This is a genomic window from Rhodococcus sp. WY5, assembly GCF_018588185.1.
Taxonomy (GTDB): domain Bacteria; phylum Actinomycetota; class Actinomycetes; order Mycobacteriales; family Mycobacteriaceae; genus Rhodococcus_F; species Rhodococcus_F qingshengii.
The window spans coordinates 1,081,544-1,139,214 of sequence record NZ_JAAMPR010000001.1; the positions used below are offsets into that span (position 1 = coordinate 1,081,544).

At 62.9% G+C, this 57,671-nt stretch carries 40 protein-coding genes and 1 tRNA gene (2 of these 41 running past the window's edge); 18 read left to right on the forward strand and 23 right to left on the reverse strand.

From position 1 onward, the window contains the following. The 3 genes from G4D79_RS04950 to G4D79_RS04960 all read right to left on the reverse strand — a co-directional run. Positions 1–812: the 5' portion of an ABC transporter permease gene (locus G4D79_RS04950; RefSeq protein ID WP_003943571.1), read on the reverse strand. It extends 145 nt beyond the left edge of the window; only the first 812 of its 957 coding nucleotides appear in the window; it begins with the start codon at positions 810–812; its stop codon lies off the left edge, out of view. Positions 813–939: 127 nt separating this feature from the next. Next, positions 940–2,559 (reverse strand): ABC transporter substrate-binding protein, encoded by a 1,620-nt coding sequence (locus tag G4D79_RS04955; RefSeq protein WP_003943605.1) that lies wholly within the window; start codon positions 2,557–2,559, stop codon positions 940–942. A 182-nt stretch (positions 2,560–2,741) separates the two neighbouring features. Further along, positions 2,742–4,337 (reverse strand): Na+/H+ antiporter, encoded by a 1,596-nt coding sequence (locus tag G4D79_RS04960; protein WP_030536674.1) that lies wholly within the window; start codon positions 4,335–4,337, stop codon positions 2,742–2,744. A 26-nt stretch (positions 4,338–4,363) separates the two neighbouring features. Here G4D79_RS04960 and G4D79_RS04965 point away from each other — a divergent pair, with 26 nt between their 5' ends. Together G4D79_RS04965 and G4D79_RS04970 are read left to right on the forward strand one after the other, a co-directional pair. Continuing rightward, positions 4,364–4,684, forward strand: coding sequence for a UBP-type zinc finger domain-containing protein (locus tag G4D79_RS04965; RefSeq protein WP_003943615.1), 321 nt, complete (start codon positions 4,364–4,366; stop codon positions 4,682–4,684). Between the two features lie 292 nt (positions 4,685–4,976). Next, a complete protein-coding gene (locus G4D79_RS04970; RefSeq protein WP_099696871.1) occupies positions 4,977–7,289 on the forward strand; it encodes a pyruvate dehydrogenase in 2,313 nt (770 codons plus the stop codon). Positions 7,290–7,380: 91 nt separating this feature from the next. On the opposite strand, the gene G4D79_RS04975 is transcribed toward G4D79_RS04970, so the two are convergent. Continuing rightward, positions 7,381–9,000 (reverse strand): ABC transporter substrate-binding protein, encoded by a 1,620-nt coding sequence (locus G4D79_RS04975; protein ID WP_099696872.1) that lies wholly within the window; start codon positions 8,998–9,000, stop codon positions 7,381–7,383. Between the two features lie 174 nt (positions 9,001–9,174). Then, a complete protein-coding gene (locus G4D79_RS04980; protein ID WP_003943546.1) occupies positions 9,175–9,465 on the reverse strand; it encodes a putative quinol monooxygenase in 291 nt (96 codons plus the stop codon). Between the two features lie 71 nt (positions 9,466–9,536). Here G4D79_RS04980 and G4D79_RS04985 point away from each other — a divergent pair, with 71 nt between their 5' ends. After that, complete coding sequence (locus G4D79_RS04985) at positions 9,537–10,439, forward strand: SDR family NAD(P)-dependent oxidoreductase (RefSeq protein WP_003943614.1); 903 nt, start codon at positions 9,537–9,539, stop codon at positions 10,437–10,439. Between the two features lies 1 nt (position 10,440). On the opposite strand, the gene G4D79_RS04990 is transcribed toward G4D79_RS04985, so the two are convergent. Both G4D79_RS04990 and G4D79_RS04995 read right to left on the reverse strand, forming a co-directional pair. Then, positions 10,441–11,166, reverse strand: a complete 726-nt coding sequence (locus G4D79_RS04990) for a hypothetical protein (protein ID WP_042453658.1) — start codon at positions 11,164–11,166, stop codon at positions 10,441–10,443. 149 nt (positions 11,167–11,315) lie between these two features. Further along, a complete protein-coding gene (locus tag G4D79_RS04995) occupies positions 11,316–12,188 on the reverse strand; it encodes a hypothetical protein (protein ID WP_003943530.1) in 873 nt (290 codons plus the stop codon). A 213-nt stretch (positions 12,189–12,401) separates the two neighbouring features. On the opposite strand from G4D79_RS04995, the gene G4D79_RS05000 reads away from it, so the two are divergent. Beyond that, complete coding sequence (locus tag G4D79_RS05000) at positions 12,402–12,950, forward strand: DUF732 domain-containing protein (RefSeq protein WP_099696873.1); 549 nt, start codon at positions 12,402–12,404, stop codon at positions 12,948–12,950. On the opposite strand, the gene G4D79_RS05005 is transcribed toward G4D79_RS05000, so the two are convergent. The 3 genes from G4D79_RS05005 to gltB all read right to left on the reverse strand — a co-directional run bounded on the left by G4D79_RS05005 (position 12,951) and on the right by gltB (position 20,074). After that, positions 12,951–13,847, reverse strand: coding sequence for a cutinase family protein (locus tag G4D79_RS05005; protein WP_007735797.1), 897 nt, complete (start codon positions 13,845–13,847; stop codon positions 12,951–12,953). Between the two features lie 184 nt (positions 13,848–14,031). Beyond that, entirely contained in the window at positions 14,032–15,483 is a 1,452-nt protein-coding gene (locus G4D79_RS05010) for a glutamate synthase subunit beta (protein ID WP_003943594.1), read from the reverse strand. Further along, positions 15,476–20,074, reverse strand: coding sequence for a glutamate synthase large subunit (gltB, locus tag G4D79_RS05015; RefSeq protein WP_031332633.1), 4,599 nt, complete (start codon positions 20,072–20,074; stop codon positions 15,476–15,478). Before gltB ends, G4D79_RS05010 begins: the two co-directional genes overlap by 8 nt. A 556-nt stretch (positions 20,075–20,630) precedes the next feature. Between gltB and G4D79_RS05020 the strand changes: the two genes are divergently transcribed. Next, the gene (locus G4D79_RS05020) at positions 20,631–22,070 is read left to right on the forward strand and encodes an NAD(P)/FAD-dependent oxidoreductase (RefSeq protein WP_099696875.1); all 1,440 of its coding nucleotides are present in this window, start codon (positions 20,631–20,633) and stop codon (positions 22,068–22,070) included. Between the two features lie 824 nt (positions 22,071–22,894). Further along, positions 22,895–23,725, forward strand: a complete 831-nt coding sequence (locus tag G4D79_RS05025) for a HEPN domain-containing protein (protein WP_143542653.1) — start codon at positions 22,895–22,897, stop codon at positions 23,723–23,725. A gap of 199 nt (positions 23,726–23,924) precedes the next feature. Here G4D79_RS05025 and G4D79_RS05030 read toward each other — a convergent pair whose 3' ends face one another. The 4 genes from G4D79_RS05030 to G4D79_RS05045 form a co-directional block, all read right to left on the reverse strand. Further along, complete coding sequence (locus G4D79_RS05030; protein ID WP_099696878.1) at positions 23,925–27,329, reverse strand: Swt1 family HEPN domain-containing protein; 3,405 nt, start codon at positions 27,327–27,329, stop codon at positions 23,925–23,927. Between the two features lie 11 nt (positions 27,330–27,340). Then, a complete protein-coding gene (locus G4D79_RS05035) occupies positions 27,341–30,130 on the reverse strand; it encodes a DUF1156 domain-containing protein (RefSeq protein WP_235867726.1) in 2,790 nt (929 codons plus the stop codon). Positions 30,131–30,247: 117 nt separating this feature from the next. Then, complete coding sequence (locus G4D79_RS05040; protein ID WP_099696945.1) at positions 30,248–33,676, reverse strand: helicase-related protein; 3,429 nt, start codon at positions 33,674–33,676, stop codon at positions 30,248–30,250. Positions 33,677–33,855: 179 nt separating this feature from the next. After that, positions 33,856–35,541, reverse strand: a complete 1,686-nt coding sequence (locus G4D79_RS05045; RefSeq protein WP_180279546.1) for a DUF6119 family protein — start codon at positions 35,539–35,541, stop codon at positions 33,856–33,858. A gap of 542 nt (positions 35,542–36,083) precedes the next feature. Here G4D79_RS05045 and G4D79_RS05050 point away from each other — a divergent pair. Next, the gene (locus G4D79_RS05050) at positions 36,084–36,425 is read left to right on the forward strand and encodes a hypothetical protein (protein WP_007735779.1); all 342 of its coding nucleotides are present in this window, start codon (positions 36,084–36,086) and stop codon (positions 36,423–36,425) included. A gap of 53 nt (positions 36,426–36,478) precedes the next feature. Here G4D79_RS05050 and G4D79_RS05055 read toward each other — a convergent pair. Then, positions 36,479–36,564, reverse strand: a tRNA-Leu gene (locus G4D79_RS05055). Between the two features lie 254 nt (positions 36,565–36,818). Here G4D79_RS05055 and G4D79_RS05060 point away from each other — a divergent pair. From G4D79_RS05060 to pknB, 7 genes are all read left to right on the forward strand, one after another. Beyond that, positions 36,819–38,252 (forward strand): DUF3662 and FHA domain-containing protein, encoded by a 1,434-nt coding sequence (locus G4D79_RS05060; protein ID WP_099696881.1) that lies wholly within the window; start codon positions 36,819–36,821, stop codon positions 38,250–38,252. A 186-nt stretch (positions 38,253–38,438) separates the two neighbouring features. Beyond that, positions 38,439–38,903, forward strand: a complete 465-nt coding sequence (locus G4D79_RS05065; RefSeq protein WP_003943418.1) for an FHA domain-containing protein — start codon at positions 38,439–38,441, stop codon at positions 38,901–38,903. Then, entirely contained in the window at positions 38,900–40,324 is a 1,425-nt protein-coding gene (locus G4D79_RS05070) for a PP2C family serine/threonine-protein phosphatase (protein ID WP_019746233.1), read from the forward strand. The genes G4D79_RS05065 and G4D79_RS05070 overlap by 4 nt, the downstream gene beginning before the upstream one ends. Continuing rightward, complete coding sequence (locus G4D79_RS05075) at positions 40,324–41,775, forward strand: FtsW/RodA/SpoVE family cell cycle protein (protein ID WP_007735775.1); 1,452 nt, start codon at positions 40,324–40,326, stop codon at positions 41,773–41,775. Before G4D79_RS05070 ends, G4D79_RS05075 begins: the two co-directional genes overlap by 1 nt. Continuing rightward, positions 41,772–43,238, forward strand: a complete 1,467-nt coding sequence (locus G4D79_RS05080) for a penicillin-binding protein 2 (protein WP_003943415.1) — start codon at positions 41,772–41,774, stop codon at positions 43,236–43,238. Before G4D79_RS05075 ends, G4D79_RS05080 begins: the two co-directional genes overlap by 4 nt. A 3-nt stretch (positions 43,239–43,241) precedes the next feature. Then, positions 43,242–44,600, forward strand: coding sequence for a protein kinase (locus G4D79_RS05085; protein ID WP_019746232.1), 1,359 nt, complete (start codon positions 43,242–43,244; stop codon positions 44,598–44,600). Next, the gene (gene pknB, locus G4D79_RS05090; RefSeq protein WP_007729221.1) at positions 44,597–46,522 is read left to right on the forward strand and encodes a Stk1 family PASTA domain-containing Ser/Thr kinase; all 1,926 of its coding nucleotides are present in this window, start codon (positions 44,597–44,599) and stop codon (positions 46,520–46,522) included. The genes G4D79_RS05085 and pknB overlap by 4 nt, the downstream gene beginning before the upstream one ends. A gap of 57 nt (positions 46,523–46,579) precedes the next feature. Here pknB and G4D79_RS05095 read toward each other — a convergent pair whose 3' ends face one another. Beyond that, on the reverse strand, positions 46,580–47,245 hold the full coding sequence (locus G4D79_RS05095) for an aminodeoxychorismate/anthranilate synthase component II (protein WP_003942537.1): 666 nt from the start codon (positions 47,243–47,245) through the stop codon (positions 46,580–46,582). 22 nt (positions 47,246–47,267) lie between these two features. Beyond that, on the reverse strand, positions 47,268–47,981 hold the full coding sequence (locus G4D79_RS05100; protein WP_003942461.1) for a DUF881 domain-containing protein: 714 nt from the start codon (positions 47,979–47,981) through the stop codon (positions 47,268–47,270). Between the two features lie 102 nt (positions 47,982–48,083). On the opposite strand from G4D79_RS05100, the gene crgA reads away from it, so the two are divergent. Further along, entirely contained in the window at positions 48,084–48,347 is a 264-nt protein-coding gene (crgA, locus tag G4D79_RS05105; RefSeq protein WP_003942576.1) for a cell division protein CrgA, read from the forward strand. 107 nt (positions 48,348–48,454) lie between these two features. Further along, positions 48,455–48,946 (forward strand): PH domain-containing protein, encoded by a 492-nt coding sequence (locus G4D79_RS05110; protein WP_054188725.1) that lies wholly within the window; start codon positions 48,455–48,457, stop codon positions 48,944–48,946. Positions 48,947–48,955: 9 nt separating this feature from the next. Here the strand turns inward: G4D79_RS05110 and G4D79_RS05115 are convergent, their stop codons facing one another. Together G4D79_RS05115 and G4D79_RS05120 are read right to left on the reverse strand one after the other, a co-directional pair. Further along, complete coding sequence (locus G4D79_RS05115) at positions 48,956–49,804, reverse strand: TauD/TfdA family dioxygenase (protein ID WP_007729209.1); 849 nt, start codon at positions 49,802–49,804, stop codon at positions 48,956–48,958. 122 nt (positions 49,805–49,926) lie between these two features. Next, positions 49,927–51,294: an FAD-binding oxidoreductase gene (locus tag G4D79_RS05120; protein WP_024487653.1), complete on the reverse strand. Its 1,368-nt coding sequence runs from the start codon at positions 51,292–51,294 to the stop codon at positions 49,927–49,929. Positions 51,295–51,407: 113 nt separating this feature from the next. Here G4D79_RS05120 and G4D79_RS05125 point away from each other — a divergent pair, with 113 nt between their 5' ends. After that, complete coding sequence (locus G4D79_RS05125) at positions 51,408–53,273, forward strand: GAF domain-containing protein (protein WP_099696882.1); 1,866 nt, start codon at positions 51,408–51,410, stop codon at positions 53,271–53,273. Here G4D79_RS05125 and G4D79_RS05130 read toward each other — a convergent pair. Next, a complete protein-coding gene (locus G4D79_RS05130; protein ID WP_064075278.1) occupies positions 53,264–54,607 on the reverse strand; it encodes an MFS transporter in 1,344 nt (447 codons plus the stop codon). The genes G4D79_RS05125 and G4D79_RS05130 overlap by 10 nt on opposite strands. A 304-nt stretch (positions 54,608–54,911) precedes the next feature. Here G4D79_RS05130 and G4D79_RS05135 point away from each other — a divergent pair, with 304 nt between their 5' ends. After that, positions 54,912–55,439 (forward strand): lipoprotein LpqH, encoded by a 528-nt coding sequence (locus G4D79_RS05135; protein WP_099696883.1) that lies wholly within the window; start codon positions 54,912–54,914, stop codon positions 55,437–55,439. Between the two features lie 31 nt (positions 55,440–55,470). Here the strand turns inward: G4D79_RS05135 and G4D79_RS05140 are convergent, their stop codons facing one another. The 3 genes from G4D79_RS05140 to G4D79_RS05150 all read right to left on the reverse strand — a co-directional run. Next, the gene (locus G4D79_RS05140; RefSeq protein ID WP_143542654.1) at positions 55,471–56,415 is read right to left on the reverse strand and encodes a rhomboid family intramembrane serine protease; all 945 of its coding nucleotides are present in this window, start codon (positions 56,413–56,415) and stop codon (positions 55,471–55,473) included. Positions 56,416–56,432: 17 nt separating this feature from the next. Beyond that, positions 56,433–56,960, reverse strand: coding sequence for a peptidylprolyl isomerase (locus tag G4D79_RS05145; protein ID WP_007729190.1), 528 nt, complete (start codon positions 56,958–56,960; stop codon positions 56,433–56,435). A 69-nt stretch (positions 56,961–57,029) separates the two neighbouring features. Beyond that, positions 57,030–57,671, reverse strand: partial view of a siderophore-interacting protein gene (locus tag G4D79_RS05150; protein ID WP_214514223.1) — the 3' portion only. The gene runs 135 nt beyond the window's last position; 642 of the gene's 777 nt are visible here — the last part of the coding sequence; the start codon falls outside the window, past its right edge; its stop codon occupies positions 57,030–57,032.

Genomic DNA, 57,671 nt, shown 5'->3' on the forward strand with positions numbered 1-57,671 from the left:
AGCGTGCCCATTCCGGGCAACGAGAAGAGCGTCTCGACGATCACGGTGCTGCCGATCATGCCGCCGAGAGCCAGACCCATCATCGTGATGAGCGAGAACGACGACGGGCGAAGCGCGTCGCTGAAAAGCACTCGCAGCGTGGGCATTCCCTTGGCCTTCGACGCGAGGATGTAATCCTCACGGAGCGTCGTCACCAGGTCGGATCGGAGAACGCGAGTGAACATCGCCATCTCGAGGAGGCTGATGGTGATCGCGGGAAGTATTGCGTGTGAGAGGTTTCCGGACAGGCTGTCGCCGATGCGCACCCACTGTGATCGCGGGAACCAGCCGAGCCAGTTGACGGTGACCATGATCAGCAACAGACCGGCGAGGAAGCTCGGGACGGAAAGAACACCGAATGTCGCGGCGCTGATGACGCGGTCGATGACGCCGCCTTCGTGGTGCGCCGACCAGAGTGCGAGCGGAACTGCGACGACCAGTGCGATGACCAGACCCATCACTGCCAACTGAACGCTGACGGGGAGAGCGGAACTGATCGCGGTGAGGACGTCCTGCTGCGGGGGAACGAGCGAGTTGCCGAGGTCGCCCTGGAGAGCGCTGGTCAGCCAGTCCCAATAGCGAACCAGGAGTGGATCGTTGAGTCCGAGCTGCTGCCGAACTTCCTCGTACTCGGCAGGCGTTCGGCCTTCACCGAGAACGGAGACAGCGGGATCGCCGGGGATCAGTGATGCCAGCACGAAGGTTCCGAAGCTGACGATCAGGATCACAATGACGAGCTGGCCCAATTTCTTACCTATTGCGCCGATGTTCATCGATTTCGTCTCCTTCGGACAGCGAGCTCGCAATACACAGCAGTTCCTCTGATTTCATTTCTTCGTTCGCAGCCGGCCCCGATCCGCTGCAATACGGGCGCGGGGCCGGCTGTGAACTTCAGGCTCTCTAGGACTTCCAAGCTCCGTCGAAGAGCACGATTCCGTCGAGGCTCTGCTCGAGTCCGTGAACGTTCTGGTTCCACACGTCGAGTGCGGCGACGTTGCCCCACACCTGCCACGGGACGGTTTCGTTGGCGCGTTCCTGGATCTGGGCCAGGACTGCCTTCTTGTCCTCGTCGGTGGTTGCGACGCCCAACTTGTCCAGGAGAGCATCCATTTCGGCGTCGGAGTAGCCGGTCGCGTTGTTACGGCCACCGGACTTGATGCCCGTGTACAGACGCTCGTAGGGATCGGCCTCGGCGAGGCTCAGTGCTGCGGTGCTCATGTCGTAGTCGTGATCGGCGTACATCCGCTTGACCAGATCACCTGCACCGGTGACGTATTCGATCTGAGCGTCGAAGCCGACTGCGTTGAGCATCGCCTGGATGGCCAGAGCCGTCGCCTGTGCGGACGGTTCCTGGATGGAGAGGAAGGTGATCTTTCCGTCGTAGCCGTCGGCCTTGGCCTGATCGAGCAGTTCCTTCGCCTTGGCGGGATCGACGCCGATCGGTGCGACGTCGTTGTGCCAGCGCGAGGTGTCCTGGAAGATCTCCTGGCCGGGCAGTCCCTTGCCGTTGTTGACGCGGGTGTTGAGCGTCTCCGGATCGACGGCCAGCGCCATCGCCTGGCGGACACGGACATCCGAGCCCGGGCGGCCCGGGGCCATGTTCACGTTGGCGATGTAACCGAGCGACGGGATGTCGACGAAGCCGGGGTAACCCGACTCGATCAGATCCAGGATCGGGGTGAGCGTACGCATGTACGCGGCGTCGATGCCGCCCGTCTTGAGTGCTTCGGCGGTGGGCTGAGCGCCGACGATGCTGATCAGCTTGAGCTTGTCGATGTTCGGTGCGCCGTCGTAGTAGTCGGGGCGAGCAGCCAACAGCAGTTCCTCGTTGGGAGCGAACTTCTCGAGGGTGAAGGCGCCGGCGCCGATCGGGGTGAACTGGTCACCCTGCTGGGCGCTCGGGGCGACGATCATGCCGGGTCCGGTGGCGAGCATCGACTGGATGCCTGTCCACGGATCAACGAGGTTGAAGACTACGGTCGTCGCGTCGGGGGTGTCGATCGAGGCAACCTTGGAAGCCCACAGGCTCGACTGAGGTCCCTTGTTGGTGACGTAGCGGTTGATGCTGTCGGCGACGGCCTTCGAGTCGAGAGCTGTGCCATCGCTGAACTTCACACCGTCGCGGAGCTTCAGCGTCCAGGTCTTGCTGTCCGAACTCGCTTCGAGCGACTGAGCGAGCTTGGGCTCGAACTTCTGCCCGATCGGGTCGTAACGCATGAGCACGTCGTAGATGGCGCTGAGCTCGCTGCCACCGGTGGCGCCGGCAACCTGAGCCTTCGCGGGATCGAGAGTCGTGACCGCCGAGTAACCGCTGAACGTCAGCGTGCCGCCCTTGGTGGGAGTGCCGGGATCGGCCTGCTCGTTGACCATGCCGATCTTCAGCGAGGAACCGGAATCAGCGGATTCGCCGCCGCCATTGCTCGAGCCGTTGTCGGCGCACGACGCCAGGAACATACTTGCGGTGATCGCCAGCGCAGCCGCAGCCAATCTGCGACTTCCGCGGCGGGAACTACGACTCATTCGAATGCCTCCAAGGCGGGGTAAGACCGTGACGTGATGTTGAACACGAAACAGTCTGTGATGGGAGGCACAGAAAATTGGATCGAGTCTCGCTCAGTGGAATCGGTTAAGTTGCAGGCCTCAACAGTCAGGTAAACCGACCCTGGCCAGCGGTTACCTTCGTGGACAGCAGACCAGCCGGTCTAGTCCCGGTCGAGCGTCGCTTCCTCGAGATCGAGCTCGCGAAGTACCTTCCGGAGGACCTCGTCGTCGATCCGGCCGGCATCGCGTTCGGCGATGAAGACGCCTCGCTCGGCATCGATCATCTCGAGGCGCAGCGAGCGGAAGGCGTTCGACGGGCTCTCCCCCAGATCCTCGTCGCTGCGTCCCAGTCGCTCCCACGCCGAGTTCGCGCGGTGGGTGTTCCAGCTTCGCAAGATGTCCGCGGCACGATTGCGGACCTGAGGGACGTCGTCGGCGTCGGCTCCGACCAATTCGTCCAGCCGCGCCGCAGCGGCCCGTGCAGCCTTGTCCTGGGCTGCCGCCTCGGCGCGTGCGTCGGACTGCTCTTCGTCCCCCTGCACGCCGAGGACACGGATCACCCACGGCAACGTCAGGCCGTGCAGCAACAGCGTGCCGACCACGACGACAAACGTCAGGAAGAGGATCAGCGACCGCCCCGGGAAGTCCTCCCCACTGTTGACCGTCAGCGGAATGGCGAAGGCAGCTGCCAGCGACACGACCCCTCGCATACCGGCCCACGACACGACGAACACCGCCCGCGCCGAAATCTCCGGCTCTCGCGCTCGAATACGCGGCGACAGCCAGCGCGGTACGTACGTGAACGGGAACACCCAGGCGATTCGGACCACCACGACGGTCACGAGAACGGCAACCGACGCCCAGACGACGATCGAAGTGCTGTACCCCTGCAATCCGTTGACGACACTGGGCAATTGGAGACCGATCAACAGGAAGACGAACGACTCCAGGATCAGGTCGACGGCCCTCCACACTGCCGTGTCCTGCAAACGCGTCGCATAACTCGCACGGGTGGAGCGCTGGCCGAGGAACAATCCGGCTACGACGACCGCGATGACGCCCGACGCGTGGACCTCTTCCGCAGCCAGGTAGGTGAAGAACGGCACCACCAATCCGATTCCGCTCTCCATCACCGGATCCTGGAGCTTGCCGCGAACCTTCGAGATGACGAACCCCACCGCGAGGCCGATCACCGTTCCACCGACCGCCGCGACGAGGAAGGTCTCGAAGCCGCCGATCAGCGTCGCACCCGTACCGACGGCAGCCGCGAGAGCGACCTTGTACGCCGTCAGAGCGGTGGCGTCGTTGAGCAGGCTCTCCCCGCCCAGCAGGGTCATGATCCGGCGCGGCAGGCCGAGCTTGCGTCCGATTGCGCTCGCGGACACCGCGTCCGGCGGCGCCACGATGGCGCCGAGAACCAGAGCAGCCGCTATCGAGAACTCCGGCACGATCAGGTAGGCGACAAAGCCCACCGCAGCCGTCGTCGCCAGGGGAAGCCCCACCGCGAGAAATCCGATCGGACGCAGATTCGAGCGCAAAGCCAGGTATGAACTGTCCAGTGCTGCCGAGTACAGAAGTGGAGGCAACACGACGAACAGGACGAGGTCGGGATCGAGTTCCAATTCCGGAACACCCGGTATCTGACAGGCGATCAAACCGACCAGGACGAGGATCAGCGGCGAAGACAGCCCGAACCTTCGCGCGACCGCCGCCACCAGCAACGCCGCTACTACAACCCCCAGTAATATGCCGTTCACCCTGGCAGCATGCAGTATGGAAGGCGATGAAGAAAATCCTGAAGCGAGCAGCAGCTCGCACACAGCAGCCCGCACCCGCTCCCACCGGTTGCGAGGAACTAACCAATGCGCCCGAAACGGACCCGGCGGCGCTTACGCCCGGCGTCTGCCAGGAGTGCGCCGAGTTGGGCGAGGATAACTGGTCTCACCTGCGCATGTGCCTGTCCTGCGGCCACGTCGGATGCTGCGATTCCAGCCCTCATCAGCACGCCACCAACCACTACCGCGAAACCGGGCACCCGGTCATGCGCTCACACGAGCCCGGCGAATCCTGGCGCTGGTGCTACGTCCACGACCTGATGGACTGACCGCGCGCGACTGGCGGTGCACTGCGCATAGTGCCCACCTGTCACGGCGCACAGCCCTCGGTGTTGCGCACATTGCTCAATCCACCGGGTAGCTATTGCTCAATCTGTATGCCGATGATGGACTTTGACGCAGAATCTGCACAACAGATCGACAGGTGCGGCTGGACTTTGCCGCACCGAACGGTTCGGCCTCAGGAAGTCCTGCCAAACATCACAACCACATCGTCGGCCCCACGATCTGGGGTACAGGCGGTGCGGTGATCGATGTCCACTACTGAAGGCAGGACCGGCCGTGAACAGCCCCAACATCGACCAGAACGCTCCCGAGTCACTGGCGGAGATCGAGAAGCGCGTTCTGTGGTTGTCGACCGCGATGATCCATCACGCCAACCGTGTCCGTCCGAATCCCAGCGGGCTCAAGGTCGGCGGCCATCAGGCCTCGTGCGCGTCGATGGTCTCGATCATGACGTCCCTGTGGTTCGGCCAACTTCGTTCCGGCGACCGGGTTTCCGTCAAGCCGCATGCGGCGCCGGTGCTCCACGGCATCAACTATCTGCTCGGCGAACTCGACGAGTCCTACCTGACGACTCTGCGCGAATTCGGGGGCCTGCAGAGCTACCCGAGTCGATCGAAAGATCCTGATCCGGTGGATTATTCGACCGGTTCGGTGGGTATCGGCGCGACGGCTCCCATCTGGGGCGCCATCGCTCGCCGATACGTCGACGCCTCCCTCGGCGGCGCCGGAACCGGGCGTCAGTACTCCCTGGTCGGTGACGCCGAACTCGACGAGGGCGCTGTGTGGGAAGCAGTTCTCGATCATTCGGTTGCCGAACTGGGTGAGATCGTGTGGATAGTCGACCTCAACCGCCAATCACTCGACCGGGTGGTGCCGAACATCGCGGCAACCCGCCTGGAGCGCATGTTCTCGGGTGCCGGTTGGCAGGTCATCACCGTGAAGTTCGGTGCGCTGCTGGAATCACTGTTCACCCGGCCGGGCGGCACCGCGTTGCGCGAACGAATCCTGGACATGCCGAATCCGGAGTATCAGCGTCTGCTGCGATGCACGGCCGACGAGGTACGTCTGAGACTGCCCGGCGACGCGGCGGACGCCGACGCGATCACGGCGCTGATCGACGACCTCGACGACGCCACGGTGCTCGAGGCCATCCGCAATCTCGGTGGCCACGACCTCGACGCTCTGCGAGAGGCGTACGCACAGATCGACGACACCCGTCCCACCGTGATCATCGCGTACACGATCAAGGGTCGGGGTCTGCCGACGCAGGGTCATCCGCAGAACCACTCGTCGCTGCTCACCACCGAGCAGTTCGAGCACCTGGCGTCGGAACTCGGCATGGATCCGTCGAAGCCCTGGGAACGGTTCGAGACCGACAGCCCGTCCGGCCGCATCTGCGCCGAAACCGCTGGGTGCCTGGCTCGCCCGAAGGTGGAGCATCTGGTGCCCCCGGCTGTTCCGAAAGACATCGGCCGTACGCCCTCCGGCACGTCCACCACTCAGGCAGCTCTGGGCCGGGTACTACTCGACCTGAGCCGCGAAGCGCCGGACGCCGCGAAACGTGTTGTCACACTGAGCCCGGACGTCAGTTCCACCACCAACCTCGCAGGCTGGCTGAACAAGGTCGGCGTGTGGTCCCCCGACGAGCGGCACAACTGGTTTGCCGACGACGCCGAAACGATCATGCACTGGCGTGAGAAGCCCACCGGTCAGCACATGGAACTCGGCATCGCCGAGACCAACCTGGTCGGACTGATGGGCGAACTCGGTGCAACCTGGAGTCGTTGGGGCCAGCCACTCTTCCCCATCGGGGTGATGTACGACCCCTTCATCGAGCGGGCTCTCGAACCGTGGTCGTACGGCATCTACGCCGGAGGGCAGTCGATCATGGTCGGCACTCCGTCGGGCGTCACCTTGGCCGCCGAAGGTGGTGCGCACCAGTCGATCAAGACCCCGTCCATCGGACTGGAACAGCCGGGTTGCACCAGTTTCGAACCGGCATTCGCCGTCGACGTGGAGTGGACGCTCCTCGACAGCATCGGACGCCTCGGTCGCCCGGACGGCAGCTCGTCGTATCTGCGCCTGTCGACCCGTCCGGTCGATCAGGCCCTGGCCGCGGTACCGACCGATCCGGCTGCGCGAGAACGCCGTCGACGTCAGGTGGTGGCCGGGGCATACACACTGCGGCACAACCCTGATCCGGCCGTCACCCTGGTCGGCATGGGTGCCACCGTCACCGAAACACTGGTCGCAGCCGAAAGACTGGGCGAGCAAGGTATTTCCGCCGACGTCGTGTGCGTGACCAGCCCCGGCTTGCTCTTCGAAGCGCTCCAATCGCGGCGCGGTCTCGCGGACGGTCCGTCGTGGATCCTGGATCAGGTCTTTCCGAGCAGCCGGTCCGCGCCGATGGTCACCGTTCTCGACGGGCACCCGCACACCCTCGCGTTCCTGACGGGAATCAACAACGTTCCGGGTGCTGCGCTCGGAGTGAGCCGGTTCGGTCAGGTCGGTTCGCTCGAGGACGTCTACCGGTACCACGGCCTCGACTCCGACAGCATCGTCCGCGCCGCCCTCGATCTCACTTCTTGATCGATCACACTCTCTGATGCCGAGAAGCGTCCCCGCAGGGACGCTTCTCGGGTCCAGTCAGTTCTTAAGTTCTTCAGTTCTTCAGAAGCCTTCAGTTCTTCCAGGCCTTGTCGAAGAACATGATTCCGTCCAGGCTCTGCTGAATGCCGTGGACGCTCTGTCCCCACACACCGAGCCACGGGGTGTTGCCGTAAACCTGCCACGGCACAACCTCGTTGGCGCGCTCCTGGATCTTGGCGAGCACCTCGATCTTCGAGTCGGTCGACGTCGCGACACCCAATTGATCGAGCAGCGTATCCATCTCGGGGTCGGAGAAGCTCGTGGCGTTGTTCCGTCCACCCGACTTGAGATTGGAGTACAGACGCTCGAAAGGATCGGCTTCCGCGAGGCTGGCGGAACCTGTTGCCATGTCGAAGTCGCGGTCGGCGTACAAACGCTTGACGACGTCGGCAACCGAGTTGACGTACTCGATCTGGAAATCGAATCCGACGGCGTTGGCCATCGACTGCAGTGCGAGAGCCATCGCCTGCGCCGAATTCTCCTGCAGCGTCAGGTATGTGATCTTGCCGTCGTAACCGTCGGCCTTGGCCTCGTCGAGAAGCTGCTTCGCCTTGGCGGTGTCGACGCCGATCGGAGCGACGTCGTTATGCCAGCGGGAGGTGTCCTGGAAGATGACCTGTCCGGGCAGACCCTTGCCCTCGTTGAGTCGGTTGTCGAGTGCGACGGGATCGGTTGCGAGCGCCAATGCCTGACGGATGCGCACGTCGGCACCGGGACGACCGGGTGCCGTGTTGACCAGCGACAGGTACGACAGCGACGGAATGTCGACGAAGCCCGGGTAGCCGGAGTCGATCAGATCCAGCACGTTCGGTAGCGAACGCATGTATGCGACGTCCGTGCCGCCGCTCTTGAGCGATTCGGTGGTGGACTGCGAACCGACAATGCTGATCAACCGCAGCTTGTCCACGTTCGGGGCACCGTCGAAGTAGTCCTCCCGAGCGTCGAGGATCAATTCCTCGTTGGGAGCGAACTTCTCGAGGGTGAAGGCACCCGCGCCGATCGGGGTGAACTGATCACCTTGCTGGGCGCTCGGCGCGACGATCATGCCGGGGCCCGTCGAGAGCAGTGACTCGATACCGGTCCACGGGTCGACGAGATTGAAGACGACCGTCGACGGATCCGGAGTGTCGACCGACGCGACCTTCGACGCGTACAGACTCGACTGCGGTCCCTTGTTGGTGACGTAGCGATTGAGGCTCGCCGAGACGGCCGCCGAATCCACCGGCGTCCCGTCGCTGAACTTCACACCGTCACGCAGTTCCAGGGTCCACGTCTTGAAGTCGGAACTCGGCTCCATCGACTCTGCGAGCTTCGGAACGAATTCCTTGGACGCCGGGTCGTACCGCAGGAGCGTGTCGTAGATCGCGCCCAACTCCGAACCGGCGACCGAACCGGCGATCTGAGTCTTCGCCGGATCGAGATTGGTGACGGCGGAGTACCCGCTGAACGTGAGGGTGCCGCCCTTGACCGGATCGCCCTCGCCGGACTGCTCGTTGACCGGGCCGATGGACAATCCCGAACCGGAGTCCGGTGCGTCGCCGCTCCCACCCCCGTTCCCGCTGTCAGCGCACGACGAGACGAACAGGCCGGCGGAGACTGCCAGCGCGACGGCGGCAACCTTGCGGTGACCGCGCCGAGAACTGCGACTCATTCAAAACCTCCAGGTCAGAAACTGTGATGTGAAGCATTGTCGAGACAGTTTGTGACTTAAGGCACAGGTATTAGTCGCAGGTCCCGCTCAGTGGAATGAAGCGCGACGATTGGTCAGTTTTCGAGCGACATTCGCAGGTCAGACCCTTAGCGAAGGTCAGGAATTCATTCTGATTCAGGCGCCTTTCAACGGATGAATCGCCGGAGCGCCGTCGAGAAGTGGTCCGGCAGCGGCCAGCGCGGCCTGTAGATGCGGGGACTGCATGTGAGCGTCCAACTCCTCCTGCCCGCGCCAAGTTTCGATCGTGACGAACGTGCCGGGCGCAGCCGCTGACTCGAACAACTCGTACGACACACAGCCGTCCTCGGACCGACTCGCCTCCGCGAGAGTTGTCAGAGCCGATCGGACGTCGTCCTCGGAACCGGACTTGGCCGGGATGGTTGCAACTACACGAAGCTCGCTCATCGGATACCTTTCGCAGAGGGGAAGTCAGCTAGAGACACACGCCACAAACGTACACACGAAAAGGGCAACCAATGGGGCTACTGAAGGACGTCACCGGCTGGCGACGCGGAACGAAGTTGCAGCGTCGACTGCGCGATCTCACCGGCACGCTGGTGGTGATCACCGGTGCGGGCAGCGGCATCGGGCGTGAAACGGCCCTCGCCTTCGCCGCCCAGGGAGCTATCGTCGTGGTCTCCGACATCAATCTCGAAAGCGCGCAGGACACTGCGGCACTTGTAAACATCCCTTCGCAAGCCGGCGGCGCCGAAGCAGTGTTCGGTGGCGGTGCCCACGCCTATCAGGTGGACGTGTCCGACGAACAGGCCGTGATTCGGTTCGCGGAGACCGTCGCGGCACATCACGGCGTACCGGACATCGTCGTCAACAACGCCGGAATCGGGTTCTCGGGAACGTTCGCCGACACCGAGCAGCGCCAGTTCGAGCGCGTCATGGACATCAACTTCTGGGGAGTTGTCTACGGCTGCCGGGCATTTACCCCGATGATGATCGACCGGGGAACAGGAGGGCACGTCGTCAATCTGTCCTCGGCCGCCGCGTACACACCACAGAAGGCCCTCACCGCGTATTCGACAAGCAAAGCAGCGGTATTCATGCTCTCGGATTGCCTACGGGCAGAGCTGCTTCCACACGGCATCGGCGTCAGCACCATCTGCCCCGGCCTCGTTCACACGAACATCCTCAAGACCACCGAGTTCGCCGGGACCACCGCCGAGGAGCAGCTCGAGAACCAGACCAAGGTCGACAACTTCTACCGCAAGCGCAACTTCACGCCTGACCGAGTCGCCAGTGCCATCGTGAAAGCGGTTCGCACAAACAAGGCCGTCGTACCCGTGACCGTCGAAGCCAAGCTCGGACGCACGATCAGCCGGTTGTCTCCCGGGTCGATGCGCGTCGGAGCTCGGTTCGAGATCTAGGTCAGCTTCCGAAACTCAGGCTGCCCGTGAAACCCTGCTGCACATCGGCTTCCGAGCGGGGAAGAACCTCGTAGGTGCTGGCGTACTGGCCACTGAAACCGGTGACGGTGATCGGGCGTCCGACGGCGACGGCATCGAGGTCGATTCCGGTCTGTGTGTTGACGAAGATGACGGTGTTTCCCTCGGCGCCCGAGACCAGGATCTTGTGACCGTACGGCAGATCGTCGACGACGGGTCCGCTCACGATTCCGGACACCGTCACGAGACGACCTTCGCTACCCTCACCGATCGCATTGAGGGGCAGTCGCGCCGGGCTGATCTGGGAGGTCGTGCCGATTACCTCGACGGCAGTCGGGCGGACGACGAGCAGGCCTTCCTGATCCGCGAGGACTCCGGTGACCTGAACCTGATCGCCGAGAGCAATCCCGGAGTTGTTCGGATCGCTGATGTAGATGCCCGAATTTCCGCTCTGGAGACCAAAGCCCTTGTCGTAGAAGCTGGATTCGAAGACTCCCGACGGCGTAGTCGCGGTTCCCACGACGGTGACCGTCGTTCCGATGGCCTGTGCACGGGCTGCCGCGATGGAGTCCGCGGACACCTCACCGACGACTGCCGCCGGCTCCGCCGTTGCCGCAGTACCGACAAACATCGTGGCCGCGGCCGCAACTGCCAGTGCTGTCACACCCCGGCGCAGGACCGGACTCGCAAGAACGCTGTCTCGAAACATGTTTGAGGACTCCCCTGTGATTTCGTGGCCGCGCAGGTCCTCCTGATGGAGTCCGCCTTCGCCCACCCTGAGGCACAGGTTATTACAGGTCGGACGCCGCAGCGGTGGTGACATTCCGTCACCACCGCTGCTTCAAGGCATCCGAGTTTTCAGGAACCGGAGCTTCCGGACGAACCGCTCGAGCCACTGGAACCGCTGGATCCTGTTCCGCCACCGAGATCGTCGAGAGGATCGCTACCGGTGAGGCCGCCCGGGTACAGGTAGGCGTCGGAGATCGTGCTGAGCGAGGTTCCCGACGTGGCCGGTACCTTTGCTCGCCAGTTGACGATCGGGTTCAGCACTCCGAACGGTCCGCAACCACTGGCGGCGGGCAGCGCGAAGCCGGTGGCCTGGTTCCCGACCGGGCTCACCTTCAGTGCATTGTCCGGGAGCACCGTGTAGGTCGGTACCACCGACGGGTCAGGCGCGAGACGAAGATTCACCGGCGCAGCCGCGGAGCCCAGGTAGCAGTTGTCACCGAGGAACGCGTTGTTGATCTTCATCCGCACCGGGATGCTCAGATCCATGTCGGTGATGATGCCGTTGAGGGTCGGGGCAGCGGTCGCCTCCACCTCGGCGGTGACTGCGGCGAGGCCGAACAGATTGCCGAACGGCAGGTCGATTCCGAGGACTCCACCCGGAACGGTCAACGGCTTGGAGTAGACACCGTGGTGTCCGTCGTCGCGCGGGAGAAGAACGGTGGACTCACCTTCACCGGAGCCGGCCTCGGCGGCGATGATCATGTCGCCTTTTCCGATCGGGAGGTTGAAGCCGTTGTTGTCGAAGGTTCCGCTCTGAACCACAACCGACACACAGGATTCGGCAGTAGCCGGACACACTGCGGCACCGGGTATCGAATTGTCGACCGGATCCTGAGCCGAGGCCATCGGCGCCGCGAACGCGAGGACCGCACCTGCGGTACCTGCAATGACGGCCACGCGCGTGCCGAGACGTCGGTTGCCGTTCTTGTGAGATTTCTGCACTGATTTCTCCCTGCCGTTTATGTGATGGGGGACGAAACTCGCAGTCATTGCTTGTGTTTCGACCGCCGCCGACAAGGTCTTCGCGGTGTGCTCCTACTCACAAGTAACAACTGAAAAGATGTATATCACAGGACTTCGACTTAAAAACAGGGCAAAAGGGAGTTTCCTTAAAACGGACAAAATAAGCGGTACGGTATGTAACACTCACGGGTGATGAACACGAACAGACTGGTCCTCTGCGTCGCGGCAGCGGGCCTAATCCTCAGCGGCTGCAGCAGCCAATCCGACAGCGACGCAGCGGAATCCACATCTGCTGCCACCAGCACGTCGATCGCGGCAACGTCGAGTTCAGCTGCCCCCGAGTCCCTGTCGGCGCTGGCGACCAGCCCACCCGCCGCAACTCCGGAAGCCGCGCCGAGCGTCGTCGAATCGACGCCCCCACCGGTAACGCTGCCGGTGGCGCCACCGGCAAACTCACCGATCGACGCCCGGTCACCGGAAGAGATCGTCGCGAACGCCGGCGAGAAGGGGCAGCGGTACATCGCCGCTCTGCGTCTGGCCGGGATCCCTCCCGCCGGAATGGATTCCGCAGAGATCCTCTACGCCGACGGCACCTGCAAGGCTCTCGCTGACGGTATGCCTCGGTCCGAAGTGCTGGCGGAGTTCAACTCCGTCGGCGAGGTGTACTCACAGATCACGCCGATGTCCTCGCAGCGCATTGCCGAGATCTACGTCGACACGGCGGAGCAGACGTACTGCTGATCAGGCCTTGCCGGCCAACCAGCCGTGCAGCCAGGATGTAGCCGAATTGCCTGCGCCGTCAACGACGTAACGCGTGTAGTCGGTGTGGACCTGCGAGCCGTAGAAGTCGACCAACTGATCGATGCGCCGCGAGTTCGCGCCCGGATCGAGCTGGGCCATCAAAGCGGGGAGACCGCCTGCGGTGATCAGATCATTGACGATCACGGCGGCCTCGTCGCGAAGCGCGAGCGCACTGGCCGGAGTGGGATCGGACGCCTGAGCCATGAATCCGGCCAGACGCATCACGAAATCGTCCTTCGGCGTCGAGCAGTACAGGTCACCGACCGCGCACAGCGTCACCGTTTTGCCTGACAGCCAACCGAATCCACCGATGCGAGGGCCGCTGGCACCGTTACCGCCGACAGCGGGGCCGATCAGGACGTCGGACTCGGAACGACGGGGATCGGACAGCAAACCGACGCCCTCGACGCGAGTCGGGGGAACAACGCCGATGCCGGTTCCGATCTCGGCGGCGAGATCGCCTGCCGCGTCGGCACCCTGGCTGTATCCGACGATCGCGAAGCGAGTGTCACCGCACGAGGCAGCCATGGCACCGATCATGCCGCGGGCATTGTCGACAGCCTGCTGCTTCGACTTGGCGTAGACGTTGGATTCCCAGGGGAAGGCCGTCGCCGAGTAGGTGACGTAATCGGTGCGTACGGAGCCCGGAAGCCCGTTGGTCACCGGAGCGAGCATGCCGGCGCCGGGCCTGGTGCCCGAGGGCTCCCAGGTTCCCGGGATGGCCACGACGTACAGGCTGGGGCAGGGATCAGCCGACGCCACGGGAGCACTGACAACCGGTACCACTACTGCCGCAGCAAGTGCCGACAACACCGCAACGAGACGCCTCGCACGCATGAAACTCCCCTGATTTACCTTCAGCAACCCGTACACCACTATCGGTGCTCCGGAATCATACTGTCTGGGCGTTGTGTCTGTCCGATGCACGATTGATGAAGGTTTGTTACAGATCGTGCGAATTGCTTGCAGAAACAAAGCCGCACCCCACCGAATGCGGTGGGGTGCGGCTTTGTGAGAGCCTCTAGCGCTGCGGAGCCGCTGTCGGGTGGATCGGTGACGGAAGGGCCGTGACACCCTCGAGGTAGGTGTCCACAGCGGCTGCTGCGGAACGTCCCTCGGCGATGGCCCAGACGATCAGGGACTGACCGCGGCCCATGTCGCCGGCCACGAACACGCCGTCGACGTTGGTGTTCCACTTGGACGTGCGGGCGACGTTGCCGCGCTCGTTCAAGTCGACACCGAGATCGGTGAGCAGACCCGGCTTCTCGGGACCGACGAAGCCCATGGCCAGGAGCACGAGATCGGCTTCGAGCTCGAAGTCCGAGCCCTCGACCTTCTCGAAGCGACCCGACTTCATCTCGACCTCGTGAGCCTTGAGACCGGTGACCTTGCCGTTTTCACCGACGAAGTTCTCGGTGTTGACGGAGAACAGACGCTCGCCGCCCTCCTCGTGAGCCGAAGCCACGCGGAACATGAGCGGGTACGTCGGCCACGGAGTCTGCTCGGCGCGAGTCTCCGGCGGACGCGGCATGATCTCGAACTGGTGGACGCTGGCCGCACCCTGACGGTGCGAGGTGCCGAGGCAGTCCGCTCCGGTGTCGCCGCCGCCGATGATGACAACCTTCTTGCCCTCAGCGGTGATGGTGGGAGCGTCGAGGTCACCCAACTGCACGCGGTTGGCGATCGGCAGGAACTCCATCGCCTGGTGGATGCCGTCCAGTTCGCGGCCCGGGATCGGAAGATCGCGAGCTGCCGTGGCGCCGCCGGCCAGAACCACTGCGTCGAACTGCTCACGCAGCTCGTCCGCGGTGATGTCCACGCCGACATTGACGTTGGTCTTGAAGACGGTGCCTTCGGCTTCCATCTGCTCGAGACGGCGGTCGATGTGCCGCTTCTCCATCTTGAACTCGGGGATGCCGTAGCGCAGCAGGCCGCCGATGCGGTCTGCCCGCTCGAAGACCGTCACTGCGTGACCGGCGCGGGTCAGCTGCTGCGCTGCAGCCAGACCGGCCGGACCACTGCCGACAACCGCAACCTTCTTGTTGGTGGCGTGCGCGGCGCGAACCGGCTTGACCCACCCTTCGTCGAAGGCCTTGTCGATGATCTCGACCTCGACCTGCTTGATGGTGACCGGATCCTGGTTGATGCCCAGGACACAGGACGCCTCACAGGGTGCGGGGCACAGACGACCGGTGAACTCCGGGAAGTTGTTGGTCGCGTGCAGACGCTCGATGGCGTCGTGCCAGTGGTCCTTGTAGACCAGGTCGTTCCACTCGGGAATCAAGTTTCCGAGAGGGCAACCGTTGTGGCAGAAAGGAATTCCGCAGTCCATGCAACGGCTGGCCTGGGTCTTGAGGGTTTCCTTCGGGAACTCCTCGTAGACCTCTTTCCAGTCGAGCAGGCGCAACGGCACCGGCCGGCGAACCGGAAGTTCGCGCGACGTGTGCTTCAGGAAGCCGCTTGGATCACCCACGAGCTGCCTCCATAACTGCCTCGTCCACGTTCTTGCCATCCTTCTCTGCGGCCGCGATGGCCAAAAGAACCTTCTTGTAGTCGCGGGGCATCACCTTTGCGAAGTGACCCACCTGCTGCGACCAGTCAGCGAGGATGCGCGTTGCAACCTCGGAGCCGGTTTCGTCGCGATGACGTTCGATGGCGCCCTTCAACCAGGTGAAGTCGTCGCCCGAAAGATCCTCGAGGTCCACCAGTTCGGTGTTGAGGTTCTTCTCGAATGCCTTGTCGGGGTTGTAGATGTACGCGACGCCACCGGACATGCCGGCGCCGAAGTTACGTCCGGTGGCTCCGAGGATGACCACCTTTCCACCCGTCATGTACTCGCAACCATGATCGCCCACACCCTCGACGACGGCAGTGGCGCCGGAGTTACGGACTGCGAAGCGTTCGCCGACGACACCGCGAAGCAGAGCCTCGCCGCTGGTGGCGCCGAACAGGATGACGTTGCCACCGATGATGTTGTCCTCGGCGACAAAGCCTTCCGCTGCATCGAGCGGCGGGCGTACGACGATACGTCCACCCGAGAGGCCCTTGCCGACGAAGTCGTTGGCGTCGCCGTGCAGGCGCAAGGTCATACCGCTGGGCACGAAAGCACCGAAGCTGTTACCGGCGGAACCGGTGAACGTGATGTCGATGGTGCCGTCGGGCAAGCCCTCTCCACCGAACGCCTTGGTGACCTCGTGGCCGAGCATGGTGCCGACCGTGCGGTTGACGTTGGTGATCGCGGACTCGAAGGAGACCGCCTCACCCTTGTCGAGTGCGTTGCGGGCCGAAACGATCAACTGCTGATCGAGTGCCTTGTCGAGACCGTGGTCCTGCGTGCCGGTGCAGTGGACGTCCTGGTCCATGAACGCGGACTCGACCTGGGTGAGGATCGGCGACAGATCGAGATTGCCTGCCTTGCTTCCCTTCCAGTGATCGAGAGCGCGCGTGGTGTCCAGCATGTCGACCTGGCCGACGGCTTCGAGCAGCGTGCGGAAACCGAGTTCCGCGAGAAGCTCGCGAACCTCTTCGGCGATGAACATGAAGAAGTTCTCGACGAATTCCGGCTTGCCACTGAAACGCTGACGCAGCAACGGGTTCTGCGTCGCGACACCGACGGGGCAGGTGTCGAGGTGGCAGACGCGCATCATGATGCAGCCCGAGACAACCAGCGGTGCGGTGGCGAAACCGAACTCCTCGCCGCCGAGCAGGGCAGCGACGACGACGTCGCGACCCGTCTTGAGCTGGCCGTCGACCTGCACGACGATGCGGTCACGGAGACCGTTGAGCAGCAACGTCTGCTGGGTCTCGGCGAGGCCGAGTTCCCACGGTGCGCCCGCATGCTTGACGGAGGTCAGCGGGGTGGCACCGGTGCCACCGTCGTGACCGGAGATCAGAACGACGTCGGCATGTGCCTTGGAGACACCGGCCGCGACCGTTCCGACGCCGACCTCGGAGACCAGCTTCACGTGGATGCGGGCCTGCGGGTTGGCGTTCTTCAGGTCGTGGATCAGCTGAGCGAGATCCTCGATCGAGTAGATGTCGTGGTGCGGCGGCGGCGAAATCAGCCCGACGCCAGGCGTGGAGTGCCGAACCTCGGCCACCCACGGGTACACCTTGTGAGCCGGAAGCTGGCCGCCCTCACCGGGCTTGGCTCCCTGCGCCATCTTGATCTGGATGTCGGTGCAGTTGCTCAGGTAGTGCGAGGTGACACCGAAGCGTCCCGACGCGACCTGCTTGATGGCACTGCGACGCAGATCGCCGTTCTCGTCCGGCGTGAAGCGCGACGGATGTTCGCCGCCCTCACCGGAGTTGGAGCGGGCGCCCAGACGGTTCATCGCGATGGCGAGAGTCTCGTGAGCCTCGGCGGAGATGGAGCCGTAGCTCATCGCACCCGTCGAGAAACGCTTGACGATCTCGCTGGCCGGCTCGACCTCGTCGATCGAGATCGACGGCCGCTTGCCGATGTTGAAGTCGAACAGACCACGCAGAGCGGCAAGGCGCTCCGACTGGTCGTTGACCATGGTCGTGTACTCCTTGAACACCTCGTACTGACCTGTGCGAGTTGCGTGCTGGAGCTTGAAGACGGTGTCCGGGTTGAACAGGTGGTACTCGCCTTCACGACGCCACTGGTACTCGCCGCCGACCTCGAGCTCGCGGTGAGCGCGCTCTTCGGGGCGATCGAGGTATGCGACGGCGTGACGTGCCTGGACGTCGGCTGCGATCTGGTCGAGGCCGATGCCACCGAGCTGCGACTGCAGACCGGTGAAGTACTCGTCCGTCAGCTCCTGCGAGAGGCCGATGACCTGGAACAACTGAGCACCGGTGTACGACGCGAGCGTCGAGATGCCCATCTTGGACATCACCTTCAGGACACCCTTGCCGGCTGCCTTGATGTAGTTCGCGATGCCCTTCTCGAGGGTCAGACCCTCGAGCTCGCCGTTCTGCAGGAACTCGTCGATGGTCTCGAAAGCCATGTACGGGTTGACCGCTGCGGCACCGAAGCCGATGAGGAGCGCCATGTGGTGCACCTCGCGGGCGTCGCCGGCCTCGACGATGAGGCCGACCTTGGTGCGCGACTTCTCACGAACCAGGTGGTGGTGCACGGCCGAGGTGAGGAGCAGCGACGGGATCGGCGCGTAGTCCTCGGTGGACTCACGGTCCGAGAGCACGACGATGCGTGCGCCACCCTCGATTGCCTGCGAGACCTGGTACTTGATGCCCTCGAGCGCACGACGGATACCGTCGCCGCCTTCCTTGACGGGGTACAGGCCGCGGATCACGACGCTGCGGAAGCCCGGGAATTCGCCGTCGTCGTTGACGTGAACGAGCTTCGACAGGTCGTCGTTGTGCAGGATCGGCTGCGGGAGCGCAATCTGCTTGCAGGAGTCCGCATTCGGGTGCAGCAGGTCACCCTCGGGGCCGATGGTCGCGCCGAGGCTGGTGACAACCTCTTCACGGATCGCGTCGAGAGGCGGGTTGGTGACCTGAGCGAAGAGCTGCGAGAAGTAGTCGAACAGCATCCGGGGACGTGACGAGAGCACGGCGATCGGAGTGTCGGTACCCATCGAGCCCAGTGCCTCGGCACCGGAGAGAGCCATCGGCTTGACCAGCAGGTTGACCTCTTCGTTGGTGAAACCGAAGAGCTGCTGACGCAGGACGACGCGCTCGTGCGACATGTACGTGTACGGACGGTCCGGCAGGTCGTCCATGTGGATCAGACCTTCGTCGATCCACTGCTGGTACGGGTGCTCGGCAGCGAGTTCGTTCTTCAGTTCCTCGTCGCTGATGACCCGGCCCTGCGCGGTGTCCACGAGGAACATGCGGCCGGGCTGGAGGCGGACCTTGCGGACAACGGTGGACGGATCGATCGGCAGAACGCCGACCTCCGACGCCATGACGACGAGGCCGTCTTCGGTGATCCACAGACGCGACGGACGCAGACCGTTGCGGTCCAGCACGGCGCCGATGACGGTGCCGTCGGTGAAGCACACCGACGCCGGTCCGTCCCAGGGCTCCATGAGAGCCGAGTGGTACTCGTAGAACGCCCGACGAGCGGGGTCCATGCTCTCGTGCTTCTCCCAGGCTTCCGGGATCATCATGAGAACTGCGTGCGGCAGGCTGCGGCCGGCGAGGTGCAGCATCTCGAGCACCTCGTCGAAACGAGCGGTGTCGCTGGCGCCCTGGGTGCAGATCGGGAAGATCTTGTCCAGGTTCTCGCGGCCACCGAAGACGTCACTGTCGATCAGGGACTCGCGAGCGCGCATCCAGTTCTCGTTGCCGGTGACGGTGTTGATCTCACCGTTGTGAGCGACCCGGCGGAACGGGTGCGCCAGCGGCCACGACGGGAACGTGTTGGTGGAGAAACGCGAGTGGACCAGGCCCAGTGCGCTCTCGACACGATCGTCCTGCAGATCGAGGTAGAAACCCTTGAGCTGCGGGGTGGTGAGCATGCCCTTGTAGACGAACGTCTGGCCGGACAGGCTGGGGAAGTACACGGTCTCGCTACCCGGGCCACCTTTGCCGGCGCCTTCGGATCCGAGTTCGTGCTCGGTGCGCTTACGCACCACGTATGCACGACGCTCGAGATCCATGCCGGTGTACTTGTCACCCTCGGAGCCGATGAAGATCTGACGGAACGTCGGCATCGCGTCGCGCGCCAGTGCGCCCAGCGAGGAGTCGTCGGTTCCGACCTCGCGCCAGCCGAGAACCTTCAGGCCCTCTTCGACGACGATCTTCTCGACTGCAGCAGCAGCCTCGTGTGCATCGGCATCGCCCTGCGGGAGGAATGCGATACCGGTTGCGTACGCGCCTTCGGCGGGCAGCGCGAAGTCCACGACAGCTCGGAAGAACTTGTCGGGAACCTGCAGCAGAATGCCCGCACCGTCACCCGTGTTGGGTTCGGATCCGGCAGCGCCGCGATGCTCGAGGTTGACCAGAGCGGTGATCGCCTTTTCGACGATGTCCCTGCTGCGGCGACCATGCATGTCGACAACAAATGCGACTCCACAGGAGTCGTGCTCATTGGACGGGTGATAGAGGCCCTGGGGGCCTGGAAGTTGCTTCATACCCAGCCTTCGTATGCCATAAAGATGCACCGACGACCAGCAGCGCTGATGGCCATCAACTTGCAATGCAAGTCCTTCAAAGCACCGACACGACGATGTGTTCGGTACCACCGAAGTAGCCGCCCTGCGCAGACGCGATGGTGTGCGTTCTGGCACCCGGCGACGTGAGTCTTCGGTCGGTTGAAACTTTTGTGAGTCAACCGTGTAACGAAAACGATAATTCAGAACCCCGGCACGGGCGCAACTAAGGTAGCCCTATAATTGCTCTGAACTGCGGCGATGCAGGGAGCCAGAAGGCCCCTCGACAGATTTCGGAGCTGCGTCTGTGCAGAGAAGTTCCGATTCACAGGATACCGAATCCGCAGGAAACAGGCGCGATGGGCGATGAAAGCAACAACTGGCCGCAGCGATGAAAATCAGCTGCGGCCAGTGCGCCTCGAACTGTAACAAAAGTTGATCGATCAACCAAGGTCTAGGCCTGAATTGTTTGCTCGCAGAATGCCATCGCTGTAATTTCCGTAGGCTCACCCTTGAGAAGACGGGTGGCGAAGCGCAAATGACAACAGCAGTAGTGGTGGGCAGTGGTCCCAACGGTCTCGCGGCGGCGATCGAACTCGCCCGCGCCGGAATCGACGTCCATGTCATCGAGGGTGCGGACAAGATCGGCGGCGGCACCCGCAGCAGCGAATACATAGTCGACGGACTCGTCCACGACGATTGCTCCGCCTTCCATCCCACCGCTTTGGCTTCTCCCTACTTCAAGGCCCTCGACCGCGAATTCGGGCTCGCCAAGCATGGCCTGACGTGGCTGTGGCCCGAGATCGATCTGGTCCATCCACTCGACGACGGCACCGCCGGGGTTCTGTGGCGCGACATCAACCGGACCGCTGAAGGACTGGGTGTCGACGGTAAGCGCTGGCTCGACGTCTTCGGATACCTCTCCGAGAACTTCGATGAGTTGGTGCAGGACGTCTTCCAGCCGATCGTGCACGTTCCGAAGCACCCGCTGATGCTCGCCCGTTTCGGCACGGGCGCTCTGCTTCCCGCGACGGGTTTCGCTCGGATGTTCAAGACCCCACAAGCGCGGGCGCTGTTCGGTGGCGTCGCGGCGCACATGTTCGGGACGCTCACCCTTCCACTCTCCAGTGCTGTCGGCTCGATGCTCACTGCTGGAGCCCATGCTCACGGTTGGCCTGTGGCGCAAGGTGGTTCAGAATCAATTGCGGAGGCGCTCGCCTCGATCCTGCGCAGCCTCGGTGGCACCATCGAAACCGGGAACTGGGTCACCAACTACTCCCAGATCGCCGACTACGACATCGTGATGCTCGATATCGCACCAGACGTGGCCGGTCGTCTGCTCGACGGTCGGCAGCCCGACCGCATTGCCCGGGCCTACCGCAAATTCCGCTACGGCACCGCCGCGTACAAGGTCGACTACGCCGTGCGTGGTGATTCCGACGGGAGAGTCGTGCCGTGGACGAATCCGCAGGCCCGCAGGGCCGGCACCCTGCATCTGTCCGGGACGATTTCGCAAACTGCTGCTGTCGAACGTCAGACCGTTCGGGGTCAGATGCCGGACAAGCCCTTCATTCTGTTGGGCCAGCAGTTCTTGGCCGACCCCTCCCGATCTGTGGGAGACATCCATCCCGTGTGGGCGTATGCGCATGTGCCGCATGGATATCCGGGCAACGCAACCGATGCGATCACACGTCAGATCGAACGCTTTGCGCCGGGATTCCGGGACCGGATCGTGGGCGTCCACGTGCGCAATGTGCCGCAGATGCAGGCGTACAACCCCAACTATGTGGGCGGCGACATCTCCGCGGGGGCGAACACTGCACGGCAGATCATCGCGCGCCCCCGGTTCGGGCTGGACCCCTATGCCACCGGGGCCCCGGGCGTGTACCTCTGCTCATCCGCGACTCCCCCGGGCGGCGGGGTCCACGGGATGGGTGGGTTCAATGCGGCGCGTGCGGCGCTGAAGGCGCGGGGTTGAGGCGTCCCCGATGGGGACGACATTTCGGACACACGTGAACCTATTGTCACTGCCCAAGAAAAACGGAGAACTTCTGTCGGACACGCCCAATACGCAATACGGGCCGCAATTCTAGCTCGCCTGCGTTCCGGCCGCGCCTTTGAACAAGAGGTTGACCTGACCCTGTTGGCGCGCCGGCTGGGTCGCTTCGGATCGAGACCGGCGTAGCGACCGCTGGCGAGAAACTTTGGCATTGGTCCACATCAACGACGAATGGAAACTCGCGATGCCATCGACATCAAACTTTTACGGGTCGAACTCCTGTTCCCCGATGCGCTTCCCAGGTTCTCAGCTCGGTTCAACCCTGCAGCCTTGCGGCCGAAGGAATGGCTTCACCGCGGTCCAGATGGATACGAAATTTCGCACCTTCACAATGATCGAATCGGATCACGAAGTTAGAGCCGACCCTCCGTCGCCATGGCACTCAAATCTTCAGGTGGAGGATGACCACTCGCCAACCGTGTCTGTCCATCTCTGCACACCACCTCTGCGCGTTGACATGCGAACTGATCCGCAAACAACCGGGTTTGATCCCTTCAATGCCGTCGGAAACCCCGGACGCCCCGCAGCAATTCGACGTGATTGTCGACCCGGGTTTTCGACACACGACCCCTGCGCAATCGCCGCGGCTGACCAGATGCCGAATATCGATCTGTTTTCGACAAAAAGCATGCCTCTCGTATTGAGACCCACCCCTCCGAGACAAGTGGTTTGGATGCGGAAAAAGGTACATCTAAGGCTGCATCCAGTCACCTGATTCCGTTCCAATCACCTAGAGTCTGACTGTGGAAAACGACCCCAACGCAGAAGCAGTATCTGACGAGCATTCAGCTCAATTCGACACCATCGTCATTAGCAATATGTTCGAGATATTCGTCGCACCTGAGGTACGTCGTCGTGGTCTCTCGATTGCTCCGCGAAGTGTCGATCAGTTTCTCGCCGAGTTGCCCTCGGGTGACCGGTCAGTGGAAGTACGACTAGGCGATGAGGCGCGCATGGCGGTGACCCTTGCTAAGGCCGAGGACGGACTTCAATATCTTGACCGCATCGAACCGATGGAGGGAGAGGTGCACTCTGATAGTGGATGGGTCTGTTATTTTCGAGCCGAGAACGGCGCAGGGATCCTCGGTTTCGATTTCCGGCGCAATCTCGAACAAGCCAGGAAACTACTGACCAAGGCCGAGGGTTTCCTAGCTGTCGCAGTGAGCAGCGGAAACGACACTCTCTCTCCTGCAATAGATCTCCTCTATTCATCTGCCGAACTCACCGTGCAGGCATTGATGTTGCTCCAGTCGGACACAAACCAAAGTCATAAGCACAGACGAGAGTGGCTTAGGCGGTGGACCGCAGCGCAAAACAGCCCGGCTGACCACGCCCAGGTACTCGACAATCTCGCATCTCTGAGGGCGCCGGCGCGATACGAACCGAATGAACCAAAGCTCAAGCCCGGGCGTTTTCAGCGTATCGTTTCAACGGTTCAGGAGATGATCGATGTCGCCCACGGCTACGCAGGAAATAGATCTCCGAGTGTAAACGTCGAGATTGCGCCCGATTTTATGCGACACGAATCACGGAACGGGTCCCATTCCATTGCGCCCAAGGTGCTGGATAGCTGATCACTCTTTGCGAGATCCTCCGCCGGCCAAGATCCCTGTTGTAGGTATCGTCCACCTTAATGTCAATCCTGCAAGGGTGTCTCGCCGCTCTGAGGATTCGAGACACCACCCGGCGGGACGCCCATTATCCCGGATCAGCAGTCGGGTACGCCCACACCGTCCTAACGAATCTATGGAACGGTGTGGTGATTGCTGTGGGTTATTCGGCCTCGAATCCTGCCTGATCGAATTTGAGAACAGTGGCGTTCTCGCTGACTGTTCGGATCTTGTTTTCATCGAACCCTGTAGGGGTCGTTGCAGTGATCTCGATTCTCACTTCGAGTTGCACTCCGTCTGCGGCAGCGAGGTGTTGAATGATCTCGTTGGTGATTTTGTTGAAGTCGCGGACGTAGAAGTCCGAGTTCAGTTCGGTCGAGCCGAAGAAGCGGTTCTTTCGCGCCACCACGACCGGTTTTTCGCCGTCTCTCTTTCTCCCTCCGCGAGATGCTGCGGATGTCCCGCTCGCTGTTTCACCAGATTCAGCTTCGGTATTTGTCTCGGGATCTGTGTCAGTTCCTGTGGTGCCCTCACCAGAGTCGTCGGGCGGTGTGATTGCTGCGATTTCTCGCTTACGCTGTGCCTCTGCTCGTTCCGGCTGTACCAGCAGCAGCGAATCCGTCATTTGCGGCGGTGTCACCTTGTCTGAGGGCAACACCAGACCGACGTAGTCGGTGCCGTCCCAACTGTCGGCGAACGCGAAACCAGTTTGCTGCCAAATCAATTCGTCGAATACCGAGAGTGCGCCGTCCTCCAATACTGTGCGGTCGCGCAACCGGGCGAGATACGGGTACGTCGTGTAGAAACCGAACAGCTGCCCGAAAGTGAGGTGGCCGTCGCGTTCCCAGGCCGCGCGTAGCCGGCCGTCGAGATCGTGTCGGATTAGCGCCGGACCACGCTGAATGGTCAACCATCCCTCGTTGCGCAGGCGCGCGGCAGCCCGGACGGAGAGCTGCTCACCGCTGGAGTCTTTCTTCGCCTCGATCGTTAACGGGCGGGTTGCATCCGGCTGGATGGCTACCAGCACCCACTGGTAGGTCTCGAGCAGGCGGTCTCGCACAGTCCGGTCGTGCATGGCGACCCGATCGACAGCCTGCTCACGCTGCGCGAACGTCAGACCGAGACTCTTGTCGGCGTTGTCGCGTACGTATGACCATGCGAGGAAGTCGCGGACCGCTGTGTCGAGTTCCTTCCACCTGGTCGCGTCGGCTGCGAGGAAAGTAACCATGTTCCTGTGGCTGCGGGCGGCGTTGCCGCGGTGTTCCGTGACATCGCGGGCCCAAGCAACTGCGTCGGAGTCGGTTTTGGTGTGGGTGTGTGACGGCGGCACGATGACCAGGCGAACTTCCTGCTGGTCGGGCACGTCGGCTGAACTCTCCGGTGCCACGTGCACGGCGGTGAACCCGTCAGCGGCGGTCTTGCGGTGAGTCTGCAGCCGTTCGATGACCTCGTTCCAGACCTCCTCCTTGTGGAGTCGTTCTGCGTGGTCACGGGCGGTGCGGGTGGTGTTGGCCTGGGTGTCGTACCAGTACAGCGACTCGGAATTGTAGAAGTACGTTGCAGTGTTCGCGAGGTGGTTGAGTGCCGAGTGAAAATTGCCGGGTACATCGCCCGGCATCGCAGTGCCGAGAAATACCCGCTGCTTGTCCAGGCCTTTATGCGCCGATCTCAAGGTCGGGGTAGCACCCATGAACACCGTGCGAGCCAGCCGTTGTGTTGTCAGCCGAGTCCCCAGCAGCGTATTGGCCTTGTCCACCTGGGCCGGTGCCGAATTGGGCCCATCTACGTCAGTGTCGATCAACGCCTTCCACTTGTCGTCGAGGTACTGAGCGAGCTCGGTGACCACCTTGTCGGCGCGCAGCGGCACCGAACCGGGCATGATCAGCGGTGCAGTGTCGTTTTCCCGCCACAACTGCCCCACGATCGTGTTCATCAGCCGCAGCACACCGCGGGTGCGCTGGAACCGCTCCAGCGTGGACCAGTCCTCGTAGAGCCGGTCGAAGAGTTCGGGATGGATGGGGTAACAGCGGCGGATCCGGTCCAGATAGTCGTTCTCGATCACCTCACGAGGGAACTCGGAACGGTGATCGCGGTAGAAGTCGACGAGCTTCTGTGAGGTGGCGTTGATCTTCGCGAGGGCCTGACTGTCCGGGGTTTCGAAGAGTCGACGGCGGACGATCTCGAAACTTTCCTCAGCGTTCGCGGCCCGCCATTGATCGGCGACCCGGCCGACGGCCTTACGCAACATTTTCAGCGCCTCGCGGCCGTTCTCGCCGCCGACCTCCTCCTCGTCACCGACATACTCGCCGTCCTTCATCTCGGCGGACGCCGGGATCGAGATGAGTACAAGAGTGCCGGGGACGGCTTTCGCTGCTTCGGTCAGCGCCTGCGCGAAAGTGAATTGAGTGTCGAAAGTGCCGTCGGGCAGGTCCTCGCGGCCGTAGAGCTGACGCGCGTATGCGACCCACTCGTCGATTAGGATCACCGCGGGACCGAACTGCTGGAAGAGTTGGCGCAGCGCGTCACCGGGGTTGGTGCGTGCCTCGTCGGACTGTCGGATGATCTCGTAGGCTTCGCGGCCGCCGAGCTGCCAGGCCATCAGGCCCCACAGCGTGTTGACCTTGGTACCGTCTGCCATCTCCTTAACTGCGCCGGCCTGGATTTGGGTGCCGACGAGCGCGACCCGGCGGGCTTTGAGGAGGTCTTGGTCAGCGAGCACGTCTTGGACTTCCTGCGGATAGGCGGCCAGTGGACGACCTGATGCGAGATGCCACACCGCGAGCATCGAGTGGGTCTTGCCGCCACCGAAGTTGGTCTGCAGGTTGATGATCGGTGCGGCATTCAGATCACCGGACAAACGTTTGACTGCACGGACAGTGAGGTCACGCAGCCCCTCGGTGAGGAACGTGCGCTGGAAGAATTCCACCGGGTCGGTGTACTCGCTATCGCCCTCACCACGCGACACCATCGCCAAGTCGGCCGCGAACTCAGCCGCGTGGAAGTTTCCGCTGGCCACGTCCTCGTGCGGACGCAACACCAGGCGCCACGGTTCGAGACCGGCGGAGCCGACCTCCGTGGTCGGAGAGGCTTTGACGACCTTGCGATCCTCCTTGTCCGAGCTCAACCGCATCAGGTCGATCCGGGAGCGGCGGACCTCATCGGCGGAGTCGGGCGCTCCGATCGCACGCAGGAACCGTTCGGCAGTATCGAGGGCCCGGTACGCGTCATCGGCTGTGAAGGAACCGTTGTGCGCCCATGTATTTCGCACGTCACGCAGCTCCGTCGCCCAACTCTGTTCGGTACGGGAAAGATGTTCGGAGTACGGGTACCAACCCTTGCGAATCTGGTTCGGGATCTGCTCGGTGACCATCCGCAGCCCGTTCTGCGGATCGGTTCGGCTGTACGTCCTGCCAACACCGCTCTTCACAGAATCCTTGAGTGCCAGCAACGCGGTCCAGTCCTGGCCGGCGGGGATTTCCTTCGCGAGGACGTAGGTGTGGAACTCGTCGAGCGCGGTGCCGAAGAGCTCGAAGGCGCGTCCGATGCGGTCGCGGTTGCTCAGTGCCATTACTCGATCCCCTATGCGTCGAACGTGAGTTGGGTTGCTGCGTTGCGAGATTCGGCGACGATGTCATTCCAAGCAGTGCCGAGCGCATTGAACTCGACGGCGAGCTTCGTCTGTTTGCGGTCCTCAGCGATTGCGAACAACAAGAACGCCAGCTCTTTGCAGAGATCGCGGTCGATCGACGCCGGGACGTCCGCGAGCAGTTGCGCGGCTGCGGGCACGCCCTTCGCTGTGAGCAGACGGGACAGGTGCATCACCACTTCCCACGCGCTGATGTGTTGATCTGTGACAGCGTCATATGCCTTCTCTGCGTACATGACATCCAAAGCCTCAGGAGAAAGGAGCGTAACCTTGCCCGCGGGCTTAGTCAGGATGCCCGCGCGCTCGAGATGATCCAACGACGCATTGCGGGCGCGCGCGAGATTGTCTGCATCACCGAAGACTCCGGCATTAAAACCGTGCTGGCGAAACCAGGCGATCGCGAAGCGGGTATCGACGTCGAAGTCGCCTTCCTGCTCGGCAAGTACCTCGTCGAGGATCTCGTTGATCCGGGACAGTGCAGCACGGACGGTCATCTTGCTGCCGTCATCGGTGAGCACGCCCGAGTAGCGGGAGAACACGGCCATGCCGGGTCCGATCGCAGCCTGGGGGAGATCGACAGGGGCGATGGCGCCTTGCTGGAGCTCTTTGAGCTTGGCTGGCAGTTCGTCCTTGAGTGCGTTGATAAAGCCACGACGGTCGGTGGTGGGTGCGGCGTCGGGGCGAGGACGCAGGGCCAAAACGATCGAAGATGCCAGAGCATTCGTGCCCTGTGAGAGCATTCGATTACCGAGCTCGCTACGCATAGGCCAAGTGGCAGTGATAGCCCAGCCTGAACGAATCATGCCCTCCAACAAGGTCTCCCAACCAGTTGAGGCCTCGTTCATGCCGTCGGAGTCTTGCTGCTTGAAAGCGTAGTAAACGGTGATTGGGAAGTCTGGTACTGCGGACTCGCGGGCGCGACGGAACACCTCACGGAAGCCGTCCTCGAAGAACCTGTGCGCACCGTCCCTACCGTCATGACGATAAGGGTTGGCGACGAGTTCCTCGGCTTTAGGGACCAACATGGAGCCCATAAGCTCGGGATGGATTGATCGAAGCGAACGACGGAGCCAGACATAGAAGAAGTCCGAGAGATCGGAGTATCCGATGTTGTCGTAATAGGGCGGATCAGTTGATAGGAGAAAGCCTTCCAGAGTTCGATCGGATGCGGATGCTTGGAGTGAATACGCTGGAATCGACGGCGAAATTTTGTCGAGAACCTTTGCCATTCCTGTGATGCTTGTGACGAATCCGCCTGCATGCTTGTCTGCCAGGGGCGGAGTCTCGGCGTAGTCCCATGCCATGGGGATTGCCTGTCGGGCGAAAAGTGCGATTGCCTGATCCATGGTCGATTTCCATCTGGCGATGGCGTTGTTCATGTCAGCAATCTTGCTTACACCCAGCCCCAGATAAGTCGCCACTGCGTCCGCGTACGCCGCCCCGTCAGTGCCGCCTGCTTCTAGGCATGCGCCCTCGCCCATACCTGCAGCGAGCGTATCGGCAAGGACGCGCTCGCGTGCTTCAGAAACGAGGTTACTAAATGTAACTAGCGCCGTAAGCTGACGTGGGGTGAAGAGATCAGTGAAGGCAATCATGCCATAATTTGGAGTCTTGAAGTCCCGTGGGTTTTTGGCGAGGTTACCGTCCGGCACATCCATAGGTGGTTCTACCTGCGCCGCTGCCTCATGTATTGCTGTCGGGTCCAGATATATGCGTGTCCGCTTGCCCTCGGCAACCGCCGCCATCAACTGTGAGTTGATCCGACCAGCACGGCCTTCCTCCCGGATATATTTCAATTCCACCGCAGACCCGCAACCGATGCACTTCGCCCCGGTTCGCCCGATCGTGCCGTCAGTCTCTTTGGTCGGCGCCGACTTCACATCGTGTCCAATCGTGAATTTCACCGTTCCATCCACTACCGACGGTACGACGTAGGCTTCCTTGCCTTTCTTCTTGCCCAGCCACCATTTGCTCGTGAGTGGCATCGCGATCCCGCAGGCCGGGTTCGGGCAGGTTACTGTTCGGGCCCAGATCCACGCGATCACCATCGCCTCGGAGCCGTCGGGCAACGTCGCTTTCGGGTACAGGTGCCCGATACGCTTCTCGGCTTCGTCCCGCATCCACTGGCCGTAGCGGCGCACGTCTTCGGCGAGTCCGGTCGCGCGAGGCCAGTTGTTGATCTGTGATTCAGCTGCGCCCGGGAATACTGGCGGACGTCCGGCGAACTTCGGCGGGATCTCGATCAGTGCTTTGTTAATCAGTACCGCAACCGGGTTGAGGTCCGAGGCGTGGGCCTCGAGCCCCAATCGCTGAGCCTCGAGCGGGATGGAGCCGCCTCCGGCGAACGGGTCGAGGATTGGCGGTGGATTACCGTTGGTCGAGTTCAGGATCTCCTGGTGGGCTTCCGCAAGTAGGCGGTCATCATTTGAGTTTTCCCAAACGACGAGGCGTTCCATCAGTTCGTGCAGGCGCTTGCGTTCCGCGGCAACAGCCTCATCGGTCGGGAAACGGTCGGGATGAGAGGACGGGTCGTCGACCAACTGTGCGAACAGCACTGCACGCGCCGTAGCCAAGGGCTTGCGGGACCACCACAGATGCAGCGTCGACGGATGCCCATGACGGATCGACTTTTCCCGCGCCGACTCCTTGTTGATCGTCTCCAAAGGCAAGGCCACCTCGATGAGCTTGCGACGCGGTACGGAGGTGGAGTTTTCGGCGGGCACGGCGCGGATCCTTGTCTGAGTTGTCACCGCTGACGCGGCAAGTGTGGTGTGAACACTATCGGGCGACCCCGCCATCTTCCTGGGTTGGCCCTGGTCGGACGATTCGAGGTAAACCCACTATGAAGGTGAGGTTCCTTTCGCCCACGTCTTAGCCCAATCAAGGCGAACTTGGGTAGCAGCGAGGTCGCCCATCTCGATACGACGGAACGGCTCGTGTACGTATCGGAGTTGATCGTGGTCCGGTCCCTGGTCACTGACGGCGACGAGAGCGAGGCGGTGCTGATCGGGGACGTTCTTGCCATAGAGGACTTCGTTGAACGTGACAGTGAAATCTTCCGCACCTTCGATCCGTCCTTTGACCTCGATGAACACGTAGCGGCCTTGCGCATCGAGGGAACGGATGTCGTAGCCCTTGTTGTTGTGTGGCATTTCCTCGGGCACCCGTCCGAGTGCGCGTTCTGCGGCGAGGATCGCGTCGACTGCGCGGCGTTCGACCCGGGCAGTGTCCCGGGCGTATGTGGCTGCCGGGCCCGGCAGCATCCCTGCCGGGATGATCAGAGCAGCTCCTTCGACTCGGGGTGGTTTCGCCGCAAGTCGAGCTTGACGGTCGAGCTCGACGGTTCGAGCCTCCAAGCGCGCCTCGAGATCCCGGGCTCGGGCTTCGAGACGCTCGGGACTTTGTTTGTTTTTCGCCGGGCGACCGCGTTGGGCAGAGGAGCTACTGTCGCGGATACGTGCAGCTTCACTGTCGAGGTAGTTGACCTGTTGGGTGAGCCGTTTGTGCACTGCGGTGCGGGTCTTTTCCACCAGTGGCAGTACCCGGGACCGCACTTCGTCGAGGTGCTGGGGTTGGGCGTGAGCGATTGCCCATGATTCGGCGAGACGATCCACCCCACCGGCGAGCCACGACTGCGCAAGCACACTGTCCGCGGTAGTGCGGGCGGTATCGGGCAGCGGATGCAGGTCCAGATACGGAGCCGGCCCACAGCTGGTCGCTTGACCGTCTGGGGCCAGTGCGATGAATTCGAAACATTTGGAGACCACCTGACCTGTGCCGTCGATAATTTCCCCGGTCACCGCGACGATCAGACGCGGCTGTTCGCCAGGGTCTGTGGGATCGAACAGGACTGTGCCCGATTCGAGGGCATGACGGTGGGTCTCGATGGTGGCGTCGAGGACTGTGTCGAGCAGAGGATGGCCGGGGGCGAGGAACTCAGCTCTCGCCCCACCATCTGCATCAATATTGGCGGTGTCGAAGGTGACCCGGTGATAGCGCGAGGCTATCGGCAACGCAGCACCGGGTCGCTGCCGGGCACGTAATGCGGCCGGGACGTTGGTGATCTCGAATCGGCCCGCTTCGCGGCGGGTGAGCCGGCCACCAGCGCGGGCAAAAGCGTCTTTGAAGAACGCGGCAATGTAATGCGGCTGCAGTTTTCGTGCGCGAGCCTCATCCATCTCGCGGCGTAACCGTTCGAGCTCGTGCGGGTCGAGGCTCTCGCGGGCGAGGGCACGCTCGTCGAGGAGATCGGACAGTCCGCGGGCGACCTCGGCGTCGATGATCTGGTTGAGTTTGTCGAGCTGGGCGGGGTCGTCGCCGTAGCGAACGGCATCCATCAACAACCCGCGTAGTGGCTGGTCGGCGAACGCGTCTCCGAGGACGTCGAAGAGTCGACCTCCGTAGGCGCGGCGCTGGGTTTCCATTTTCTCGAGGAGTCGGGTGAATACCTGGCCCTCGCGGGTGCCTGCAGCGACGAGGTTCCACAGCCGACAGGTGTGCTTTTGCCCGATGCGGTGAATGCGGCCGAAACGTTGCTCGATACGGTTCGGGTTCCATGGCAGGTCGTAGTTGATCATCAGGTGCGCGGCCTGTAGGTTCAGGCCTTCACCGGCGGCATCGGTGGCGACGAGGACCTGGGTGGTGGGGTTGTGGGTGAACTGCTCACGGATGCCGCGGCGCTCCTCACGGCGGGTACCGCCATGGATGGTTACTACTGCGTCGGGCCGGCCGAGGATGTTGCGGATCTGCTCGGTTAGGTAGAAGAGGGTGTCCTTGTGTTCGGTGAACACGATCAGCTTCCGCGGTGCGCCTTGTGGGTCGCGCAGCAGGTCTGCGTCTAAGAGCAGGGACCGCAGTTCCGCCCATTTGCGGTCCTCACCGGAGTCGCGAACCTGCTCTGCGAGTGCGACGAGTTTCTGGAGTTGGGCGATTTCGACGTCGAGTTCGGCGACGGTGCGGGCTGCAGTCGCAGCGTCGACGACCTGTTCCTCGAGGTCTTCGAGTTCGTGGGAGTCGAGTTCGTCGGGGTCGGCGAGCCTGGACCCGAGTGTGGTGTCGTCGAGCAGTCGCGGTTGTGGGGTGAGCATGTCACGGCGTTTGCTTTCGAGGCGGTCGCGGCGTCGCTGCAGTGATCGCACGATCGCATGAGTCGAGGACGCGAGGCGACGCTGGAGCACGGTGAGGGCGAATCCGACGGTGCGGGCCCGGGGGTTGTCGGTGCCGAGCTGGCCGGCCTTGTTCATTTCTTCCCGCACATACCGGGTCACTTCTTCGTAGAGGTGCTGTTCCCCGTCGGAGAGGGTGTAGGGAACGGTTTCGGCGATCCGCTCGGGGAACAAGGGTTTGCCTTCGAAGGTGAGCAGTTCCTCTTTGACCACCCGTCGCATTAACCCGGAAGTGTCGGTGGTGTGCGCCCCTGCCCGGTATTCGCCCTCGAACCTGTCCGGGTCCACCAAGGCCATGAACGCCTGAAAGCTGGCTTCGTTGCCCGAGTGCGGGGTCGCGGTCATCAGCAGGAGGTGCCGGGTGATCTCACCGAGCTTCTGGCCAAGTTGGTAGCGGCGGGTCGTGTCGAGCTGTCCGCCCCACCAACTCGCCGACATCCGATGCGCCTCGTCGACGACGATGAGATCCCACTCGCTCGAGTCCAGCAACGCGAGTAGGTCGTCGTTGCGGGCGAGTTGATCCATCCGGGCAATCAGGATCGGGTGACGGTCGAACGGATTGGTATCCACGCAGGAAGCGATCAACTCCCGCGACAACAACTCCGCCGCGATTCCGAACTTTGTCGCAAGCTCGTCCTGCCACTGCTCTACCAGTGAGCCGGGCGCAACGATCAACATCCGGGACAAGTCCCCGCGGAGCATCAGCTCTTTCGCATACAGTCCGGCCATCACGGTCTTTCCTGCGCCGGGATCATCGGCCAGGACAAACCGCAGGGGTGTTCGTGGCAGCAGTTCCCCGTAGACCGCTCGAATCTGATGCGGCAGCGGGTCCACTGCGCTCGAGGCGACGGCGACCATCGGATCGTGCAGACCGGCCATCCGGATCCGCAGGGCCTCGGTGGCAAGCCGGAAGTCGGCAGGGTCGGCGTCGAAACCCCACCGCGCTTGGGGGGTCGCGATCCGCAGGCGCTCCTCGTCGAGCCGGTACAGCACTTGCTGTCCAAGGCCGCCTGAGGCGTCTTTGAAGGTCACGGTCACTGCCTCGGTGCCGTACCGATCCACGGCCACGATCGTCACCGGCTCCGAAGCAACACCGATCAACATCACACCTGACTGGAGGTCCTCCAGACGAGCTGGAACACCGTCAGAGGAACTATCTGCCACGCACCGCACCTTTCATCAACGAACAATCGGTTCATCGTGTCACCCTGAACCGACAAATGAGACGGATGCTCGACGGGGATTCGCGCCAGTGTCCCGGCGGGCAATGTCCGCGCGCCAGGTCAGGCTTCAGCGGTCTCGGGGGCAGCGCCATTGAGAATGGGGACAATGTAGACGTCGATTCCGCGGGATTCCAGATCGTTTACTGTGCGAACCAGGGTCACCTGGCTGAAGCTATAGAGAGTCTCGGCAGTGAACAATTTGCCTTTCCGGCGCGCGATCCCGAACACCACAGCTGGCGGCTTCTTCTTCACCAGGTGAGGATCGCCGCCGGCATCCTCGACGCGTTTCTTGAACTTCGTTCGCGCTTGATTGTCTGACATGAGGGAGTGCGCAGAATTGTGTCCTTGCGCAAAAAGATGGCTGGCGGGCGCGGATGAGTCGATGTTCTTAACATGAACCAAGTCGCCGTCAGATGTGAGGATGTCGCATGTTTCGAATCCACGCCTGTTCTGCAAGGTGTAGATCAGCTTCCTGTCCAGAAGCACTCCGCCGCAGGCATCCGCAGCGAGTTTGTTGTAGTGCTTTTCTTCGATTTTTTCGTCTTCACGATCAGGTGGCCAAGGCGGTAGTTCCCCTTGCCAGTTGCGGTCGAATATCTCTTGGACGCGTTTGGCGAGGTCTGCCGCGTAGGCATCGTCCATCAGATACCACGCACCGTCGTGAAGGAAATATCTTCGACCGGCGAGGGTTGTTTCGTATGCAATCCACTTGCGCAGAGGTATGTCGGAACTGATTGCTTCCTGGCCGTCTGGATCGCTGAAGAGTTGAATTTTCACGCGATCTAGGGAATCGAGGATGTTGTTCTTGTCGACAGATTCTTTGATGTCTTCTGCTGTAGGGACCCCTGCTCGGACGTCCCTTCGGCCTCTGCCCTTGACTACGAACGAATCGGGAGTCCCATTTTCGTTGACGCTTTCATGGGGCCACGCGGATCCGAATCCCTCAACAGAATCGGCACTGAGAGCTTTGACGAGCATTGTGTCAAGCAGAAGGGCGCTGTCGCTGCCCTTCTTGACCGCCACCAGTTGTTCGAGCACCTCGAGGTCTTTCTGGGCAGGTCGTGCGAGCGCTTCCTCGATCATCGCCAAGTCCGTGAGCAAGGTCTTCGGCGACAGTCCGAGTGGCATGCTCAGAGCATCCGCGCCACGTAGTTTGAAAGGTTTACCCACGCTGAGCCCAGACAACTCGGCTGCAGCGACGACTCGAGTAACCAGTTCACCGAAGCCGCCGATACCGAACCCGCGGAGGTGAGCACCCGATGGAATCGATGAGCGATCGATTTTCGCTCGATCATCCATGGTCTTACGGGTCAACGAGTTCAGCTTCTCAGGGTCGGCGATCCTGATCGCCAGACGTTGCCCGAATCCCGGATCGACATGTGCCTGATCGAGCAAGAGAAATCCCATACCGTATGTAATTGCCCACGTCACACTGTCGCCTGCATCGATCAGCAATACCGCTGCGGCCGTCACGTTCTTCGCGACGATCGGTTCCTCGATCAGTGAGCCGACGCGTTCAGTCCACTTCGGTTGCTCGGTTGAGATATGACCGTGCACCAAGAGTGCTTCGCGGTCGCCGACGGAACACTCGCGCGTCTCGAATCCTTCTGAATCGCCGAGGTATTTCTCTTTGATCGCGTGGATTTTTCCTTCAAGACCGGTAAGTCGGTAAAGCGTCGTGGGTGCGGAGGTCGAGCGGCGTTGCGCCAAGTGCATTCTGCTTTCGATCAAAGACGTATGGATCACGGATGACATAAGAGCAACGGCGTCAGCGTTGTCTCTGCCAACAGGTTAACTACAGAACCCGCCAAATCGGACAGAACCCGCAATACTCGATGCGTCCGTTGAACGCCCATCCATCTACCCCTCAAGGCTTCATTGTGGGAAGTCTGGCTCAGCAATCAGGTCAAGGAGAGTGCCGTTCACCTGACATAAGATTGTTCTCGGAGTCACACACTTGCCGAGTCGTTTTCAACCTGAGCTGACGCGATAACGACTGGCTGATCAGTGACTAGGTTTATTGAAATTATCTCGGGCGGTCCCGGCGATCACCGAAAGTTGATTGCTCTGGATCTCAAGTTCACCGGCGGATGTTTCAAACGACAATTTTGGAACACCGATAGATCTGCTCGCGATGTCCATCACGACAGCTCCCTAAGCGCGGAACACTTCTTGCGAACCACCCCGCAATGAAGTGGATGTCCGTTATCTTCCTTGGTAGTGGTTGCAATCTCGTGGCTCCACCGCGTTCCCACGCGGATGCTGTCACCACGAAAGGGAGCACATCTGTGAATGGACCCGCAACGCCTACTCGTTTGTCCCGGACCACCGCCACCCTCGGTGTCGGCGCGCTCGCTGCAGCGATCACCTTCGGCAGTGCAGTTGGTACTGCATCAGCCGATAGTCCGGTCGTCGACCTCGGCAGTATCTCTTTCGCGGTGACCAACGGTCCCGACAACACCATCTACGACATCAACGCCATCATCAATCTCCCGCCCGGCACACTGCCGCCAGGGATGATGACCCCTCAGATCACTGCGCCCGCCGCGCCCCCTCAACCAGTCGGCGACCCGTTTGCGGGCACCGCATTGGACTTCGTTCTGAGCTTCATTCAGGCCTTGGCCAGATAGCCGACAACAAAAAACGAGGCCACGAACTCTTATGAGTTCGTGGCCTCGTCTTGTGGTGGGCGAAGGGGGACTTGAACCCCCACGTCCCGAAGGACACTGGCACCTGAAGCCAGCGCGTCTGCCATTCCGCCACTCGCCCGAGCAACGCCGAAACATTATCACGACAAACTTTGAAAGTTCTATTCGTGCAGTTCAGGGCACGAATCGATGAACACCGAGCACCCAAAAGCCCAGAACCGATACCATGCTGAAACAGCGGCCAGGTACTGCCGAAGCGACATTTGACAGTACCGTGGAACCTGTACAGCAGTTTGGACGACACGCGACAAGGCGGTGCCGGCGCTACTTGCCGAGCATTTTGCCGTCGTAGATGCGAGGCGAGAGGAGGGCCCGATGGGCATCGTGCAGCGTTTCGAACGAAAGCTCCAAGGAGCTGTCGGCGACGCATTCGCGCGGGTCTTCGGTGGTGGTGTTGTGCCGCAGGAAGTAGAGGCGGCGCTCCAGCAGGAGGCACGTGACCGCGTCGAGCACCTCGGCGGCGGAATCCTTCTCGCCCCCAACAACTACGTGATCACCATCAACAACTCCGACCACGAAGAGTTGGCAGCTGATCGCGAACTGACTACCAAAGCTTTCAGCCGACACCTGCAGGATTTCATCCGCGATCAGGGTTGGCAGACGTACGGCGACATCTCGGTCACTTTCGAGCCTTCGCCTACGCTCCACACCGGTCAGTTCCGCACCCGCGGAACCGTCGACCCGGATGGTGACGCCGAGCAGGCATCACCGCCGTCGCATGTTCCGCAGGTTTCGTCGCGGCCTCCACAACGGCCGCCTCAGCGACCCGCACCGATTGTTCCCCCTGTTTCCAATCCAGTCCCGTCACAACCAGGAGCCGGCCCCATGACGCAGAACTCAGGCTACGAACCAAGCCGCGAACCGGCGGGTCGCCAGCCCGAACCGCAGCAGCCGGCACGGAACGGGTACTCCCACGACGACGGCGGTTACGCCGCTCCGCAGGGCCAGGAAGCGCCGTACCAGAACGGTTACGACCGCGGCGACGGTTACCGCACGGGCGACGACCAGCAGGGCTACAACCAGCAGCAGGGTGGCTACGACCAGCAGGCGTACCCGAACCCGCAGCAGCCGTACGAGCAGACCGGTTACGACCAGCAGGGCTATGACCAGCAGGGCTATGACCAGCAGGGCGCCAGCTACGACCAGCAGGGTTACCAGCAGCAGCCGTACGACCAGCAGGGCTACGGCCAGCAGGCGTACCAGGGTGGGTACGACCAGCAGGGCTACCAGCAGGGCGGTTACGACCAGCAGGGTTACCAGCAGCCGTACAACGGCCAGTCCTACGATCAGCCGGGTTACGACCAGCAGAGCTACCAGCAGGGCGGTTACGACCAGCAGGCGTACACACAGCAGCCGTACGAGCAGGCCGGCTACGAGCAGGGCGGCAACTTCGAGCAGACGCAGGCCTACCCGCAGCAGGGCTACGCCCAGCCGCAGGGCGGTTACGCACCGACGGCCCAGAGCCTGACGGCAACCCTGCAGCTCGAGGACGGCAGCGGACGCCACTTCCAGCTTCGCGACGGCAGCAATGTCATCGGCCGCGGCCAGGAAGCTCAGTTCCGCCTCCCGGACACGGGCGTCTCACGTCGCCACATCGACATCCGTTGGGACGGCCGCACCGCGATGCTGTCCGATTTGGGATCCACGAACGGCACCACCGTCAACGGCGCACCGGTCCAGGACTGGCAGCTGGCAGACGGCGACATCATTCGTGCAGGTCACTCGGAGATTCTGGTTCGCATTCTCTGAGCTGAGAAACGGACGCCAGGATTTTTCCGATAACAATCGAACATTCGGCGGTCCGTCGGCGCGCCGCCGTCACGCGGCTGTCAGTATCGTGATCTTCGGGGCCCAGAGCCCCCTATGATGCTGCCAGTCGACAATGCTCGAACCCCGCTGCGGCGGGGCTCGAGCCATAGAAGGAGGTGGACAGCCGTGCAGGGCCTGATTCTGCAACTCACACGGGCGGGCTTCCTGCTCCTACTGTGGCTGTTCGTCTGGGCAGTCCTCCGCACCCTCCGCTCCGACATCTATGCCGGCTCCGGGGTCAGGGTTCCGCCGCGGTACACCCGTGCCGGAAAGGTCCTGCCCTCGCTGGGCAAGGCGAAGGTGCCTCGGTACCTGGTGGTCACGCAGGGCGCCCTCGCCGGTACCCGCATCACCCTGGGTTCACAGCCGGTCATGATCGGCCGCGCCGACGATTCGACGCTCGTTCTCACCGACGATTACGCGTCGACGCGCCATGCGCGGCTCTCGCAGCGTGGCGCTGATTGGTACGTCGAGGATCTCGGTTCGACCAACGGCACCTATCTGGACCGCGCCAAGGTCACCACTGCGGTGCGCGTGCCGCTGGGCACCCCGGTTCGCGTCGGCAAGACGGTAATCGAGCTACGCCCGTGACCCTTGTTCTCCGCTACGCGGCGCGCAGCGACCGCGGTCTCGTGCGCTCCAACAACGAAGATTCCGTGTACGCCGGTGCACGCCTGCTGGCTTTGGCCGACGGTATGGGCGGACACGCGGCCGGTGAGGTCGCGTCGCAGTTGATGATTGCCGCCCTGGCGCATCTCGACGACGACGAGCCCGGCGAAGATCTGCTCGGCAAGCTCGAGGCAGCCACCCGCGAGGGCAACGATTCCATCGCCGATCACGTCGAGGAAGAACCCGAACTCGACGGCATGGGCACCACGCTCACCGCAATCCTCTTCTCCGGCAGCAAGCTCGGCCTCGTGCACATCGGCGACTCGCGCGCCTACCTGCTGCGCGACGACCACCTGACGCAGATCACCCGCGACGACACGTTCGTGCAGTCGTTGGTCGACGAGGGCAGGATCACCGCCGAACAGGCACACACGCACCCGCAGCGATCCCTGATCATGCGAGCGTTGACCGGCAACGAGATCGAGCCGACGCTCACCGTGCGCGAAGCCCGTGCCGGCGATCGTTACCTGCTCTGCTCCGACGGCCTCTCCGACGTGGTCAGCGACGAGACCATCGAGAACACGATGCGCGAGGGCTCGCAGGAGCAGTGCGCCGATCGTCTCATCGAATTGGCGCTGCGCAGCGGCGGTCCTGACAACGTCACCGTCGTCGTCGCCGATGTCATCGACCTCGATTACGGCCAGTCGCATCCCATCGTCGCGGGTGCCGCGTCGACGGAAGAGGAAGAGGACGCCCCTCCCCCCAACACCGCTGCCGGCCGCGCCGCTGCCATGCGTCCGCCGCGCGCGACGCCCAAGCGAGTTGTCTCCCAACCCGAACCGGAACCGAAGAAGAAGCGGAACCGGTTGTGGTGGGTGGTCCTCGCCGTGGTGCTGATCGCGCTGGTCGGCGTCGGCGCCGTGATCGGCCGCGCCGTCATCCGCAACAACTACTACGTCGGCGAAGACAACGGCCGCGTGACGGTGCTGCGCGGAATCCCCGGTTCGGTGCTCGGCTACTCGCTGCAAGACGCGGATCTGGTGGGTTGCGTCGGCGACGACGACGTCCTCACTCTCGTCTCGCCCGACGCGATTCCCAGCAACTGCAACATCCTCGAGGTGACTGATCTGCAGCCGTCGGCGCAGGAGCAGGTGCGCGCCGGGCTGCCGTCCGGCAAGCGTGAAGATGCGCAGAGCCAGATGATCCGTCTCATCGGCGGCGATCTGCTGCCTCGTTGTGAGCCGGTTCCGACGACAACGGCCACGCCCACTCCCCCGCCGGCACCGGAGACCACGCCGCCCCCCGCACCGCCCGCGGAGCCTGCTACGCCGACGACGGCAGCACCCACGACTACGCCGACGCCGACCGACATTCCCGGTCAGACTTGCAGGACGGTCAACTGATGTCGTCCAACGCAGCTGCGGGGACGGCTTTTCCGAGTCCGCCCGGAGGTTTTGCCCCGGCGCCGGTCCAGTCGACCCGTCGAAACATGGAGCTGCTGCTCCTAGGCTTCGCCGTCATCATCACGACGGTCTCGCTTCTGCTCGTCGAGGCGAGCCAGGAACAGAAGATCACTCTCGATCTGGCCAAGTACGCGCTCGCGTACACGGGCTTGTTCCTGATCGCGCACTTGGCAATTCGACGGTATGCGCCGTACGCCGATCCGCTGCTGCTGCCGATCGTCGCCCTGCTCAACGGCCTGGGGTTGGTGCTCATCCACCGACTCGACCTCGCCGACGAACAGACAGCGCTCTACAACGGCGTCGAGGCACCGTCACCGGATGCGAACCAGCAGGTCATGTGGACTGCACTGGCGATCACCGGTTTCGTGTTGCTGCTCGTATTCTTGAAGGACTACCGCCTGATGGCGCGGTTCAGCTACACACTCGGCCTCGCAGGCCTGGTGTTCCTGGCGATTCCCGCGATCCTGCCGGCGAAGTTCTCGAGCGTGAACGGCGCGAAGATCTGGATTCGCCTGCCCGGATTCAGCATTCAGCCAGGTGAGTTCGCGAAGATCCTGCTCATCATCTTCTTCGCGTCCGTGCTCGTCGCCAAGCGCGACCTGTTCACCTCGGCCGGTAAACACTTCCTGGGCATGGACTTTCCGCGTGCCCGCGACCTCGGTCCGATCCTGCTCGCCTGGATCGTCTCGGTGGGTGTGCTCGTCTTCGAAACCGACCTCGGTACGTCGTTGCTGCTCTTCAGCACCGTGCTGGTGATGCTCTACATCGCGACCGAGCGTGTGGGCTGGCTGGTGATCGGCGGCGGACTGCTCGCCATCGGATTCTTCTTCGCCTACAAGATGTTCGGCCACGTACGCGTGCGCGTCGACACCTGGCTGGACCCGCTCGGCGACTACGCCAACACCGGGTATCAGATCTCGCAATCGCTGTTCGGCCTGGCCACCGGTGGTATCGCCGGAACAGGTCTGGGCAGTGGCCGGCCCAACCAGGTGCCGTTCGCGAAGACGGACTTCATCATCGCGACCATCGGCGAAGAGCTCGGCCTGATCGGCTTGGCCGCTGTGCTGATGCTGTTCCTGCTTCTCATCGTGCGCGGCCTGCGTACGGCACTGGCAGTGCGCGACAGCTTCGGCAAACTGCTCGCCGCCGGTCTGTCGTTCACCATCGCGATCCAGATTTTTGTCGTCGTCGGCGGCGTCACCAAGCTGATCCCGCTGACGGGTCTGACAACACCGTTCATGTCGTACGGCGGCTCGTCGCTGCTCGCGAACTACCTACTGCTGGCCATCCTCGTCCGGATCTCGGACGCGGCTCGTGCGCCGGTAGTGACGAAGAAGAAAGGTCCGCCCCCAATCGCTGACGCCAATACCGAGATGATGCCGCGCGTATGAACACTCCACTGCGCCGCGTCGCGATGGCCGTCATGGTGATGGTCGTCGCGCTCCTCGCCAACGCCACGTACGTACAGGTCATCAAAGCTGACGACCTGCGAGCAGACCCGCGCAACTCGCGGGTGCTGCTCGACGAGTACTCACGCCAGCGAGGTCAGATCTCGGCTTCCGGTCAGGTGCTTGCCGCCTCCCGCGCCACCGACGACCGGTACAAGTACCTGCGCGAGTATCCGAATCCGTACCCGTACGCACCGGTCACGGGCTTCTACTCGATGCAGTACGGCAGCGCCGGCCTCGAGCGCACCGAGGATCCGATTCTCAACGGCTCGGACAACCGGTTGTTCAGTCAGCGCTTCTTCGACCTGGTGTCCGGTCGCGATCCGCGCGGCGGCAACGTCGTCACGACGCTCAATCCGGCCATGCAGCAGGTGGCGTACGACCAGCTGACCAGCAAGGGTTACACCGGTTCCGTCGTCGCGATCGAGCCGAGCACCGGACGCATCCTGACGATGGTCAGCACTCCGAGCTACGACCCGAACCTGCTTGCCAGCCACGACGGCGCCGAAACCACGAAGGCGTGGGACGAGCTCAATGCCGATCCCAACGATCCGTTGGTCAACCGCGCGATCTCGCAGACCTACCCGCCCGGCTCGACGTTCAAGGTGCTCACCACGGCCGCAGCTCTTGGCAACGGTGCGACGCCGGACGACCAGCTGACCGCGGCGCCGCAGATCACGCTGCCCGGCACCAACACGACCCTCGAGAACTACAACGGCAGCACGTGCGGCCCCAACCCGACGGCGTCGTTGCGCGACGCGTTCGCGCGCTCGTGCAACACCGCTTTCGTCGAACTGGGCATCAAGGACGGCGCCGACGCCATCAAGGACGAGGCCAGCGCCTTCGGCATCGGACCCAACACTCCCGCGATCCCGCTGCCGGTTGCAGACAGCACGGTCGGCGACATCTCCGACGACGCTGCCCTCGGCCAGACCAGCATCGGCCAGCGCGACGTCGCGGTGACCCCGCTCGAGAATGCAGTGATCGCCGCGACCGTCGCCAACGGCGGTGTGCGGATGCAGCCCAACCTGATCTCCCAGTTGCAGGCACCGGATCTGACCGATCTCAGTACGCCGTCACCGGTGTCGATGGGTCAGGCGATCTCGCCGGCAGTGGCCGCAACGCTGACTGATCTGATGATCGGCTCGGAGAACTTCACCGGCGGCGACGGCAAGATCCCCGGAGTTCAGATCGCGTCCAAGACCGGTACCGCCGAGCACGGCGTGAACCCTCGGGAAACTCCGCCGCACGCCTGGTACATCGCTTTTGCACCGGCGCAGAATCCGACGGTCGCCGTGGCCGTCATCGTCGAGAACGGTGGTGACCGCGGACTCGCCGCTACCGGTGGCTCGGTTGCTGCGCCGATCGGTCGTGCAGTCATCGCAGCCGGAATCCAAGGGGGCTGAACCGTGGCGTTGAACAACGGCGCTTTGATCGCCGATCGTTACCGATTGATCCGTCTCATCGCCACCGGTGGGATGGGTCAGGTGTGGGAAGCCACCGACTCCCGGCTCAACCGTCGCGTCGCCGTCAAGGTACTCAAGTCCGAGTTCTCTTCCGATCCGGAGTTCTTGGAGCGCTTCCGCTTCGAGGCCCGCACCACCGCACAGCTCAACCATCCCGGTATCGCCGGAATCTACGACTACGGCGAGACCCGCGACAGCTCGGGTGATTCCACGGCGTACCTGGTGATGGAACTCGTCAACGGTGAACCGCTCAACGCTGTCCTGGCACGCGTCGGCCGCCTGGCGGTTCCGCATGCCCTCGACATGCTCGAGCAGACCGGCCGCGCCCTGCAGGTCGCACACGACGCCGGTGTCGTGCACCGCGACGTGAAGCCGGGCAACATCCTCATCACGCCTACTGGCCAGGTGAAGATCACGGACTTCGGCATCGCCAAGGCCGTCGAGAACTCTCCTGTCACGCGCACGGGAATGGTGATGGGCACCGCCCAGTACATCGCGCCCGAGCAGGCTCTCGGTCAGGACGCGACCGCGGCGAGTGACGTGTACTCGCTGGGAATCGTCGGATACGAAGCACTTTCGGGTCGACGCCCGTTCACCGGTGACGGCGCGCTGACCGTCGCGATGAAGCACGTGCAGGAAACCCCGGCGCCGATGCCGGCCGACCTGCCGCCGAACATCCGCGAGCTCATCGACATCACGTTGACCAAGGATCCCGCCGGCCGCTACGCCAGTGGCGGCGAGTTCGCCGACGCCGTTGCAGCCGTTCGGGCAGGGAGGCGTCCACCGCCGCCCGGTCTGCTCGCTACCGGTGCCGCGAGCGCGTTGCCGGCGACGGGTGCCACGCAGGTCATGCCGCCGACGTACGCGGGTCCGGTGACGGGCGCAGCTGTTGCGGACGACGCGGCAGCCGGCGGAATGACCAGTGGGCAGAAGGCCGTGGCATGGGCCGGCGGCGGATTGATCTTGTTGGCGTTGATCATCGGCGGAGTCTGGATCGCAACCGACGGTCCGAGCGACCCGACGCCACCCGTCGTCACGTCCACGACGTTGCCGACCACCACGACGACCAAGCCCACCACCACGACGACTCGGCCGACGACGACGACCACCGAGCCGACAACAACGACGACTCGGCCGACGACCACAACGACCGAGCCGACAACCACAACGACAACGCCGACCACGACCACAACAACTCCGACGACCACAACCACCACCACGACGACAACGACGACCACAACGACCACTGAGCCGTTGGCGGATCCCGGAGACGCTGAAGAACCGCTAGGACAAGACCAATGACGACACCCCGCAATCTCTCCTCCCGCTACGAGCTGGGTGAGATTCTCGGCTTCGGCGGAATGTCCGAGGTTCACCTGGCGCGCGACCTCCGACTCAGCCGCGACGTCGCGATCAAGGTGCTGCGTGCAGACCTCGCGCGCGATCCCACGTTCTACTTGCGGTTCCGTCGTGAGGCGCAGAACGCTGCCGCGCTGAACCATCCGGCGATCGTGGCCGTCTACGACACCGGTGAAGCCGAGACCGACGCCGGGCCGCTGCCGTACATCGTCATGGAGTACGTCGACGGCGACACGTTGCGTGACATCGTGCGCAGCACCGGGCCGATGGCTCCGCGCAAGGCGATGGAAGTGATCGCGGACGTCTGTGCGGCTTTGGACTTCAGCCACCGCAACGGCATCGTGCACCGCGACGTCAAGCCCGCCAACATCATGATCAACCGTGCCGGCGCCGTGAAGGTGATGGACTTCGGTATCGCCCGTGCCATTTCCGACGCGTCGAGCCCGATGACGCAGACGGCCGCCGTGATCGGCACCGCTCAGTACCTCTCGCCGGAGCAGGCGCGAGGTGAGCAGGTGGACGCGCGTTCGGACGTCTACTCACTCGGTTGCGTGCTGTTCGAGATTCTGACGGGCGAGCCGCCCTTCAAGGGTGATTCACCGGTCGCCGTGGCGTACCAGCATGTTCGTGAAGATCCGCAGACGCCGTCGGAGATCAATCCCGACATTCCGCGCGAGCTGGATTCGATCATTCTCAAGGCAATGAGCAAGAACCCGGCCAACCGTTACCAGAGCGCCGGCGACATGCGCAGCGACTTGGTGCGTGTCCTGGGCGGTCAGCGTCCGAGTGCGCCGATGGTGATGAACGACGAGGACCGCACCACCATCCTCGGCGCCGTCGGCTCCGACACCGGGAACTACCGCACTGCTCCCGATCCGGTCGAGCCGGTTGCTGCGAGGACAACTCGCGCCGCCGAGCCGCCTGCCAAGAAGAAGGGCGGACGCTACGCCCTGATGGGCATCGCGGCGCTTCTGGTGATCGGTCTGGTGACGTTCTTCCTCATTCGGGTGAACTCGCCGAAGGTCGAGATGGTGACCGTTCCGGGTGACCTGACCAACCAGCCCGCCGACGTCGCCGAGGCGACGCTGACCAACGCCGGATTCCAGGTGGAGCGTCAGCAGAAGACGGACAAGGTGATCGCCGCCGGAAACGTCATCACGACGCGTCCGGTTGCCGGGGTGCGCATCGAGAAGGGCAGCACCGTCACCATCGACGTGTCCACCGGCCCCGAGCAGGTCGCGATCCCACGCCTGACCGGGCTGAGCCAGGACGACGCGGAGAAGAAGCTCAACTCCGTCGGACTCCGACTTGATCCGACCATCGGCAAGGCGGCATCGACCGTCGCCGAGGTCGACAAGATCGTCAATCAGGACCCGGCCGTCGGAGTGTCGGTTGTTCTCGATTCCGCGGTCTCGATCACCGTCGGCACCGGACCGGAGCAGGTTCGTGTCCCGGACGTCACCGGTCAGCGTGAAGAGGTGGCGAGGCCCAACATCGAAGGTGCCGGGTTCGTCGTCCAGATCACGGAGATCGATTCGGGACTGCCGAAGGGACAGGTTGTTTCGACCGACCCGACCGGCGGTACGTCGGCCACCAAGGGTTCGACCGTGACGCTACGAGTGTCCAACGGCAACCAGGTCGCGATGCCTGATCTGACCAACAAGACGGTGTCGGAGGCGTTGAGCACGCTTCGCGCAGCCGGTTGGGCCGGAACCGCTTCGCAGCTGGTGCAGAACCAGAGCACGACGCTCACCCCGGAAATGGTGGGCAAGATCGTCTCGCAGACGCAGCCTCCGGGCTCGGAGATCTCCAAGGACGCGGTCATCACCGTCAGCGTCGGAGCGCTCGGAATCCCCGGCCGCTAGCAAAGTGAAAAAGTGCCTCCCGGAGATTTCCGGGAGGCACTTTTTTGTGGACAGGTGTCAGAGAATTGCGGGCAATGCGCCGCCGAGCGCCGACGCGACCTCGGCCTCGAGGGCTGCGACGAGTCCTTCCGGCGGCGCCTCACCGCAGACTGCGAGCCAGTTCGCGAGCATCCGGTGCCCACCCTGGGTGAGGACGGACTCGGGGTGGAACTGGACGCCGTGAATCGGCAGTTCGCGGTGACGCATCGCCATCACGACGCCGCTCTCGGTGTGTGCGGTCACCTCGAGTTCCTCGGGAATGGTGTCCTCGAGAACCGTCAGCGAGTGGTAGCGGGTAGCGGTGAACGGATCGGGCAGCCCGGCCAGGACGCCGACGTCCTTGTGATGAACCAAGCTCGTCTTGCCGTGAAGCAGTTCGGGCGCGCGGTCGACGGTTCCGCCGAAAGCCGCACCGATCGCCTGGTGTCCAAGGCAGACGCCGAGCAGCGGGGTCTTGGTGTCGGCGCAGACCTTCACCAGATCCATCGTCGCTCCCGCGCGCTGCGGAGTTCCGGGGCCAGGGCTCAGGAGAATGCCGTCGAACTGCGCTACTGCACCTTCGAGGTCTGCCGTCAGTTGTGGATCGTCGTTGCGCCAGACCACGGCTTCGGTTCCGAGCTGGCCGAGGTACTGCACCAGGTTGAACACAAAGCTGTCGTAGTTGTCGACGACGAGAATCCTCATGAGAGCAGGGTAAACGCCCGTGCTATCCGCCGGTATAGGCGGGGACCGTGATCTGCGACGGTGTCGCCTGCGTGTACCCGAGGCCGAAGCGGGTCGCGTACTGCTTGTAGATCCGAATGCCCGGTTCGGCAGCGAGTGCCGCCTCGAGGCGCGCAACATCGCCGATCGCGCTCATCACGTATGGCGGGCTGTAGGTACGGCCGTGAAGAAGGAGGGTGTTTCCGATGCACCGCGGCGCCGACGTACTGATGATCCGTTGGTCCTGCATGCCCACCGCTTCGGCGCCGCCGGCCCACAGTGCGTTCAGCACGCTCTGGACGTCCTGCTGATGCACGACGAGGTCGTCCGGGGTGGCGTCGACCGGATACTTGCCGTCGGCGTTGCGCGGGGCGTCCGTCATGGTGACCACGACGCCGGGGCCGGTCATCTCCGTCAGTCCCGCGTCGGCGGAGATGTTCTTGATGTCACCGAGCGCGGCGGCCACTCCGGCGTCGGACCGAGCGGCGTCTTGCTGCAGCGAATCGAGCTGGGCGGCAAGTTCGTCCCGGTCGGCCGAGACTTTTTCGGCATTGGCCTGGGCGCTGCGAACCAGATCGGAGAGCCTGGTGCTTTCGGTGACCTGGAGCTGGTTCTCCTCGGCGGATCGTTGCGCCGTGGCGACCATCAGACCGGCTACCAGGCAGACGGCAAGTACACCGATGTGCCAGACGGTTCGTGAAGATTCACCCGAAGACACGTGGCTCCTCCCGGATTGTGCAGGTCGGCCGGTGACCAACTGGACACAGCTACGTTAGCGTGTAGGTAACACATGCAGGTCACACCGTAGAGCGAGGACGTCATGCCCAAGTCGAAGGTCCGTAAGAAGAACGACTACACAGTCAACCCGGCAAACCGCACTCCGGTGAAGGTGAAGATGGGTCCGTCGAGCACGTTGTACGTCTCGGTGATGCTCGGATTCATGCTTGTCGGCCTGGCATGGCTGATTGTGTACTACTTGGCCGCGGATTCGATCACGTGGATGAACGACTTGGGAAACTATAACTTCCTCGTCGGCTTCGGCTTCATGGTTGTGGGCCTTGTGATGACCATGAGATGGCGCTGACCAGCGAGTATCTGATTCGACCCGGATCGTGACCGTCATTCAATTACATGGGTGTCATTCATCCCCATTGTGGATAACTCCTGTGGACAACCTAGGAAGTTATCCACATGCTCGAGGATGAATTTCATCCACAGCCTCGTGACAACGTCACGGAGGTGATCTCGTGGGCCACTCCGATGGGTGTTGTCTACGCGATGTTCGGCGGCGGAATTGCCCTCGCGATCGCCTCGATAATCGCGCCCACGGAGCCTGCCGGGCGCTTCCTGCTCGCCCTCGCGGTGATCGGGCTGTTCGTGATGGGCGGACTCGCCCTGCGTCAGCGCCCCCGCCTGGCTGTGATCGAAGGCGCTGGAACCAAGTCGATCGCGGTGCAGCGCCTGCGCGCCCGCCACGAGTTCACCCGCGAACAGATCGACCGCGTGCGTCTCGTCCGCTACCCGCGTCTGGGTCGACGCGTCCCGATGCTCGAGATCGACATCGTCGACCGTCCCACCGACACGGAGAAGCTGTTGATCTTCGGACGCTGGGATCTCGGCACGTCACCGGAGGACGTCCTGGACGTGCTCGCCGTTCACGGTTTGGTGCCGCCCGAGAAATAAGCGCGCGGGTTACATGGCCAGTGCCGCGAGGTCCGGCTGCACGATGTCGAGAGCCTGCTGCGGCACCGCGACTGCGTCGCTCGACCATCCCCAGATCGAGTACAGCTCACGGCCGGGGTCGGTGTATCCGTCGCGGCCGTGAAGCACCCGGTAGTTGTCGATGCAGATCATCTCGCCGGCTTCGGCACGGAACATCGGCCCGCTGTCTCGCACGTGAATCACAGCCTCACTCCACTGCTTCACCAGCGGCCACTGCGCTTCTTCCGATTCGCCGGCGATCGGCGCGAGGTACGGGTGATAGCGAACCTGGTTGCGTCCACTCGGCACCGTCCGGGCGATCGGCGCGAATGTGTTCTGCGGGAAGTTCGGTTCCGAATGGTCGATGTCTGTGCTCCAACAGAATTCGGCCAGCTCCGCAGTTGCGGGATCGAAGGCGAGCAATTGTGTCAGTTTGACCGCGTCGATGAGAAACGAGTCGCCGCCACTCGGGTACGCCGGGCGCTTGCACCACAGAAACAGATAGTCGGGAGCGTAATCGCCGAAAGCAAAACCGTCGTTGTGGGCGGTCATCCGCTCGCCGGAGATACCGAACGAGCGCTTGCGGCCGCGTTCGTCCACCGGTTGGGTGTCGACGACAGCTGCTTCGGCATCCTGACTCTTGGCGCTCGCCTCGAACTGGCGGCCGACGCGAATGCACTTCTCACCGAGCAACTTCGACGCGAAGGCAATGGCATCTTCCTCGGTGTGCAGGCCACCGAAGACCGCGGCGCCGTCGAGAGCGATAGCCGCCCGGACGGCCTCGACCGTCTCCACGCGCCGCGGAACAACACTTGCCAGCGTCAAATCGGAAGAGAACATTCATGACTCCATACGTCGAGTTGGCCAAACGGTTCAACTCGAGCGTAGGAACTCGTCATTTCGGCGGCGTAACTCCGGAAACCGATTCGGTTACGGAGCCGGCCTTCAGATCACCCGGCCTTTCAGATCACCTTGCCGGGGTTCATGATTCCGTGGGGGTCGAGTGCGCCCTTGATCGCGTGATGCATCGCGACGACGGCCGGTGACAGTTCTTGCGCCAAGCCGCCCATCTTCAGTAGGCCGACGCCGTGCTCACCGGTGACGGTTCCGCCCAGTTCGAGGGCGTTGTCGATGATCTCGGCAAAAGCGGCCTGAGCGCGCCTCCGCGCCGCTTCGTCGTCGTGTGGCGTGATCAGCAGCGGGTGCAGGTTGCCGTCACCCGCGTGCGCGATGTTCGCGATGTGCGTGTCGTGCCTGGCCGAGATGGCCTCGATCCGTGCCAGCATCTCCGGGACCGCTGCCTTGGGGACGCAGATGTCCTCGGTGAGCACCGGGCCGAGCCGCTCGAGGGCGGGGTATGCCAGACGCCGGGCGGAGAACAGGGCGTCGGCTTCCTCCTGGTCGGTGGATCTGGCGCTCCAGGTAGCTCCAGAGCGGTTGAAGCAGGCCAACATTCGCTCGGCTTCGGCGTCGCCGATCTCGCCCGGTGTGTCGATGCGGCCGAGCAGGACCACCTCGGCGTCAGCCGAGAGGCCCATGTTCTTCCAGGCATCGACGGCAAGGAGACACTGCCGATCGATCAACTCGAGGGCCGACGGCGTGAGACCGTCTGCGGCGACGGCTTCGACGGCCTTGCCCGCAGCGACGATGGAGTCGAAGTATCCGACGATGGTGCGTTCGGGATCGCGCTGAGGACGAAGCTTGACGGTCACCTCGGTGATCACCCCGAGAGTGCCTTCGGAGCCGACCATGAGTGCCGAGAGATCAAACCCAGCCACTCCCTTGGCAGTTCGACGCCCGAGCCGAACCAGCTCACCGGTTCCGGTGACCACCTGCATGCCCAGCACGTAGTCCTTGGTGACGCCGTACTTGACGCAACACAGGCCGCCGGCATTTGTCGCGACGTTGCCTCCGATCGTCGACCAGGGTGCGCTCGCCGGATCGGGTGGATACCAGAGGCCGTGCTCGGCGCAGGCGTCGCGGAGGTGATCGTTGACCACTCCGGGTTCGACCACGGCCAAACGCTCGAGGGTGTTGATCTCCTTGATGGCGTTCATCGCGTCGAAGGCGATCACGACGCCGCCGGCGACTGCGTTGGCTCCGCCCGACAGACCGGTTCCGGCGCCGCGCGTGACGACGGGCGCACCGTGGGCGATGCACGCCTGCACAACTGTCTGTACCTGCTCGGCTGTGCGCGGTCGGACCACTGCGACCGGCATCTCGTACGGAGCCCACTCGGCGTCGTCGTGGATGTAGCTCGCCATGATGTCGGGGTCGGTGATCAGTCGATCCGCATCGATCTGCGAGCCGAGCGCCTCGAGGAGTGTCATGCCTCCACGATAGTGACGGCGACTACACCACCCCATGTAGATTTACTCCGAGAAACCGGAAACCGTATGGACATTCTCTCCATACTCACAATTGGTCTGACAAGGGAGTGCGGGTGCACGAGAACTGGCTACAGCTTCTCCTGGCCGAGGCGTCCACCGAGGAACTGATCGAACACCGCGATCAGTTGGCCGCTGGGTCAGGCCCCGAAGTCGCCGCCGAAATCGAGCGAGAAGCCCGATCGGCACTTCAACTACGAAGTCTCCTGGCTCAGCGCCGACAGCGCGCCACCGAACTCGGGGCACTCAACGACATCGCGTCGCTGCTGACCACGATGCACGATCACCACGCCCTTCTGCAGGAGATCGTGGATCAGGCCAAACGGCTACTCGGAGTAGATCTTTCGTACCTTGCTCTCATTCACGACGACATCTTGATCATCGAAGTCACGAGCGGGGCGTACACCTCCCAACTGCTCGGCCTCACGGTTCCGTTCCGCGAAGGTCTGATCGGTCGCGTAGTCGAGAACTCCTCTCCCGCTTGGTCTTCCGACTATCGAAACGACCCCTCGTTTGCACACATCGGGCCCGCCGACGACGCAGCGCGAGCGGAGAACATGCGCGGCCTGTTGGCCGTGCCGCTGACCTTGAACGGCAAGATCCTGGGTGCGCTGTGCGCGTGCAAACGTCAGGAGCGCCGATTCGGCAACGAAGAAGTTGCGTTGCTGTCCGCACTCGCAGCCCATGCCTCGGTGGCCATCGAGAATGCCCGTTCTCTCGAACGCTATCGCGCGACGGTTGCGGAAGTGAACGCCGCGAACACCGAACTTGCCGAACGCACAGCACTTCTCGAACAGACACTGACCTGGGACCGATCGCTCACACAAGTTGTCCTGCGCGGCGGTGGAGTCCGTGAACTCGTGGAGGAAACCTCGGCGTCGACGGGTTCGCCGGTGTTCTTCGTGACCGGAACATCCGAGATCCCACCGGGACTGCAACGGGTGAGCGAGAGTGTTCATCGGGTTTTCGACATCTTTGCCGCTGACCGACGCGAGCAGGAAGTGACGCTCATCGTCGGTGAGCAGTTCCTGTTCGCCACCGAAGTGCGCAGTGCCGGTGACCAACTCGGAGTTCTGTTCCTACTCTCGCGCCAGGAACCCACCGCCGCCATGAGATTGGCACTCGAAAGGTCAGCCCCGGCCATTGCGCTTGCGCTGGTAGGCGAACGGGCGGCCAGGGAAGCTACCCGTCGGGCACGCGATGCATTTCTGGTCGATCTGATCACCAGGCCTGCGCCGACGCCGGCCGAGGTCACCGGTCAGTTCCGCCTGGCCGGGCTCAATCCTGACCGCTCGTACACCGTCGTGGTGGCCCGCCCGGCAGACGCCGTCGACCGTGCGCGTCGCAGTATCGAGGAAATTGCATTCCCGTCCGGAACCGTTGTTGCCGAACATGGTTCACGAGTCATCGCACTGATTCCCGGAATGTCACCGGCAGCAGTTGCGGCGGCGTGGGTGCAGCCGGCGGAGAACCCGACCGTCGGAATCGCCGATCCCGCGGTGGGAGCGGAAGGTCTGGCGCGAGCGTATGTCGAGGCGCAGCACACCGTCGACGTCCTCGAGACTCTCGGGCGGGCCTCCCACGTGGAACCGGCAAGTTCACTCGGCATTTACCGAATTCTCCTCAGCCGCACCGGCCGCGAAGAACTGGAAGCCCTGACAGAGCGTTCCCTCGGTCCTCTCCTCGAGGAGGAGCAACGACGCGGCGTTCCGCTATTGGACACCCTCGCGTCGTACCTGTCACACAATTGCAAGCACTCCGCGACCGCCACCGCGCTCGCGATTCACGCCAACACTCTGTACCAACGGCTCGAGTCGATCGACAGGTTGATCGGTACACAGTGGCGTCAGCCGGACCAGGCGCTCGATCTGGCGCTCCTGATCCGGTTGCGTGCCAGTGCGGGGAAACTCGGTCAGATCTGAGCGGGCTTGCTCGATCGCTTTGCCAGCGCCACCACAAGGATTGCGGCACAGAGCATCACGGCGCCCACCACCCACAGTCCTGCCTTGGCATTTCCGGTCACATCGGTGAGCCAGCCGGTGATGTACGGAGCACCGAAGCCCGACGCATTGCCGATCGAGTTGATCATTGCGATACCCGCGGCCGCACTGGCTCCCGTCAGGAACGTGGTGGGCAGGTACCAGAAGACGGGGAGCGCACAGAGCACGCCGACGGCGGTGAGCGAGACCGCGATCATGACGGTGAACGGTGAATCCAGATACAGCGCAATCGGAATGGATACCGCGCCCAGGAGCGTCGGGGCTGCAACGTGCCACATTCGTTCACCGGTCTTGTCGGAATGGCGGCTCCACAGCACCATCGCGACAGCGCCGATCGCGTAGGGGACGGCCACGATCAGGCCTGTCTCGACGAGCGAGAAATCGGTGTCGAACGTCTGCTTGAATCCCGCGACGATGCTGGGCAGGAAGAAGCTCAAAGCGTAAAGGCCGTACGTGATTCCGAAATAGACCAGACCGAAACCGATGACGCGGGGATCACGCAGGGTCTTACCGGCCGACTGGTGACCGGCGTCGCCGAGTTCTTTCTCCTCGTCCGCCATGGACTTCATCAGCCAGGTGCGCTCCTCGAGGGTCAACCACTTCGCGTCGGCGGGACGGTCGGTGAGGTAGAACCAGACGACAAACGCCAAGATCACGGCGGGCAGACCCTCGATCAGGTACATCACGCGCCATCCGGCGAGGCCGAACAGTCCGTCGCCGTACTGGATGATGGCCGCCGAAAGCGGGGCACCGAGCGCCGACGAGAGCGGAAGCGTCAGCAGGAACAAGCCCATCAGGCGCACGCGGTACTTCTTCGGGAACCAGAAGGTCAGGTAGAGAAGAACTCCGGGGAAGAAGCCGGCCTCGGCGATTCCCAGCAGTATGCGGAGGAAATAGAGGCTGCCGACATTCGGCACGAATGCCAGCGCAGCGGCGAGGATGCCCCAGGTGAGCATGATCCGCGCGATCCACAGCCGGGCGCCGAAGCGGTGCAGGGCCAGGTTGCTCGGCACCTCGAACAGCAGATAGCCGACGAAGAAGAGACCGGATGCGAGCCCGAACATCGTCTCGGTCATACCGAGGTCGGCGCTCATGGTGAGCTTGGCGAAAGCGATGTTCGTACGATCCAGATAGTTCACGAAATAGAGCAGGATCAGGAAGGGAATCAGCCGGCGCGCTACCTTCTTGACCACGCGAGTTTCGATCTCGCTCGGCGCAACCCCACCGTCAGTGGTGGTGCTATCGGTGGAGGTCATTGCAGGGGTACTCCTCGGAAAAGGTCAGCGTTGCTATCTACGAAGTGACTCAAGCCACAGTAGAAGCACGACTGAGCCCAACCTATGTGGACAATCTCTACAGAAGCCGTCTCTGCATGTGCGATTGCTCCCAAAGATCCGGCAGATGATCCCGGGCAGCCCGACGAACGTCCCTGAACAGTCGAAGGCGGCAAACCCGTCTGAGCTGGGGGTTTAAAGCTACGAGCACCGAGTCACTGGCTAGTGTTGTCGCCGAAACAGCCAGAGCAAGTGCGGACGCACCGCATGACTTGAAGGACAGAACATGACGAAGTTGGTTCGGACCACGATGACCCGCCGGTCCTCCACCGCACTCGCTGCCACCATCGCGGCGGTCGCCCTATTCGCCTCCGCCTGCGGCAGCGACTCCGACAAGACCAACTCCGACAAGAGCGCTGCCGGCGCCCCGTCCGCTACATCCTCGGCCACCGTCGGCGGGAAGACTCTCGACGCCAAATTCGAGACGAAGTGCGCAAAGGACGGCGGCACGACAGTTATGACACTGCTCGACGCGGAAAATCCCACCTACGGCATGTTGACCGTCTCGGCCATCGTCGATGAATCCGGCACGGTTCAGACTGCTGGAATCGCCGGAAGCGAGGGTGGATCGAACGGTCTGCCGTACACCGCCGGATACGCACCGGGACTGCCCGGCGGATCTGCCAGTGCCAAGCAGGACGGCAATACCTTCGTTGTGACGGGCGAGGGAATCGGCGCCCGGGACAAGGGCAACCCGACGGAGACGTCGAGCTTCGAGATCACATTCGCCTGCGAGTCCATCATCGGCGGCTGATCCATAGAACCGCTGGGCCCTAGGATTCTTGCTAGCTGATTCCCAGCTGTTCGCGCAGTTGGACGACGCGGAGCACGATGACTCCGATTGTCACCACGGTGACGGCACCAAAAGCGATCCAGCCGATACGCACTGCTTTCACGCGGTTCTCACCGGCGCCCAACCACTGCGGGGCGTACAGGAATGCAGCGGCCGTTGCGGCACCTGCCACCAGACCTCCCGCGTGACCCCAGAACGAGATCCCGGGCAGCGAAATGCTGATGATCACATTGATCGCGATCACCGAGATGATCGGGACCGGGCTTCGACGCAAACGCAATAGAAGGACGGCCTGTGCGCCCATGATGCCGAAGATCGCTCCCGACGCCCCAGCAGTCCAGGACAGGGCCGTGAGCGAAGAGAACACCGGCTGGAACGCCATCACCGAGGCGGAACCGCCGAGGAGCGAAACCAGGTAGATGCCGATGTACCGGGAGCGGCCCATCACGATTTCGGTGTCGCGCCCCAGGATGTAGAGGGCGTACATGTTGACCGCGAGGTGCAAGATGCCGAAGTGCAAGAACCCGGAGCCGATGAGCCGGAACCAGTCACCGCTGGCGACCAGACCCGGATTGAGTGCCCAGTTCGCGAAGATCGACGAGCCGACCTGATTGTTCATGATGCTTCGCGACTGCGCGAAGGTGGCGAGGAACGCCAGGACGTTGAGCCCCATCAAGGTGTACGTCACGATCGGGACCGCGCGGGTGGGGCTCACGGTGTTTCCGGCGACGCCCCGAACGGGGCGGACGTCACGCTGACCGGCAGCTACACAGTCAACACATTGGTATCCCACCGCCGCCTCGCGGAGACAGTCCGGGCACGCCGGACGTCCACAACGATTGCAGGAAAGTGCGGTGGGTCGATCTGGATGGCGGACGCACCGCGGTTGGGGCGGGATGCCCTCGCTCGCACCGCCGCCCCAACCGGGGTTCGTCATCTGCTTGTTTTACCTGTTCAGGAGATGGTGATGCTGTTGATCACGACGGGCTCGACCGGACGATCGCCACGATCGACGGCGGTGGAGGAGATAGCGTCGACAACCTTCTTGGAATCGTCGTCGAGAACCTCACCGAAGATGGTGTGGCGACGGTTGAGGTGCGGCGTCGGGCCGGTGGTGATGAAGAACTGCGAGCCGTTGGTTCCCGGGCCTGCGTTGGCCATGGCCAGCAGGTAGGAGCGGTCGAACTGCAGTTCCGGGTGGAACTCGTCACCGAACTTGTAGCCCGGGCCGCCGGTGCCGGTTCCGGTGGGGTCGCCACCCTGGATCATGAAGCCGTCGATGACGCGGTGGAAGATGGCACCGTCGTAGAACGGGCCGGTCTTGGTGCCGGCGGCGTTTGCGGTGGTGTACTCCTTCGAGCCGTCGGCGAGGCCGACGAAGTTCTCGACGGTCTTCGGCGCATGGTTGCCGAACAGAGCGATCTTGATGTCGCCGCGGTTCGTGTGCAGCGTTGCGGTTGCGGTCTGATGAGTTGAAGTCACACCACCATCGTGCCATTGCCGGCGTTCTCGCGGATGTGAGCCTGCCAATTCCGTGCGACGGGGCATGCGTCACTGCAGTTCGATGTCGGCGGCAACGACCGGATCGGAAATGTCGATTCCGTCCGCAGCTGCGCGTTGGTACAGCCGGTACAGAGCATGATCGAACTCGTCGCGCGTTCGCCCCGCCGACCAGTACGGCAATGCGACAATCCGGGACGGCGGTAGGCCGTTTTCGATCGCTTGGTTGCGCAAGCGGGCGACACAGCTTTTCTCTCCGCCGATCCACAACATTGTCGATTCTGTCTGCGCCTTGGTCCGATCGACTATGTCCACCCACTCGATATCAGGGAATCCGTGCTCGCCTGACGGACCCGTGAAACTGTGTATTCGGACTTGTTCGGCGAGATTCGTCAAGGATCCGACAGCAGGGCGCGCAGATCTGTCGCCGACTGCAACGACGTCAGTGACGCCCGGAACAAGGACGAGTTCGTGTTTGAATCCGATCACCCCAACGCGACTGCCTACGCCCGTCCGGTTGAGCCACCAATCCGGTTTCCCGAGATCTATGGCATCGAACGTGATCCTACGATCGCCAGGATTGAAATCGATTGCTGTGTAGGAACGCCCGATCGGACGCCGGGGGTCGGCCTCCCAACTGGGAACCGCGAGTTTGTCCGACCCCAAGGTGGGGAGCATCATCTCGTCCGTCGG

What these genes read in the sequence shown, in the direction of transcription:
- G4D79_RS04955 (WP_003943605.1), bottom strand. Translation starts at nt 2,559, where the DNA reads ATGAGTCGTAGTTCCCGCCGCGGAAGTCGCAGATTGGCTGCGGCTGCG.
- G4D79_RS04965 (WP_003943615.1), top strand. Translation starts at nt 4,364, where the DNA reads ATGAAGAAAATCCTGAAGCGAGCAGCAGCTCGCACACAGCAGCCCGCA.
- G4D79_RS04975 (WP_099696872.1), bottom strand. Translation starts at nt 9,000, where the DNA reads ATGAGTCGCAGTTCTCGGCGCGGTCACCGCAAGGTTGCCGCCGTCGCG.
- G4D79_RS04980 (WP_003943546.1), bottom strand. Translation starts at nt 9,465, where the DNA reads ATGAGCGAGCTTCGTGTAGTTGCAACCATCCCGGCCAAGTCCGGTTCC.
- G4D79_RS04985 (WP_003943614.1), top strand. Translation starts at nt 9,537, where the DNA reads ATGGGGCTACTGAAGGACGTCACCGGCTGGCGACGCGGAACGAAGTTG.
- G4D79_RS04990 (WP_042453658.1), bottom strand. Translation starts at nt 11,166, where the DNA reads ATGTTTCGAGACAGCGTTCTTGCGAGTCCGGTCCTGCGCCGGGGTGTG.
- G4D79_RS05000 (WP_099696873.1), top strand. Translation starts at nt 12,402, where the DNA reads ATGAACACGAACAGACTGGTCCTCTGCGTCGCGGCAGCGGGCCTAATC.
- G4D79_RS05005 (WP_007735797.1), bottom strand. Translation starts at nt 13,847, where the DNA reads ATGCGTGCGAGGCGTCTCGTTGCGGTGTTGTCGGCACTTGCTGCGGCA.
- gltB (WP_031332633.1), bottom strand. Translation starts at nt 20,074, where the DNA reads ATGAAGCAACTTCCAGGCCCCCAGGGCCTCTATCACCCGTCCAATGAG.
- G4D79_RS05020 (WP_099696875.1), top strand. Translation starts at nt 20,631, where the DNA reads ATGACAACAGCAGTAGTGGTGGGCAGTGGTCCCAACGGTCTCGCGGCG.
- G4D79_RS05030 (WP_099696878.1), bottom strand. Translation starts at nt 27,329, where the DNA reads ATGGCACTGAGCAACCGCGACCGCATCGGACGCGCCTTCGAGCTCTTC.
- G4D79_RS05040 (WP_099696945.1), bottom strand. Translation starts at nt 33,676, where the DNA reads ATGTTGATCGGTGTTGCTTCGGAGCCGGTGACGATCGTGGCCGTGGAT.
- G4D79_RS05060 (WP_099696881.1), top strand. Translation starts at nt 36,819, where the DNA reads ATGGGCATCGTGCAGCGTTTCGAACGAAAGCTCCAAGGAGCTGTCGGC.
- G4D79_RS05075 (WP_007735775.1), top strand. Translation starts at nt 40,324, where the DNA reads ATGTCGTCCAACGCAGCTGCGGGGACGGCTTTTCCGAGTCCGCCCGGA.
- G4D79_RS05080 (WP_003943415.1), top strand. Translation starts at nt 41,772, where the DNA reads ATGAACACTCCACTGCGCCGCGTCGCGATGGCCGTCATGGTGATGGTC.
- pknB (WP_007729221.1), top strand. Translation starts at nt 44,597, where the DNA reads ATGACGACACCCCGCAATCTCTCCTCCCGCTACGAGCTGGGTGAGATT.
- G4D79_RS05095 (WP_003942537.1), bottom strand. Translation starts at nt 47,245, where the DNA reads ATGAGGATTCTCGTCGTCGACAACTACGACAGCTTTGTGTTCAACCTG.
- crgA (WP_003942576.1), top strand. Translation starts at nt 48,084, where the DNA reads ATGCCCAAGTCGAAGGTCCGTAAGAAGAACGACTACACAGTCAACCCG.
- G4D79_RS05110 (WP_054188725.1), top strand. Translation starts at nt 48,455, where the DNA reads ATGCTCGAGGATGAATTTCATCCACAGCCTCGTGACAACGTCACGGAG.
- G4D79_RS05115 (WP_007729209.1), bottom strand. Translation starts at nt 49,804, where the DNA reads ATGTTCTCTTCCGATTTGACGCTGGCAAGTGTTGTTCCGCGGCGCGTG.
- G4D79_RS05120 (WP_024487653.1), bottom strand. Translation starts at nt 51,294, where the DNA reads ATGACACTCCTCGAGGCGCTCGGCTCGCAGATCGATGCGGATCGACTG.
- G4D79_RS05130 (WP_064075278.1), bottom strand. Translation starts at nt 54,607, where the DNA reads ATGACCTCCACCGATAGCACCACCACTGACGGTGGGGTTGCGCCGAGC.
- G4D79_RS05135 (WP_099696883.1), top strand. Translation starts at nt 54,912, where the DNA reads ATGACGAAGTTGGTTCGGACCACGATGACCCGCCGGTCCTCCACCGCA.
- G4D79_RS05140 (WP_143542654.1), bottom strand. Translation starts at nt 56,415, where the DNA reads ATGACGAACCCCGGTTGGGGCGGCGGTGCGAGCGAGGGCATCCCGCCC.